The following is a 55433-nucleotide window of genomic DNA, read 5'->3' as shown; positions in this document are numbered from 1 at the left end:
GCGTCCCGTCGTCCTGTCGGTTGGTGCGTGGGTCGCTGTCGGCGTTGTGTGCGCGGGGGCGGGGCGTTCGTCCGGTGGCGGTCGCGGACCCGCCGGGCTTCGTCCCCTCTCGGTCGCCGGTGCGTGGCCGACGGACCGGCGGGCATCCGCCGGTGCCCGTACGGCGGTTGGGGGACCCGGGCGGACGGGCAGCAGGAGTCGGCGGGGGATCGCCGTCCCCTGAGTGCGGGCGCGTGGTCCGCGAGGGCCCGTGGGGCCTGGCGGCCGGCCGTCTGCCGGGCATGGATCCACCGGGGCGTCCGGCTGGAGCGAGCCGTCCGGTCGGATCGTGGCGTCCGGTTGGATCGTGGCGTCCGGTCCGCCCGGGGGAGCGGGCGCGTCCGGGTGCCCGGGCACCCAGCCCGATCCCCACTGTCCCGTGCCGCCTCGCCCGTCCCGCGGGATCCTCACACCGTCACCACCTTCACCAACGGCAACGCCGCCTCGTACGCCTCCGCGTCGAACTCGCCCGCCACCGGCGCCCGGACCGTCGCCGCCGAGACGGCGACCGCGCGCTTCAGCCGTTCCGGCCAGGGGAGGTCCTCCAGCCAGGCGGAGAGCAGGCCGGCGACGGCGGAGTCCCCCGCGCCCGTCGGGTTGCCCTTGAGGCGGGCGGGTGGGGTGGCGCGCCAGGTGCCGTCGGGGGTGACGGCGAGCATGCCGTCGGTGCCCAGGGAGGCGGCGACGGCGTGGGCACCGCGTCGGCGGGCGTCGAGGGCGGCGCGGACGGGGTCGGTGGAGCCGGTGAGGGCGGCGAGTTCGGCGGCGTTCGGCTTGACGACGTCGGGGCGGGCGGCGACACCGCGGCGCAGGGGTTCCCCGGAGGTGTCGAGGAGGACGGGGAGGTTCCGGGCCCGGGCCTGGCGGATGAGCTGGGCGTAGGCGCCGACCGGGACGCCAGGCGGCAGGCTGCCGCACAGGGCCACCGCCCGGGCTTCGTCGAGGAGTTGCGCGTAACGGCTGGTGAAGGACGCCCACTCGGCGGCGGTGATCGACGGGCCCGCCTCGTTGAGCTGGGTGGTGTCGCCGGTGCTCGCGTCGACGACGCCGACCGTGCGGCGGGTGGAGCCGGCGCAGGGGACGAGCGCGTCGGTCAGGCGGCCCGGGGTGTCCGCGGCGGCTGCCGCGAGCAGCGTGCGCAGGGTTTCGCCCGTCGGGCCGCCCGCGAAGCCGGTGACGGTGGTGGCGTGGCCGAGCCGGGCCAGCACCCGGGAGACGTTCAGGCCCTTGCCGCCCGGCCGTTCGACCGCCTCGGCGACGCGGTGCGCGGTGTGGGGGCGGAGCCGGGGGACCCGATAGGTGAGGTCGAGCGCGGCGTTGAGCGTGACCGTGAGGATCATCGGCGCCTCTCTCGGACCGGTCCGCGGGGACCCGGGGGGACACGATTGCGGGAGCGATCATGCCAAAACAGCGGCGGCAGGCCCAGTCCCCGGACCCGCCGCCGTTCCCCAAGGTGAGGAGGAATCACCGCACTTCGGGGCGGACCAGCCACTCACCCTTGCGCATCACGCCGACGAGCCCGAACGCGTCGTCGAGGACGACCAGGTCGGCGTCCTTGCCCGGTTCCAGCGAACCGACGCGGTCGGCGACGCCGAGCAGCCGGGCCGGGTTGGCGGAGAGGGCGGCGACCGCGTCCTCGACCGGCAGCCGGTCGACGGTCACCGCGCGGCGGAACGCCGTGTCCAGGGTGAGGGTCGAGCCGGCGATCGAGCCGGCCGTGGGGCCGTCCGCGATGCGCGCGACCGCGTCCTTCACCTCCACCCGCATCGGGCCCAGCGCGTACATGCCGTCGCTCATGCCCGCCGCGCCCATCGCGTCGGTGATGAACGCGACCCGGCCGGCACCCGCGCGGGCGAACGCCAGCTCCAGGACGGACGGGTGGAGGTGCGTCCCGTCGTTGATCAGCTCGACGGTGATCCGCTCGTCCTCCAGCAGCGCCGCGATCGGACCGGGCGCCCGGTGCTGGAGTGCGGGCATGGCGTTGAAGAGGTGGGTGGCGACGGTGGCGCCCGCGTCGATGGCGTCGCGCGTCGCCTCGTAGGTGGAGTCGGTGTGGCCGACGGCCGCGATGACACCGAGGTCGGCGAGCATCCGGACGGAGTCCAGACCGCCGGGCAGCTCGGGGGCGAGCGTCATCATCCGGGCGGTGCCGTGCGCCGCGTCGACGAGTTTGCGGACGTCGGCCGGGTCCGGGTCGCGCAGCAGTTCCGGCTGGTGGGCGCCGCAGCGGTGCGGGGAGATGAACGGGCCCTCGAAGTGGACGCCGGCCAGGTCGCCCTGCTGGGTGAGCTCCGCGAGGACGGCCGCCTGCCGGGCCAGGTCGTCGAGGTCGCCGGTGACGGTGGAGGCGACCATCGTCGTCGTGCCGTGCGCGCGGTGCGCGCGGACCGCCGTCAGGGCCTCCTCCGGGTCGCCGGAGGAGAAGGAGGCGCCGCCACCGCCGTGGACGTGCAGGTCCACGAAGCCGGGGACGATCCAGTGGCCGGTGAGGTCCCAGGTCGGGGGCTCCTCCGGGGCGTCCGCGACAAGGCGGGTGCCCTCCACGGTGACGCGGCCGTGTTCCACCACCCCGGTCGGCAGCACGACACGGGCGCCGTCGAGAACCGTTCGTTCGACCATCAGGCGGATACCTCCGTGGATTCCGTGGGTGCTGTGGCTGGCGTGGATGCCCGGGCGGCCGGCAGGTCCCGGGCGAGCAGGCCCGCGCCCAGACAGCCGGCGGTGGCCCCGAGGGCCGCCGGGACGATGAGGGGGAGTTTCTGGAACGTGAGGCGCTCCGCGACGGCGGCGCGCAGCGGGCCGAACAGCGTTTCGCCCGATTCGGCCAGCCCCCCGCCGACGATCAGCGTACGGGGATCGAGCAGCGTCAGCCCGACGACGAGGCCGTCCGCGAGCGCGTCCACCGCCTCCCGCCACACCCGGCGGGCGCGCGGGTCGCCGGCCTCGACGGCCCGGGCGCAGTCCGCGGCGTCCGCGGCCGGGTCACCGCTCGCCGCGGCCCACGCGCGGCCCACGGCCGCCGCCGACGCGAGCGTCTCCAGGCAGCCGCGGCCGCCACAGCCGCAGGCCGGGGCGTCCGGGCCGCGGCGTACGGCGATGTGGCCGATCTCGCCGGCCGAACCGTTCGCGCCCTCCTCGACGCGGCCCTCGATGCCGATCGCACCCGCGATGCCGGTGCCCAGGGCCACGAACAGGAAACGGTCCGCTCCGCGGCCGGCACCCAGGCGGCCCTCGGCCAGGCCGCCCGTACGGACATCGTGGCCGAGAGCCACGGGGATGCCGCCGAGGCGGTGACTCAGCAGGTCGCGGAGAGGCAGGTCGCGCCAGCCCAGGTTCGCGGCGTAGACGGCGGTGCCCGTCTTCGTGTCGACGACCCCCGGTACGGCTATGCCGGCCGCCGCCGGGGGCTCGCCGAACTCCTTCTCACCCTGCTCGCGGAGTTCCGCGGCGAGGCCGAGGATGGTGTCGACCACGGCTTCCGGGCCCCGGTCGCGGCCGGTGGGGCGCAGCTTCTCGTGTACGAGCTTGTTGTCCGCGCCCATGAGGGCGGCTTTTATCCCGGTGCCGCCCACGTCGAGGGCGATGACATGTTTCACCGGGACAGTTTCGCGCGTGGGGGTGGAAAGGTCTAGTCCACTGGCCTGGGCGGTGCTTTGGGTTGCGCCTGCGGCGGGCTGTGCCCCGGTCCCGCCCTTTCACCGTTTCCTGCGGGGGCAAGCCCCCGCTCCCCCGAAACCGCGCTCCGCGCGGTTGTCCTCAAACGCCGGACGGGCTGGAGTGCGCGCCCGGGCGCGAAATCAAGCCCGTCCGGCGTTTGAGGACGAGCGGCGGAGCCGCGAAAGGGGGTCTGGGGCGCAGCCCCAGGAAACGGCGAAGGGGAGGGACCGGGGCAGCACCCCCACCCGCCCGCCGCCTAGGCGCCGAGCACCACGCTCCGCGTCAGCCCCCGCGGCCGGTCCGGGTTCAGGTCCCGCCTCTCCGCCACGGCCACCGCCACCCGCTGTGCCCGCACGAGCGCGGCCAGCGGGTCGTGGTCGGTGTGGACGAACGTTCCGCCGGCCGTGGTCACCGCCTGCTCCAGGCCGTCGTCGGGGACCGGGCCGAAGGCCCAGGTCGTCCGCCCGGGGCCGGCGATGGCGACCGGTCCGTGCCGGTACTCCATGGACGGGTACGCCTCCGTCCAGGCGCCGGCCGCCTCGCGCATCTTCAGGGCCGCTTCCTGGGCCAGGCCGTACGCCCAGCCGCGGCCGAGGAACGTCCACTGGGAGGCGGAGGTCAGTGCGGCGGGCAGGGGGTCGGTGATGGCGGCGGTCGCCTCGTCGGCGGCTCGCAGGACGGCGTCCGTTCCGCCGGGGAGGGCGGCCCGGAGGAGGGCGAGGGCGGTCGTGGCGAACCGTGTCTGGACGACGGACTCCTCGTCCGCCCAGTCCAGTACGGTCAGCGCGTCGGCCGCGTCCCGCACGGGCGTGGCGGGGTCGGCGGTGAGCGCCAGCAGGGGGGCGGTGCCCCGGAGGGTGCGGAGGAGGTCCAGGACCTCCGTCGTGGTGCCGGAGCGGGTGATCGCCACGATCCGGTCGTAGCGGCGGCCCGTCGGGAATTCGGACGCGGCGAACGCGTCCGTCTCGCCCTGTCCGGCCGCCTCGCGGAGGGCCGCGTAGGACTGGGCCATGAACCAGGAGGTGCCGCAGCCGGTGACGGCGACCCGCTCGCCGGCCCGGGGGAGTCCGTCGGCCCGCGCGGCGGCGTCCGCCGCCCGGCGCCAGCAGGCGGGCTGGGTGGCGAGTTCGGTGGCGGTGCGGGATCCGGGGGCGGCGGGCGGCGGGGTGGGTGACGGGCTGGGCGATACGGCCATGACCTGGGCTCCTTGCGGTGTGCGTGAGCGTTCCGTCCGTGCCCCACCGTGGATAGCAGGCCCTCGCGGGGAGGGGGAAGGGCGAGGCCGGAGCGAGCCCGTGTTCGAAGAGCCTTTAAGGTGGCGCGGAAGAACGTGCGGAGTCTGCGGCTCCCGCGGTCCCCACCGGGCGGGTCCCCCGCACCACGGCCGGGGGCGCGCGCACGGGCATGGGCACGGTCACACGGATCACAACCACAAGGGCGGAAAGCAAGTGGAGCGGCGGCGGTTCTTGGGTCTCTCGGCGGCGGGTGCCGCGACGGCGGCGATGGCGCCCGCACTCTCGGCGTGCGGAACCGACGGGCCCGGGGGCGGCAAGACGCTGCGGCTGGTCGCCGCCGAGTACGGCGACGGCAAGCCGGAGAACAGCTCGAAGAAGTACTGGGACTCGGTCGCCCGTACCTTCATGGGTGACCACAAGGGCGTCAAGGTCGAGGTCGAGGTCTATAGCTGGACCGAGGTCGACAAGAAGGTCGCCGACATGGTCGCCCAGGGCAACGCCCCGGACATCGCGCAGATCGGCGCGTACGCCGACTTCGCCGCGGCCGGCAAGCTCTACAGCGCCGACCAGTTGCTCTCCATATCCACCCAGGCCGACTTCATCGCCTCGATCGCCCGCGCGGGCGAGGTGCACCGGATGCAGTACGGCCTGCCGTTCGTCTCCTCCACGCGACTGCTCTTCTACAACGAGACGCTGTTCCGCAAGGCCGGCATCCTCAAGCCCCCGCAGAACTGGGCCGAGCTCCAGACCGCCGCGACAAAGCTCAAGACCGCCGGCGTGAAGATCCCGTTCGGTCTGCCGCTGGGCCCCGAGGAGGCGCCCGCCGAGACCATGCTGTGGATGCTGGGCGGCGGCGGTGGCTACACCGACAAGAACGGCAGCTACACCATCCGTTCGCAGCAGAACATCAGGACGTTCGAGTGGCTGCGGGACGAGCTCGTCGGCAAGGACCTCACCGGTCCCGGCAACCCCGCCCGCACCAACCGGCAGGACCTGTTCGACGCCTTCTGCAAGGGCGAGGTCGGCATGCTCCACGGCCACCCCAGCCTGATGCAGCAGGCGGAGGCCGGCCAGATCAAGTACGGCAGGGCCCCGCTGCCCGGCATCGACGGCAAGGCGAAGTCGACGATGGGTGTCGCCGACTGGGTCATGGCCTTCAAGTCCGGCCCCCGCAAGGAGATCGGCCTCTTCCTCGACTTCCTCTACGGAACCCAGAACGTGCTCGACTTCACCGGCAAGTACGACCTGCTGCCGGTCACCACGTCCGCCTCCGAGCGGATGCGCAAGGAGGAGTCGGCCAAGAAGAAGAAGCTGCTGCCCTTCCTGGACCCGCTGCCGCAGGCCGAGTTCTACCCCGCCGACAAGACCTCCTGGGCCAAGGTCAGCAAGACGATCAAGGAGAAGATCGGCGGGACCGTGCAGAAGGGCGCCGACGTGGCCGGCGTCCTCGACGAGATCCAGCGCGAGGCGGACTCCACGGACGTCGGGACGCGCTAGGTCCGTACGGGCGGGTGGCCGAGCGGCGGGTGCGAGGTGCCGGGTGCGAGGTGCCGTCCGCCGTCCGCCGCCCGGTGTCCGTCGCCCCGCGCGGCTCACGCGTCCCCGGCGGCTCCCGCGTCGCCTACGCTGGACCGCATGGAAGACAGCGACCGGCCGCTCTCCGAGCGGGACCTGGCCGTGCTCGCCCTCGAACGGCGGTCCTGGCCGGGCCCCGGCGCCAAGGAGCGGGTCGTGCGCGAGCGGCTCGGCATCACGCCCACCCGCTACTACCAGTTGCTCAACGCCCTGCTGGACGATCCGCGCGCCCTCGCCCACGACCCCGTCACGGTCAACCGGCTGCGCCGCCTCCGCGACGCCCGGCGGGCCCGCCGCTGACCGGCGGCCGTACGGGCGCGGCCCGGTTCCGGCCGTACGGGCGGAACCACGGCCACCGGCCGGGAACCGTCGCCCCGAAACCCCGCCCGCGAAATCGGGAAGCCCCGACTTGACGGCGCGTGCCTGGGTAGGGTCGTCGACATGGCCAGCCACCCCCTTCCGGAACCCGTGACGTCCGCCGGGCGCGAGGGCCTCGCCGCGCTCCTCGCCCGGCCCGGACGCGCGATCGTCGCGTTGGACTTCGACGGGACGCTCGCCGAGATCGTCCCCGACCCCGAGCGTGCCCGGGCGCACCCCGCGGCCGTCCCCGCCCTCGCCCGGCTCGCACCGCACCTGGAATCCGTGGCGGTGATCACCGGCCGGCCCGCCGGGGTCGCCGTCCGCTACGGCGGCTTCGCCGGGGTGCCGGGGCTCGAACGCCTGGCCGTGCTCGGCCACTACGGCGCCGAGCGCTGGGACGCGGCCACCGGCACCGTCCGCTCACCGGCCCCGCACCCGGGCATCGCCGCCGTCCAGGCCGAGCTGCCCGGCGTGCTGGACGCGTCGGGCGCCTGGCACGGCACCTGGGTCGAGACCGCGCCCATCGAGAACAAGGGCGGCCGGGCCGTCGCCGTCCACACCCGCCGCGCCCCCGACCCGCAGGCAGCCTTCCGCGCGCTGGAGAAGCCGCTGGCCGAACTGGCCGCGCGGCACGGGCTGATCGTCGAACCCGGCCGGCTGGTGCTGGAGCTGCGCCCGCCGGGCATGGACAAGGGCGTCGCCCTCGCCGACCACGTCCGCGCCACCGGCGCCGACTGCGTCCTGTACGCCGGGGACGACCTCGGCGACCTGGCCGCGTTCGACGCGGTGGAGCGGCTGCGCGCCGACGGGCTGACCGGCGTCCTGGTGTGCAGCGGCAGTACCGAGGTCTCCGAGCTCGCCGACCGGGCGGACCTGGTGGTGGACGGTCCGAAGGGTGTGGTGGGGCTCCTGGAGGCGCTGGCGGACGGAGTGACGGCCGAGGGCTCGGGGGAGTCCGGGGCGCCTGGCGCCTGAGGGGCCCGGGAGCCTGAGGGGCCCCGGCACCTGAGGGGCCCTCGGTGCTTGAGGGCCCCCGCCACCCGCTTCCGTCCTCCCGCCTCCGCCCCTCCGCTTCCTTCGGCCCCGCTTCCGTCAGTTCCGCTTCCGTCGGCCCCGCTCGGCCTCAGCCGTCGTCCGGGTCGGTCGCCTCGCGGCGTCCCTTCCCGTCGTCGTTGACGCCGACCGCCGCCAGCGCGGTGGTCCAGTCCCGGGCTATGGCCTGCTGTGCCTTGCGCAGGTCCGCCTTGCCCGAGCAGATCGCGCTCTTCAGCTTGGTCTCGACGACGTCCTTGGGGTTGTTGGGGCCCGCGCCCTCCTTGTGGCCGGGGGAGGGCGGCTCGACCCACAGGTTGCGGGGGTCGTTGGGGTCGCCGCCGAGCTGGAGGCTGATGAGGTGGTCGTACTCGGCTTCGCGGAGCGACTTCTTGTAGCCGTAGGAGGCGGCGTTGGCGGTCTTCTCGCGGCCGGTGATGTTCGTGGGCGGCCTGATGTCCTTGGTGTAGCCGCCACGGCAGATGGTCGTCTTGAGGGTGTCCGGGGTGACCTTCGGATTGGTGGCCCCGGGGGTGCACTTGGGATCGGGCAGCGGCTCCTTGGCGGCGGTCCAGCGGTAGGTGCACGTACCGGGGGCGGGCTGTTTCTGCACGGTGTACGAGGACTGCGGACCCGGCCCGGCCGGCACCGTCCCGTCGCCCGGGGCGGCGGGACCGGCGGAACCCGAGGAGCCTGAGGAACCCGAAGGGGACGGCCGTCCGGAGGTGGCGGCCCCCTTGTCCCCCTTGGATTCCGTCTTCCCGTCGTCGGATCCGGACGAACAGCCGGACGTCGTCACGGCGAGGGCGGCGGCCGTTGCCGCCGCCAGGGCGACCCAGCGCGGTGCGATCGACATGCTCCGATGCCTACCCCGCCGCACCACCCGTCAGCCGTGCGGACGAAGCACGACGGCGCGAACGGGAGTCCGCCCCGCGCCCGGGCGCCCCTTCCGCCCCCGTCACCGCGTCAGGGCCGCAACGCCCGCAGCGCGTCGAGCTGTTCGAGGAACCAGCGCGCGGGGGGCAGGGCCGTCGCCGCCGCGGCCAGCCGCTTGCACCGGTCCGCGCGCTGCCCCGGGTCCATCAGCAGCGCCTCGTGCAGGGCGCGGGCGGTGGCCTCGACGTCGTACGGGTTGACGACGAGCGCGTCCGCGCCCAGCTCCGCCGCGGCACCCGCCTCCCGCGACAGGACCAGCGCGCAGCCGTCGTCGGAGACGACCGGCACTTCCTTGGCCACCAGGTTCATGCCGTCGCGGATCGGGTTGACCAGGGCCACGTCCGCCATCCGGTAGGCCGCGAGGGACCGTGCGAAGTCGTCCTTGACGTGCAGGGCGACCGGCTGCCAGCCGGGTGTCCCGAACTCCTCGTTGATCAGGCCGGCGACGCGTTCGACCTCCGCCGTGTAGTCGCGGTAGACGCCGAGGTCCTGCCGGGAGGGGTAGGCGAACGCGATGTGCACCACGCGCTCGTGCCACTGCGGGTGGTCCTCCAGGAGCCGCCGGAAGGCGTGGAGGCCGCGGACGATGTTCTTCGACAGCTCGGTGCGGTCCACGCGGACGATCGTCCGGCGGCCGGCGCCGACCTGCTCGCGCAGGGCGGCCATCCGCTCCTCGACGTCCGGGCGGTGCGCGCGCTCGCGCAGGAAGGCGGCGTCCGCGCCGAGGCCGTGGACGCCGAGCAGGGTCGTCCGCCCGTCGAGGCGCACGGCCGTCGCCGACCCGTCGTCCGCGCGCTCGACCTCCGCGCCGAGGACGTCGGCGCAGCAGGCGGCGAACGCGTCGGCCCAGCGGCGGGTGAGGAACGCGGCGCGGTCCCCGCCGAGGATGCCGCGCAGCACCTGCGCGGCGACGTCGTCGGGGAGCATCCGGTAGTAGTCCGGCGGCGCCCACGGGGTGTGCGAGAAGTGGCCGATGCGCAGGTCGGGGCGGCGTTCGCGGAGCAGGCCCGGCACCAGCGTCAGGTGGTAGTCCTGGACGAGCACCACGGCGCCCTCGGCGGCCTCCTCGGCGAGCGCGTCGGCGAAGGCGGCGTTGTACGTCTCGTAGGCGGCCCACTGCTCGCGGAACGCGGCGTCGAAGACGGGCTCCAGCGGCGTCTGGTAGAGCAGGTGGTGGACGAACCACAGCACCGAGTTGGCGATGCCGTTGTACGCGGCGGCGAACGTTCCGGCCGGGATGTCGAGCATCCGTACGCCGTAGCCGCCGGTGTCGGCGGGGTCGAGGCGGCGGCCCGCGCGGCGGGCGGCGAGCCGGTCGCCCTCGCCGAGCGCGGCGCAGACCCACACCGCGCCGGAGTCCGTCCCGATGGCGCTGAGGCCGGAGACCAGGCCACCGCCGCCCCGGCCGGAGGTCAGGGAGCCGTCCTCGGCGACCCGGTAGGAGACCGGGCCGCGGTTGGAGGCCACGACGATGGGGGCGTTCTGCACGTGCTCAGCGACCATGACGCGAGCCTTGCCAGCCCGCCAACCGCTCAAACGTACGCCTCCCCCTCTTGCGCGCCGCCCGCCTACGCCGCGCGGTGCCGCGCGTACTCGGGGACCTGGGCCATCGGCGGGCGCTCCTCGGTGTCCACCGGGTACGTCCGCGGAACGAATCCGTCCGCCGTGCGCTCGAACTGGGTCAGCTCCGGGCGGACCAGCGGTTCGCGGCCCAGCCGCACCTGGGCGGTGCGGTAGATGGCGGCGGCCATCCGGCCCAGCGCCCGCCCGTCCTGGTGGCGGTGCTTGCGCACCCCGACGTCGACCTGGGCCAGCGAGTCCAGGCCCACCGCGTGCAGCGCGTCGACGAGCAGCCCGAGCTCGACGCCGTAGCCGACGGGGAACGGCAGCCGTTCCAGCAGCGAGCGCCGCGCCGCGTACTCGCCGCCCAGCGGCTGCACGAAACCGGCCAGCCGCGGCCAGTGCAGGTTGAGCAGCGGACGGGCGACCAGCTCGGTGACCCGGCCGCCCTGGCCGGCCGCCTCGCCCAGCGGACGGTCGTACATCGCCTTGACGAAGGCCACGTCCGGGTCGGTCAGCAGCGGGCCGACGATGCCGGAGACGAAGGCGGACGAGAAGTCGCGCAGGTCGGCGTCGACGAAGCAGACGACGTCGCCTGAGGTGACCAGCAGGGACCGCCACAGCACCTCGCCCTTGCCGGGAACCGCGGGCAGCCCGGGGAGCACGGCGTCCCGGTGCTCGACCCGGGCCCCGGCCGCCCGGGCGGCCGCCGCCGTGCCGTCCGTCGAACCGGAGTCGAGGACCACCAGCTCGTCGACGAGCGGCACGTCCTCGGTCATCAGGTCGCGGCGGATCGCGGCGACGATGTCCCCGACCGTGGCCTCCTCGTTCAGCGCGGGCAGGACGACGCTGACCGTGGTGCCCGTCTCGCGCTTCGCGGCGAGCAGCCGGTCGAGCGGGCGGTCCGCCGCGGTCCAGGACCGCCGGGACAGCCAGCGCTCCACCTCTTCCAGCACGTGAACGACTCCTCGCTTCTGGTCCGTCTCGCGGTGCGGACTGGCCCTCTCGCCACGCCGCACCTTCCGTTACAGTCTTGAACAACGCGGAGCACGCCCGTATGTCGGGGGTGCCGCGCGCACAAACGCCTGGGCCGCGCCCAGTGCCATACCGCTCATCCAGAGGGGCAGAGGGACACGGCCCGTTGAAGCCCCGGCAACCCTCCAGCCGGTCTCCTCGTGAGGCTCCCGGCGGGGAAGGTGCCAATTCCGTCTCGTGGCGAGGTTCGCCACGGGGAAGATGAGGAGAAAGGGCCTCGCCTCCATGGCTGTGCAAGCCGTCGAACGCGCCACTTCCGCCGCCGCTTCTTTCGGTCCCGCCGTCGCGCTGTCCTGCCGCGAGTGCGGCGAGCGCGTCCCGCTCGGACCGGTCTTCGCCTGCGCCTCCTGCTTCGGTCCGCTGGAGGTCGCCTACGAGCTGCCGCTCGGCGACCCCGAGGGGCTGCGGCGCCGTATCGAATCCGGACCCGCGAACATCTGGCGGTACGCGCCGCTGCTGCCCGTCCCCGCCGACGTCGCCTCCCGGCCCAACCTGGAGCCCGGCCTCACCCGGCTCGTCCGCGCCGACAACCTCGCCCGCGAGCTCGGCGTCACCGGCGAACTCCACGTTAAGGACGACTCCGGCAACCCCACGCACTCCTTCAAGGACCGCGTCGTCGCCGTCGCGGTGGAGGCCGCCCGCGCCTTCGGCTTCACCACGCTCTCCTGCTCCTCGACCGGCAACCTGGCGGGCGCGGTGGGCGCGGCGGCGGCCCGCGCCGGCTTCCGGTCCTGCGTCTTCATCCCGCACGACCTGGAGGCCGGCAAGGTCGTCATGGCCGCCGTCTACGGCGGCGACCTCGTCGGCATCGAGGGGACGTACGACGACGTCAACCGCTTCTGCTCCGAGCTCATCGGCGATCCGCTGGGCGAGGGCTGGGGCTTCGTCAACGTCAACCTCCGCCCCTACTACGGCGAAGGATCCAAGACCCTCGCCTACGAGATCTGCGAACAGCTCGGCTGGCGGCTGCCCGACCAGCTCGTCGTCCCCGTCGCCTCCGGCTCCCAGCTCACGAAGATCGACAAGGGGCTGAAGGAGCTCATCTCCCTCGGACTGGTCGAGGACCGCCCCTACCGGATCTTCGGCGCCCAGGCGGAGGGGTGTTCGCCGGTCTCCCGCGCCTTCAAGGACGGCCAGGACGTGGTGCGTCCCGTCAAGCCCGACACCATCGCGAAGTCCCTGGCCATCGGGAACCCGGCCGACGGGCCGTACGTGCTCGACATCGCGCGGCGTACGGGCGGAGCGGTCGAGGACGTCACCGACCCGGAGATCGTGGACGCGATCCGGCTGCTCGCCCGGACGGAGGGCGTCTTCGCCGAGACGGCGGGCGGCGTGACGGTGGGCGTCACCCGGAAGCTGCTGGAGGCCGGGGCGCTGGATCCGTCGTTGACGACGGTGGTGCTGAACACGGGGGACGGACTGAAGACGCTCGACGCGGTGGCGGCGGGGCCTTCGGCGGTCATCCGGCCGAGCCTTGGGGCCTTCCGGGAGGCGGGGCTGGGGTAGGGGGCGGGGGTTCGCCCCAATCCCACCCTTTCACCGTTTCTCGCGGGGGCTGTGCCCCCGCACCCCCCGCGGGGAGGCCCTGGGCGTTCGGGGCTGCGCCCCCGGCCCCCGAGGCCCGGGTTGTGCCCCTGGGTTCGAGGGCGGGGCTGCGGGTCCGTTCCTGCCCGGCGACCGGGTCGCGCCCCCGGCCCCGGCCCCGGCGTTCGCTGTGCGCCCACGGTGAGCGTGCGGGACCGCGACCCTACGCGCCGAGGTGCGGGGCCGGGCGTTCCGGGACCCGGCCATCGGGCCGGGCCCGTGCCGAAGGGCGCGGGAGTCGGGCCCCCGGCCTTCGGGGGATTCGGGGCTGTGCCCTGGGTTTCGGCGTGGGGGCGGGGCTCGCGTGGAGCGTGCGGGCCTGGGCCCCGGCGCCCCGGGGCCGGGTTCGCCCCGCCGCCGAGGCGCGGGCCGGCCGTCCGGGCCGGGGTCCGCTCAAGCACGGGGAACGGCGTCCGCGCTCAGGGCGTAAGGCCGCGCCCTGGGCGCGCTCGGCCGAACGGCCCCCTCGCGTGGAATGGGCGCCGCCCGTGAGGGCGCGCCGGTGGGGGGTGCGGGGGCGGAGCCCCTGCGGGAAACGGTGAAAGGGCGGGGGTGGGGCGTCTCCCTCCCGGCCGGGCGCGACGCGTGCCGCATGGAAACAGCACTCCTGAACGAATCAACGAACGAACGACCGATCATCAGTCAGCCGATTGGAAAGGCAGCCCCATGAGCGTCACCGTCCGCATCCCCACCATCCTCCGCACCTACACCGGCGGCCGAGCCGAAGTCCCCGCCCAGGGCTCCACTCTCTCCGAGGTGATCGGCGACCTGGAGAAGAACCACCCGGGGATCGCCCGGCGCCTCCTCGACGACGCCGGCAAGCTGCGCCGCTTCGTCAACGTGTACGTCAACGACGACGACGTCCGCTTCGAGGGCGGTCTGGCCGCGGCGACGCCGGACGGCGCGGGCGTGTCGATCATCCCGGCGGTGGCGGGCGGCTGAACGCCCGCGCCCGCGACGGCGGAAGCCGCGCGCCGCGCCCGAATCGGGAATCGCCCCGGCCGTTAAGCGGACGGGGCGATTCCGTCTGTTGAACCGCGATACAGTTGGGACGTTCCCTCTTCGGTGTCAGAGCCGAACGCATATGAGAACCCGTCAAGTTGCGCAGCAATTACGTGCGCGAATTGTCGGGTTGGCCGGCGTATGTCCGGCCCGACTTGCCCTGGAACCTCCCCAGTTGGCCGGTTATCGCCCCTCGGCGGTGCCGGTATTTCTCGTCCGTCTGACCTGTTGCAGACGGCATCCGTGCAGATACATTCAGCCGCGGTCGACGCGTTCCGGCGCACACCCCTAGGTGTCACAAGGGGTGAGGTCTGACCCGGGTCCGCGAAGTGCGGTCCTGCGCAAGGGCCAGTAATAGGGGAGTTAGGCATGGCTCAGGGCACCGTCAAGTGGTTCAACGCGGAGAAGGGGTACGGCTTCATCGCGGTCGACGGTGGTGCGGATGTTTTCGTCCACTACAGCGCGATTCAGATGGACGGCTACCGCACCCTGGAAGAGGGGCAGCGAGTCGAGTTCGAGATCTCGCAGGGCCAGAAGGGACCTCAGGCCGACATGGTGAGGGTGACCGCCTGACCGCGGCGCATCGACCACCGATCGCTCAGTCTGTCGAAGGGGCCCGCGCCGGGAGGCGCGGGCCCCTTCATGCTGTTGTACGGGCGGAGGCGGTAGCGGTGGCGGTGGCGGCGGTGCGGCGGCCGGGCCGCGGCGGGCGGGCGCGGGCAAGGCGGGCGAGTCCGGCAGGGCCGGCTGGGTCGGTAGGACCCGGCAGGACCTGGCAGGACCCGGCAAGACCCGGTAAGAGTCGTCGGCCGGGGGAGTGCGCCGGGGTCCGGATGGGCAGGGTCTCCGGGGCGTCCCGGACGGGTCTCCGGGAGGACCCTGAGAAGGCCCGGGGATGACCTCGGTCTTCGGAGGGACGCTTGCACTCGGAGGTGCCGAGTGCTAATCATTGGCTTAGCACTCTCCGAGTGAGAGTGACAGACTTGGACCGTCGGTGAGGTCCGTGAGTCCGGCGGGGCAAGGAACCGCCGAGCACGCGGGCCGTCCGTCGCGGGCGCCTGCGCGGTCCGGAGCAATCCACCCCCAGTCCGGGAGGACCACTTCACATGGCCAAGATCATCGCGTTCGACGAGGAGGCGCGGCGCGGCCTTGAGCGCGGTATGAACCAGCTCGCCGACGCCGTCAAGGTCACCCTCGGCCCCAAGGGCCGCAACGTCGTCCTTGAGAAGAAGTGGGGCGCCCCCACGATCACCAACGATGGTGTCTCCATCGCCAAGGAGATCGAGCTGGAGGACCCGTACGAGAAGATCGGCGCCGAGCTGGTCAAGGAGGTCGCGAAGAAGACGGACGACGTCGCCGGTGACGGCACGACGACCGCGACCGTCCTCGCCCAGGCGCTGGTCCGTGAGGGTCTGCGCAACGTGGCCGCCGGCGCCAACCCCATGGCCCTGAAGCGCGGTATCGAGAAGGCCGTCGAGGCCGTCTCCGCCGCCCTCCTGGAGCAGGCGAAGGACGTGGAGACCAAGGAGCAGATCGCCTCCACGGCCTCCATCTCCGCCGCCGACACGCAGATCGGCGAGCTCATCGCCGAGGCGATGGACAAGGTCGGCAAGGAAGGCGTCATCACCGTCGAGGAGTCCCAGACCTTCGGTCTGGAGCTGGAGCTCACCGAGGGTATGCGCTTCGACAAGGGCTACATCTCGGCGTACTTCGCCACCGACATGGAGCGTATGGAGGCGTCGCTCGACGACCCGTACATCCTGATCGTCAACTCGAAGATCAGCTCGGTCAAGGACCTGCTGCCGCTCCTCGAGAAGGTCATGCAGTCCGGCAAGCCGCTGCTGATCATCGCCGAGGACGTCGAGGGCGAGGCCCTGTCGACCCTGGTGGTCAACAAGATCCGCGGCACCTTCAAGTCCGTCGCCGTCAAGGCCCCGGGCTTCGGCGACCGCCGCAAGGCCATGCTCGGCGACATCGCCATCCTCACCGGTGGCACGGTCATCTCCGAGGAGGTCGGCCTCAAGCTGGAGAACGCCGGTCTCGACCTGCTCGGCCGCGCCCGCAAGGTCGTCATCACCAAGGACGAGACGACCATCGTCGACGGTGCCGGTGACAGCGACCAGGTCCAGGGCCGCGTCAACCAGATCCGCGCCGAGATCGAGAACAGCGACTCGGACTACGACCGCGAGAAGCTCCAGGAGCGCCTCGCGAAGCTGGCCGGCGGCGTGGCCGTCATCAAGGCCGGTGCCGCGACCGAGGTCGAGCTCAAGGAGCGCAAGCACCGCATCGAGGACGCCGTTCGCAACGCGAAGGCGGCTGTCGAGGAGGGCATCGTCGCCGGTGGTGGCGTGGCCCTGCTCCAGGCCTCCCAGGTGTTCGAGAAGCTGGAGCTCGAGGGCGACGAGGCCACCGGTGCCAACGCCGTCAAGCTGGCCCTGGAGGCCCCGCTCAAGCAGATCGCCGTCAACGGTGGTCTCGAGGGCGGCGTCGTCGTGGAGAAGGTCCGCAACCTGACCGTCGGCCACGGCCTCAACGCCGCGACCGGCGAGTACGTCGACATGATCGCCGAGGGCATCATCGACCCGGCGAAGGTCACCCGCTCCGCCCTGCAGAACGCCGCCTCCATCGCGGCGCTCTTCCTCACCACCGAGGCCGTCATCGCCGACAAGCCGGAGAAGGCCGCCGCGGCCGCTCCGGGCGGCATGCCCGGTGGCGAGATGGACTTCTGAGCCGACCCGGCTCGTCAGTCCTGAGGCAGACGGACCGAGGGCGGCATCCCCATCACGGGGATGCCGCCCTCGGGCGTTTCCGGGGGAAGCCGAAGAAGTACGTGGCGAGGAAGCCGGCCGCGTACCCGACCAGCAGCCCCGCCGCGTACACCACCACCGCCTCGACCGACCCCTGATCCCCCCTGAGCAGCGGGAACAGGGCCCAGCCGGACGGCCCGATCGCCGTCGCGCCCACCGTGCCGCCCCCGCCCTGCGCCATGAACCCCACGAACCCGCCGCCGAAGGCGCCCCCGACACACGCCGTCACGAAGGGCCGCCCCAGCGGCAGCGAGACCCCGTAGACCAGTGGCTCGCCGACGCCCAGCAGCCCGGCAGGGAGGGCCGAACGCACCGTCCGCCGCACCGAGACGTCACCCGGCAGCCGCAGGTAGACGGCGACCGCCGCCCCCACCTGGCCCGCGCCCGCCATGGCGAGGATCGGCAGCAGGACCGTACTGCCCCGCTCGGCGATCAGTGTGGCGTGCACCGGGATCAGCGCCTGATGCAGCCCCAGCATCACCAGCGGCAGGAACAGCCCGCCGAGCACGAACCCGGCCACGGCGCCGCCGTGCGACAGCAGCCAGTCCGCGAACTGCCCCACGGCGCTTGACGCTTGACCCGCCGCCCACATCAGTCCGTACAGCGTGGCCAGCCCCGGCAGCAGCACGGTGACCGTGGGAGTGACCAGGACAGCCAGGGCCTCGGGCACGACACGCCGGCATCCCCGCTCCACGGCCACCGCCAGCAACGCCGCCCCCAGCGCCCCCAGCACCCCGCCCTGCCCGGGCGTCAGCCCCTGCCCGAACACGTCCACCTGCGCCACCCCGGGCCAGACGGCGACGGCCGCGACGGCTCCCCCGAGGACCGGCGTCCCGCCGAACTCCTTCGCCGTCCGGTACCCGACGAAGACGCCGATCAGCGCCATGAACCCGGACGCGACGGCGTTCAGCGCCGGCACGAGGGCGGGCATCCAGTGGAGGTTGGCGAGCAGCCCGGCCAGGCCCGCGATGACGCCGCAGCCGATGAGGGCGGGGATGAGGGGGACGAAGATCTGGGCGACGCGGCGGAGGACCCGTCCGGTGGGGGCCGCGTTGCGGGCCCGCAGGCCCGCGTCCAGGCCGGTGGCGGCGCCGGCCGCCACCTCCGCCTCCAGGGCGGCGGCCACCCGGGTGACGGCCCCCGGCCCCAGGACGACCTGGACGGACGTGCCGTCCGTGACGACGCCCAGGACGCCGGGGGTGGTGCGGAGGTCCGCCGCGCGGACGAGGTCCGGGTCCGCCACGTCCGCGCGGAGGCGGGTCATGCAGTGGGTGAGGGAGCGGAGGTTGGCCGGGCCTCCGAGGAGAGGGAGGAGGGTGGTGGCGAGGTGCTGCTCGGTGGGCATGGGGGATGTGTCCCTCCGGGGGCCGTTTCCGTAACGGCGGGGTGCCCCGGTCCCTCCCTTTCACCGTTTCCTGCGGGGGCGAGCCCCCATGCCCCGGGAACCGCGCTCCGCGCGGTTGTCCTCAAACGCCGGACGGGCTGGTCCCCCGCGCCGCCTCCAGCGCCACCCGCAGATGCCCCCCGGCATCGGCCAGCAACCGGCCCGCGTCAGCGGCGTCCACCCCGCCCAGCAGCACCAGGATCGCGTTCTTGACCTCCCCGTCCGTGGCCGTCAGCGCAGCCTCGATCTCCGCGTCCGGCGCGCCCGTCGCGAGCGCGACGATATGCCGGGACCGCGCCCGCAGCTTGTCGTTGGAAGCCCGCAGGTCGACCATCAGGTTTCCGTAGGTCTTGCCGAGGCGGATCATGGTGATCGTCGAGAACATGTTGAGCACCAGCTTCTGGGCGGTGCCCGCCTTGAGGCGGGTGGAGCCGGTGATGAGTTCCGGGCCGACGACGATCTCGATGGCGTGTTCGGCTGCGGCGCCGAGCGGGGAGTCCTCATTGCAGGAGAGGCCGACGGTGAGGGCGCCGGCCCGGCGGGCGTGGGTGACGGCGCCGACGGCGTACGGGGTGCGGCCGGAGGCGGAGACGCCGACGACCGTGTCGTCGGGGGAGAGGTCCAGCGCGGCGAGGTCGGCCGCGGCCGCGGCCGCGTCGTCCTCCGCGCCCTCGACGGCCGTGACCAGTGCTTCCGGGCCGCCCGCGAGCAGGCCGACCACCCGGCCGGGCTCGGTGGCGAACGTGGGCGGGCACTCGCTGGCGTCCAGCACGCCGAGCCGTCCGGCCGTGCCCGCCCCCGCGTAGACCAGCCGCCCGCCGCCCGCCATCCGTTCGGCGGTCGCGTCGATGGCGGCGGCGATGGCGGGCAGCCGGCCGGCGACGGCGGTGGCGACCGTCGCGTCGTCGGCGTTCATGACGGTCGCGATGTCCAGGGTCGGCAGCCGGTCGATGTCCGCCAGCTCGGGGCGGAACGCCTCCGTCGTGAGGTGCGCCAGTTGGGCGCGGAGGGCGGCCAGGGCGGCGGTCGACGACATATGGCCTCGCTCGGGTCAGCGCGGGTCGGCCCGCGGGTCGTGGCGGTGGGCGAGTGCCTCGTAGGAGGCGGAGAGGGCGGGCGCGGCCCGTTCGTACGTGCGCTGCGCGACGCCTATGAACAGGCAGTCCACGACGAGCAGTTGACTGGTCCGGCTGGACATCGCCGCCGGGCGCAGCTCGCTCTCCCGGGCTGTGGAGGTGGCGAGGACGTGGTCGGCGTACTGGCCGATGCCGCCGGCCGGGTTGCCGGTGACCGCGATGGTGGTCGCGCCGTGTTCGAAGGCGACCCGCAGGGGTTCGATGACGTCGGTGGTCCGGCCGGAGTGGGTGATGGCGATGGCGACGTCACCGGAGCGCAGTTGCACGGCATTGGTGACGGCGAGGTGGGGATCGGCGGGGGCGTGCGCGATCACGCCGATGCGCAGCAGTTTCTGGACGAGGTCCTGGCCGACGAGGTTGGAGGCGCCGATGCCGTAGACGTCGACGCGCCGGGCGGCGGCGAGCGCGGCCACCGCCGCCTCCAGCGCGGTGGCGTCGAGCCCGGCCGCCGTGTCGGCCAGGCACTCGGCCTCGTCGTGCGCGAGTTTGGCGACCACGCTCGGCAGCGGGTCGTCGACGGTGATGTCGGCCGTCACGGACGGCGCCCGGCCGGCCGCCCGGTCGGCGGCCAGCGCGGCGAGGGCGAGGCGCAACTGGCGGTAGCCGGGATAACCGAGGGCGCGGGCCGTGCGGACGACGGTGGCCTCGCTGGTCCCGGTGCGCTGGGCGAGTCCGGTGACGGTCAGGGCGGCGGAGCCCGCCGGGTCGCCCACGAGGGCGTCGGCGACGCGCCGCATGGAACGGGTCATGGTGGGCGCGAGCGTGCGGACCTTGGCGGCGAGCGCGGCCGGCGCGGGCGGTGCGAGGGGCCGGCGCAGCGGGCGGAGACGGCCTTCGGCGCTTTCCTTCGGATCGCTGCTCACTCGCTGAAAGGTATTTTCAGTCCGATGTGCCGTCAACCACCGGGGTCGCGGACAATGGTGCGCATGGAGCTCGAACAAGCACTGCACGCGGCCCGGGCGCTCGTCCTCGACGACCTGACCGCCGGGGGCGTGGCCGAGCCGGACGTGGTCTCGCTGGTCGAGGACGCGGTGGCCGGCCGGCGGTGGTGGGTCGAGCAGTGGCCGGAGGGCGTGGGTTTCGTCGCCGGACTGATCGCCCAGGACGTCCAGGACGCCCTGCTGGAGCGGCACGGCCGCTGGCCGCTGTGCCCGGTCTGCACGGACTCGGGCGACCCGCACGCCCTGGAGGTCGAGCCGGAGCTGGGGCCCGACCCGCACTGGGCCTGCACCAAACAAGCGGTGATCGTGGCCTCCGTCGGCCGCCTGTCGTCGGCGTTGCGCGGCTGACGGGGCGGGCGCTGCGCCCGGACGGACACGGAATCGAAGGCGATCGGGTGACCCTCTACATCGACCCGCCGCAGTGGCCCGGGCACGGCCGCATGTGGTCGCACCTGGTGAGCGACGTGAGCTTCGACGAGCTGCACGCCTTCGCCGGCCGGCTGGGACTGCCCGGGCGCGCCTTCGACGGCGACCACTACGACGTGGCGGAGTCCGGGTACGCGGAGGCGGTGCGCCTCGGCGCGGTGGAGGTGCGCAGCCGGGACGTGGTGCGGCTGCTGCGGGCGGCGGGGCTGCGGAGGCGGAAGCGGCCGGGGGCGCGTCTCCCGGACTGATCGCGGGTCCCCGCCGACCGCGGGGGCCGCGCTACGTGGTGAGCAGCGCGAGCTCCGTCGTGAGGTTGTGCCGGGCGGCGCGCTCCCACCGCTCGTACCCCCGCGGGGTGCGGAACAGCCTGGGCAGGGCGAGGAGGTGGTGCAGGACGGCCGCGCGACCGGCCCGGAACGCCTCGTCGGGGACGAAGCCGTACTCCTGGCGCACCTCCGCCGCGTACGCCGCGTACGCCTCGGGGGAACCGCCGAGGACGGCGAGGTCGGCGTCGCACAGCAGCTCGCCGTTCCGGTCGCCGGGATCCGGGTCGTGGCCGACGGTCAGCAGGACGAGCCGGACGACCTCGGCGGTGACGTCCTCGGGGATCCCCAGTTCGGCCAGGGCGCGGCCGGCGAGGCGGGCGCTGCGCTCCTCGTTGGTCGAGCGCTCGGGCAGGTAGACCGCGTCGTGGAACCAGGCGGCGAGCCGGACGGCGGCGAGGTCGCGGGCGGTGGCGGCGTGCCCCGCGAGTTCGTCGACGCGGTCGAGGACGGCGGTCAGGTGGGCGACGGTGTGGTAGCGGCGCTGCGGCTCGGACCAGCGGGCGAGCAGGTCGGCGGCGTAGCGGGCGAGGTCCGGGCCGTCGGACTCCCGGTCGTCCGGCCCACTGCCCTCGGGCCCACTGCCCTCGGGGTCCGGACCGTCGTCGGTCCGCGGACCGTCGGCCTGCGGTTCGTCGGGCCGTGCGTCGCGGGCCGCCTGGACGGCGTCGGCCCAGCGCTCCTCCAAGGAGCGGCCGGAAATGTGCTCGGCGGGGATGACCGTGGGCGCCATGGGCTCATTGTGGGGCAACCGAGGGGCCTGCTTCCTCGCCGGGCCCCGGTGTGGCACCCTTGTTACATGTCTAGACCAATTCTCGAAGTGATCGCGCTGGACGCGGCGGACGCGGTGGCGGCGCGGGCCGGCGGGGCGGACCGGCTGGAACTGGTCAGCGACATCGCCGCCGACGGCCTGACCCCGTCGCTCGAGACGTTCGCGCGGGTCCGGGCGGCCGTCGACATCCCCGTCCGCGTGATGCTGCGGTCCTCCGACGGCTTCGGCGCGGGCGGCGCGGCGGAGCTCGACGCGCTGTGCGCGGCGGCCGGCGCGCTGCGGGCGGAGGGCGCCGACGAGTTCGTCCTGGGGTTCCTCGCCGAGGACGGGCGTGCGGACCTGGCCGCGGTCGACGCGCTGTGCGAGGTGATCGGGCCGGACGCCCGCTGGACGTTCCACCGGGCCATCGACCGCGCGGCCGACCGGGACGCCCTGCGCAAGCAGCTCGCCGACCGGCCCGGCCTGGACACCTACCTCACCGCCGGCTCCCCCTCCGGCGTCGACGACGGTCTTCCCGTGCTGCTCGCCGAGACGGCGCGGGGGGACGAACCCGGGTACGAGCCGCGGATCCTCGTCGGCGGCGGGCTCAAGCTGAAGCATGTGCCGGTGCTGCGGGAGGCCGGTGTCGACGGGTTCCACATCGGTGGGGCGTCACGGCCGGGGGGCTGGGACACGCCGGTGGACACGGCTGCGGTGCGAGTGTGGCGTGAGGTGCTTGGGGGGTAGGCCCGGGGGCGGAGCGTCCCGGTCCCTCCCCAGGGGCCCCCGGTCCTCAAACGCCGGACGGGCTGGTCGGCCGGCTCGTCCGGGGAGTGGCGGCAAGCGGTGCGGCCGCCGGCCGCGCCCGCCGGTCCGTCGCCAGGGTGACGGCCACCGCCCCGAGCATCACCACCACCGACACCACCGGGAACCACCGCCCGCCGAAGACGTCGATCGACGTGCTGCCGACGATCCCCGCCGCGGCGATCCCGAGGTAGAGCGCACTGCTGTTGAGCGACATCAGCAGCGGCGCGCTCGGCGGGTCGACGGAGACCAGCCGGTGCGGCAGGGCGACGGCCATCGACCAGCCGAGGACCGGGCTGACGGCGGCGTAGCAGAGCGCCCCGGGCATCGACCCGGAGATCAGCGGCAGGATCGCGTAGAGGAGCGCCGCGAGGACACCGCCGGTCAGCAGGACCGTGCGGACGCCCAGCCGGTCGACGAGCCGGCCGCCCAGCCAGTTGCCCACCACCGACGCGAGGCCGGTGACCAGCAGGATCAGGGTCAGCCGGTCCTGGTCCCCACCCGTGGCCGGCCGGACCGCCGTCGCCAGGTAGATGTAGACGGAGTTGACGGCGAGGAAGGTGAGGAACGTCGTGAACGCGCCCGCGAGGACCCGGCGGTCGCGCAGCGGCGCCAGGCGTTCCCGCAGCCCGGGCGCGCCCGTCATCGCGGGCAGGTCGCGCAACAGCGCGGTGAGGCCCGCGAACGCGGCGGCGCCCAGCGCCGTGACCAGCCACATCGTCCAACGCCAGTCGGCGCGGCCGAGGTAGGAGCCGAGGGGTACACCGAGGACGGCGGCCACGGTCATGCCGCCGTACACGGTCGCGATGGCGCGGCCGCGCCGCTCCGGCGGGACGAGCGAGGTGGCGACGGCGCCTGCCGTCGGGGTGTAGAGCGCGGCGCCGGCGGCGGCGAGGACGCGGGTGGCCAGCAGCGTTCCGTAGTCCGGGGCGAGCGCGCTGAGCGCGTTCGCGAGCGTGAAGACCGCGAGGGCGCCGAACAGCACCCGCCGCCGGTCCCAGCGGGCGGTGAGCGTGGCGAGGACGGGCGCGAGCAGCGCGTACGCCAGGCCGAAGACGGTGACGAGCTGTCCGGCGGCGGCGAGGGAGGTGCCCAGGTCGTCGGCGATGCGGTCGAGGATGCCGGCCATGACCATGGAGTCGGTGCCGACGGCGAACGTGCCGAGGGCGAGCAGGAGCAGGCGGAGACGCACGGGAGTCCTTCCGGGAAGGTCCGGTTTCCGGGCAGGTAAGGTTGGACGTGCGTCAAACAATAGAGATTGTTGGATGACTGTCAAACGATAAGTTCCGGGTCCGGCCGTGCCCACTCCTGCCACGGCCGCCCGGCGACGGAGAAGGTCGGTGCCCATGGAGGGTGAGCTGCTGCCGCAGCCGGACGTGGCGGACATCAGGCTGGAGAAGGTCCTCAACGCGCTCGGCGACCCCGTCCGCCTGCACCTCTTCCGCGCCTTCGGCGCGGACGAGCAGTGCGACTGCGACGCCGCCCGCCTCGGCCTCGGACACCTGCACAAGTCGACGCTCTCGCACCACATGCGCGTCCTGCGCGAGTCCGGCGTCACCTCCACCCGGGCGGTCGGCCGCAACCGCCACGTCTCCCTGCGCCGCGCGGACCTCGACGCGCGCTTCCCGGGGCTGGTGGACGCATTGCTGGCTGCGGGCGAGGCGGGCGAGGCGGGCGAGGCGGGCGAGGCGGCCGCGGTGAGCGAGGCGGTCGGTGGGGGTGCGGCGGGCGCGGAGGCGGAGGCGTAGGCGTTCCGCACCGGCCTCCCACCGGCGGGCCTCCCGCCGCGCAGGCCTCCCACCGGCCGGCCTCCTATCGCCCCGGCCGGGCCTGTTCGTCGGTGCCCGGTCGTCAGCCGAGAGCCGCCGGCAGCGGCTCCGCGTGCAGCACCGTCAGGCCCGACACCGCTCGGGTCAGCGCCACGTACAGCCGCCGCAGGCCCGTCCGTTCGTCCGGTTCGCCGGCGACGACGGCGGCGGGCTCGTCGAGGACGACGTGGTCGTACTCCAGGCCCTTGGCGAGGGAGGCCGGGACGAGGGTGAGGCGGGCGTCGGGGGTGGTCTCCTCGCCCGGGGCGAGGTGGGGGAGGCCGGCGGCGGTGAGGGCCGCGGCGAGGGCGGGGACGCGGGCGTCCGCGGCGATCAGGCCGATGGAGCCCTCCCGTTCGAGGGCGGAACGGCAGGCGGCGACCACCGCGTCGTCCAGGGCGGACGGGTCCGCGACGGCGCGGACCGTGAAGTCGCCGGCGGCCTCACGGACCGAGGTCGCCTCGGTCAGCCCGGGGGCGATGGACGGCAGCAGCCGCGACGCGTAGGCGATCACCTCGCGGGGGACGCGGAAGCCCAGGGTCAGTTCCTCGACGGTCGCGTCCGGCTTGCCGAGGTGGACGAGCGCCTCCCGCCAACTCGCCGTCGCCCAGGGGGTGGTGCCCTGCGCGATGTCGCCCAGGACGGTCGCCGAACCGGTGGTGCAGCGGCGGCCCACCGCCCGGTACTGCATGGGGGACAGGTCCTGCGCCTCGTCCAGCACCACGTGTCCCAGCGACGGCGTCCGCCGGACGAGGTCCGCCGCCTCGTCGATCAGCACCGCGTCCGCCGCGGACCACTTGGCCGTCCGTACGCTCCGCGCGGGCTTCGCCCACAGCACGGCCCGCTGCTCGTCCTCCGTCAGCACGCCCGCCGCGTGCTCGGCCAGGAACTCCGGGTCCGAGAGCAGTCGCAGCACCAGCTTCGCCGGGTCGACGGCCGGCCAGACGGTCTTGACCGCCGCCTTCACGGCGGGGTTGCGGGCCACCGAGTCCTGCACCCGGTCGTCCGGCGCCTCGCCGGCCTGCTCCATCCGGACGAGCACCGCGTGCGCGATGCGCTGCGGCAGGGCCTCGCGGGCGGCGCCGTAGCGGATGTCGCGGGCGAGGAGCTCGCGGACGATCTCCTCCACCTCGTACGCCGGGACGCGCCAGCGCCGTGAGCCGCGCACGACGACCACCGGTTCCACCGGCATCGCGACCCCCGACCGCACCGCGCGGCGCAGCACCTCCGCCATCCGCGCGTCCCCCTTGACCGCGGCCGCCTCGGCGGAGTCCGCCCCGCGCACCTCCACGTGCGCGACGAGGTCGTCCACCGTGGCCTGCGCGACGTTCAACTCGCCGAGCGCGGGCAGCACTTGCTCGATGTAGCGGAGGAAGGAGCGGTTCGGTCCGATGACCAGCGTGCCGGTGCGGGCGAGCCGCTCGCGGTGGGCGTACAGCAGGTACGCGACGCGGTGCAGGCCGACCGCCGTCTTCCCGGTGCCGGGCGCTCCCTGGACGCACACCGTGCCGCCGATCCCGGCGCGGACGATCTCGTCCTGCTCCGGCTGGATGGTGGCGACGATGTCCCGCATCGGACCGACGCGCGGCCGTTCGATCTCGGCCTGGAGCAGCGCGCTCGCCTGCTCGGCGCCGGACGCGTCGGTCAGGTCCTCGTCCTCGTACGCCGTCAACTCGCCGCCGGTGTAACCGAACCGGCGGCGCCGGCCGACGCCCAGCGGGTCCTTCTTCGACGCCCGGTAGAACGGCTGCGAGACGGGCGCGCGCCAGTCGACGACCATGGGGTCGCCGTGCGCGTCGTGCACGTGCCGCCGCCCGATGTAGAAACGCTCCTCGCCCCCGCCGTCCCCCGCCGCGTCCGCCGGGGCCTGGAGGTAGTCGAGCCGCCCGAAGAAGAGGGGAGCGTGCGCGAGATCGGCGAGCGCCGTGATGCGCTCCTCGATCTGCCGGGTCAGGATCTGTGCGTTGACCCAGTTGGCCGTGACGTCCTTGATGTCGAGCGCCTCGACGTCCTCCCGCATCGTGCGCAACGCGGCGCGGGAGGCGGCGAGATGCTTCCGCTCGCGGGCGAGTGGGGCGTCGGCGGGCGCTTCGGTGTGGCTGACGTGCTGGTCGGGGGCGTGCGCGGGCACGGCGTGGCCTCCAGGAGCGGCGAGCTGCGGGCGTACGGTACGAGCGGGGGCCGGCCGGTTTCCGTCCGGGCGGCGGCGCTCCCGGGACACGGGGTGGGAGGCGGAAGTCCGCGATTCTACGGACCGGTCCGGAGCGGCGCCAATGATTTTCCGCGCGCCCCCGAGGGACTCTCGGGGTCGGCGTCCGTCTCCCGTAGGGGTGGGCATGATCCCTGAGTCGTACGGCGGGGCGCCCGCGGTTACACCGCCAGGGCGATGTACGGGGGCCCCGCGGATCCCATCATGGACACATGACCACCGCAGGGATCACCTCAGCCGCCCAGGGCGCCGAGCACGGCGCCTCCACCGCCCTCTCCCACGCCTTCCGCGCCGTCAAGGTGTTCGCCGGCACGGCCCTCAGCGTCGTCCTCCTCGGCCGCTTCGAGGGGGAGGAAACGCTCGTCAAGCGCTGACGCGGAGCGCACGGGCACCGGCCGTCCCGGTCCACCGCCTGAGTACCCCTACCCCCGCGAACTGAGTACCCGCCCCGATCCGCCCGCCACCGTCCGCCGCTGGAATGGCGGCATGGCCTCTCACACCACGAGAACGTCCGCCCCCGCCCCCGCCGCGGGCCGGTTCCGCCGGCTGCTCCGCCGGATCGACCGGCGTCTCGGACCGGTCGACGAGCGCTGGGCGAAGGCTCCCGCCGTCGCCTCGCTCCTCTGCGTACCGGCGCTGCTGTTCTACGCGTGCAACATCCATGAACTGGGCCTCGACACCCGGCGCTCCGGTGTGACGGCCACGGTGTTCGCGGGCCTGGTCGCGCTGGCCGTGGCGTGGCTGCTGCCGCACCGGGAGAGCGTGCGGTTCACCCGCGTCACGTTCGCGATCACCGGAGCCGCCCTGCTGCTCGTGCACGCCCTGTACTTCGTGTACTTCGTGGTGGCCTGGATCTGCTTCGTGTGACCGGGGGCCGGTCGCCGGGCCCGGCCGCCGGGCGAGGGGGGCGGGCGAGGGAGCCGGACGAGGTGCCCCCGCCCGGCCGTCGCCTCAGGCGTCGTCCCCCGCCAGCAGCTCGTCCGCGTCCACGATCCGGTACGCGTACCCCTGCTCCGCCAGGAACCGCTGCCGGTGGGCCGCGAAGTCCTGGTCGATGGTGTCGCGGGCGACGACCGAGTAGAAGCGCGCCTCGTGCCCGTCCGCCTTCGGGCGGAGGACGCGGCCAAGCCGCTGGGCCTCCTCCTGGCGGGAGCCGAACGTGCCGGACACCTGGATGGCGACCGTCGCCTCCGGGAGGTCGATGGAGAAGTTCGCGACCTTGGAGACGACGAGCACCGAGATCTCGCCCTGCCGAAACGCCTCGAACAGCTTCTCGCGCTGCGCGTTGCTGGTCTCGCCCTTGATCACGGGCGCGTCCAGGTGCTCGCCGAGCTCGTCGAGCTGGTCGATGTACTGGCCGATGACCAGCGTCTGCTCCCCCCGGTGCCGGCGTACCAGCGCCTCGGTGACCTTCCGCTTCGTGGCCGTCGTCGCGCAGAAGCGGTACTTCTCCTCCGCCTCGGCCGTCGCGTACGCCAGCCGCTCCCCGTCCGTGAGGTTGACGCGGACCTCGACGCAGTCGGCGGGCGCGATGTAGCCCTGCGCCTCGATCTCCTTCCACGGCGCGTCGAACCGCTTCGGGCCGATCAGCGAGAACACGTCCGACTCCCGGCCGTCCTCCCGGACGAGCGTCGCCGTCAGCCCGAGCCGCCGCCGGGCCTGGAGGTCGGCGGTGAACTTGAAGACCGGCGCGGGCAGCAGGTGCACCTCGTCGTAGACCACCAGACCCCAGTCGCGGGAGTCGAACAGCTCCAGGTGGGGGTAGATGCCCTTCCGCTTGGTGGTCAGCACCTGGTACGTGGCGATGGTGACCGGACGGATCTCCTTCTTCGTCCCGCTGTACTCGCCGATCTCGTCCTCGGTCAGCGAGGTGCGCTTCACCAGCTCGTGCTTCCACTGCCGGGCGGAGACCGTGTTCGTGACGAGGATCAGCGTCGTCGCCTTCGCCTCGGCCATCGCACCCGCGCCGACCAGCGTCTTCCCCGCGCCACAGGGCAGCACGACGACGCCGGAGCCGCCGTGCCAGAAACCGTCGACGGCCTGCCGCTGGTACGGGCGCAGCGCCCAGCCGTCCTCACGCAGCTCGATCGGGTGCGCCTCGCCGTCCACGTACCCGGCCAGGTCCTCGGCGGGCCAGCCGAGCTTCAGCAGCGCCTGCTTGATCTGGCCGCGCTCGGACGGGTGCACGGCGACGGTGTCGGGGTCGATCCGCTCGCCCACCAGCGGCTTGATCTTCTTCGACCGCAGGATCTCCTCCAGCACCGGCCGGTCCGTGCTCTCCAGCACCAGCCCGTGCACCGGGTGCTTCGACAGCCGCAGCCGCCCGTACCGCGCCATCGTCTCGGCGATGTCCACGAGCAGCGCGTGCGGCACCGGGTAGCGGGAGTGCGTGACGAGCGCGTCCACGACCTGCTCGGCGTCGTGCCCGGCCGCCCGCGCGTTCCACAGACCGAGCGGCGTCACCCGGTAGGTGTGGATGTGCTCGGGGGCGCGCTCCAGCTCGGCGAAGGGCGCGATCGCCCGGCGGCAGACCTCGGCCTGCTCGTGGTCGACCTCCAGGAGGAGCGTCTTGTCCGACTGGACGATCAGCGGTCCGTTCACGTACGTCCGTCCTTCCGTGTGCCGCCCGCCCTGCCGTGCGGCCAAACGTCCAGTGTGCCTCATGCGGCGAGAACGGGGACGGGCTCGCGGGGGCCCGTGTGCGGCGGCCGGATCAGCGGTGCGTCCACCAGGCGGCGCCCGTGCCCGCGGCCGTGGTCACCAGGGCGAGAAGCCAGGCGGGAAAGCGCTGGATGGTCACGTGGAGACCGCCCCAGCGGAGCTCGAACTGCGGGCGGCGCCGGGGGCCGGCGGTCCTTGGGGTCATGCACATCAGTGAAGCAGCCCGTGGGCGGTAATCGTCATGAGCTCCATCTGTACAACGCGGAGGCCGGACAGTGGACGTCATGTACAACGACCGTTCGGCGGCGGCCCGTTCGCGGATCCGCGAACGGTGATGCCGCCGGTGACGCCGCCGGTGACGCCGCCGGTGACGCGCTTGCCGTGGCGTGCTCGGGCCGCGCCCCCGGGCTGTTTGGTGATCCGGTCGTTCGGCGATCCGGCCGTTCGGTGATCCGGAGGGGGTGCCGGGCCGCGTGGGCGGGGGATCAACGTGTACGGGCGGTGTGACCTGCGTGACCTGTGCGGGCTTCGCCCCGGCGGGTGTGCCGTTCCAGTCCCGGACGATGTGGCCGGCCCCGAACGGCCTGACCGTTCCCGAGGCGCGACCGGACCCGGACGATCCGCCGTTCTCGGACGGCGCGGCCGACCGGGACGGCACGGCCGGCAGGAATGAGCGCGGCCGACCGGGACGGAGTGGCCGGCCAAGACGAGCGTGGCCGACCCGGCCGCCGGTGCCGGCCGGGCCCGAGCGGCGTGGCCGGGAACGGCGGTATGTCGTCGGTGACCACCTCGGCGACCGCCCGGGCCGGACGGCGTGAGCGAGGCGCCCCGCTCCGCCCGTCGCCGGCCGACCCGGCGGTACGTCATCACGTCATCCTCGGTGCGGCCCGGCATGTTCGCCCGGCCGCGCGCCGCGCTACGACACGTGCTCCTCGGCGAGCTCCGCCACCCCCGTCACCCGGTGCAGCGCGAACGTCCGCACCTCGTCCGCCGTGTGGTCGTAAGCCGTCACGTAGCCGCCCTCCACCCGTACGGGCGCGATCACCCGCTGGCTCGCCGCGCCCTCCGCGTTGACGTAACCCATCCACACGGCGGCGCCGGTGAGGACGGCGGCCTGCATGGTGGCCAGGGTCTCGGCGGACGTGGTGCGGGGCGGGGCGGCGGCGCCCGCCGGGGACGGGGCCTGGGCGGCGGGGGACGGCTTGCGTTCGGCGGTGGCGGCGCGGTCGCCGGCGCGGACGGCGCGGACGGCGGCGGCGAGCAGGGTGTCGTCCGGTGCGGGCGGACCGTCGGGGACGGGCGTGGGGGGCGTGCGCGGCGGGGTGCGGTGCGCGTCCGCGCGGGCGATCAGGACGTCGCCCTCCGTCGACTCCGCCGCCGGCGCGTACCCCATCGCCCGCAGCCCCTCCAGCAGCGCGTCCGGCGCGGCCGGGGCCGCGAGCACGGTGGGGGCGAGGCGGCGCAGCCGCAGGGCGGCCGAGCGGCGGTCGGCGAGGATTTCGGCGAGCGTCGCCTCGTCGTCGCAGCGCAGGTAGGACGAGGCCGCGCCGACGCGCAGCCGGCCGTGGCGGCGGGCCACGTCCTCGATGAGGTAGACGAGCGGCTGGGGGAGCGGGGTGCGGGAGTGCTCGGTGAGGAAGGTGAGGACGTCGGACGCCGTCTGCCCGGCGTCCAGCGCCCGGCGGACGGAATCCGGGGTGAAGCGGTAGACGGTCGCGCCACCCTTGGACTCGATGTCCGCGAGCACGGCGAGCCGCTGGGCCAGCGGGCGGTGCAGCGGGCCCGGCGCGACGGCCGTGAGGTCGGCCTGGACGAGGACGTGGTCGAGCGGTTCCGGCAGCAGCGGCGCCAGGACGGCGGCGGCCGCCGCCTCGGCCCGCGGGATGCGGCCGGGGGTGGTGCCGGAGGGGCGGGTACGGTCGCGCGGGCCGTCCGCCGGCCCGCCGGCGTCGGGCGCGGTGCCCGTGAGCAGGGTGCGGCCCGGTGCCGCGAGGGCGCCGCGGCCCGTGACGCCCAGGAGCTCCGCTTCGGTGAGCGCCCACCGGGCGAGCCGGGACCGCAGGTCCTCGCCGGCCGGGGAGGACCCGGCCGAGCGCGGCGGGCGCTCCCACGCCAGGCGCGCCAGCAGCGCGTCGGCGGGGACGGCCGCCCCCGCCGGGAGCCCGGCGAGCAGGGTGAGGACACGGCGCCGGACCTCCGGCGCGGGCGACCGGTCGAGGTCCGGTCCGAGCGCGGACAGCGTCCGGCCCTTGGCGTCCCTGGTGCCCGCGAGGCCGGGGGTACGGGTGGTGGCGAGCCAGGCGGCGGCCAGCCACGCCCAGCGCTCGGCGGTGGGCAGGTCCAGCCACTCGTCGTACGCCGGGGTCGGGACGTACCGCTCGTCCACGTCCCCGTCGGAGGCCAACAGCCCGGCGGCGTATGCGAGTTCGACCCAGAAGGCGGCGACGGACTCGGGCACGTCGAGGGCGGTCGCGGTGCGCTTGAGGTCCCGTACGCTCAGCCCGCCCGCCCGCAGCACCAGCGGACCGGACGTCTCCCAGCCCGTCAGCAGCTCCTCGACGGCGTCCGACGCGGCGAACGCCTGCCCGGCCGCCGTCGCGTCCACCGTCTCCGGCGCGTACGCGGTGACGGGCTCCGGCGCGGGCGCCTCCGGCTCGGGCGCGCGGTGCGCCCGCCCGCCGCGCAGGTGCAGGGCGACCTCCCGGGGCAGGACGACGCTGCCGGGCCCGGTCGGCAGCAGCAGCCCCCGGTCGAGCAGCCAGCGCAGGTGCGGGGCCGGTTCGGCGGTCACCGTGCCGTACGGCGGCCCCCAGACGAGACGTTCGAGCACGGCCCGCGCGCCCTCGGGCGCCCGCGCCAGCAGCGCCGCCATCCGGGCGCGGTCCTCGAACAGCTCCGTCAGCGCGGCGACCGCCGTCACCGGATCGTGGGTGGCGGGCAGCCCGGCCGCCTCGATGATCTGTTGCAACCGGCCGGGTGACATGCCGGCCGTGGCCTCGGCGACGGTCGGGCCCAGCCCGGTGGCCGACGGCCGGGAGGCGGTGGGCGCCAGCAGCTCGCGGGCCGTACGGACCAGACGCAGCCGGTCGTCCCCGCCCCACACCAGCGCCTGCCGCCGCAGCTCGGCGACGGCGCGCGGCAGCTCGGCCGCGACGCGCGGATCCGCCGGCTCGTCGCCCGTCATCAGCGCGGCCAGCCGGTCGTACGGGCACGGGTCCGGCGCCACGGCCAGCGCCTCCGCCACCTGGAGCGCGAACCGGTCCAGCCGGTCCAGCGCCCGCACCACGGACGCGCGGGTCGCCGCCCGGGTGGCGAGCTGGGTGAGGTCGCCGGGGACCGGGTTCAGCAGGTCGGGACGGGCCCGCAGCAGCTCCGCCAGGAACGCGTCGGGGCGCTCCCGCAGCTCCTCGGCGAGGGTGCGCGGGCCTCCGCCGGCCTTGGCGCCGCCGCTGCCGGGCTCCCGAGAAGTGGTCATTCTGCTAACGGTACCGGGTGGAGGGGGTGGGGGAGGGGGTCCGCGGGGCCGGCCGGTACGTCCTCCGCCGGGACCTCGCGCGTCCTCGCGTCCTGGCCCGCTCCGTACCGCCGCGGCCGGCGAGCTCCTCCCTCGCCCCGCGTCGCAGCACCCCGCGTCGCAGCACCCCGCGTCGCATCACCCCCGCGTCGAACGTCCCGTTCGTCCTCCCGGGCGCCCCGGGCCGTTCTCGCGGACAGCCGGGGGAGGAGCGGGTACCGTCGGATCCGGGAGGCGGCGGCGAGGCGTCGGAGGTCACCGGGCAGCTTGGGGGACGTGGTGGGGATCGAGAGCGACCAGCTCGTCTACGACTACCTGAGCAAGGTGGGCGACATAGCCCAGCGGCGCTCCCTCACGTCCGGCGACCGGATGCGGCTGGTCACCCGGCTGCGCACGGAGATCGAACGGCGCCGTGCGGTCGAGGGCGCCGACACGCCGGCCGCCGTGCGCCGCATCCTCGACGGGCTGGGCACGCCGGACGAGGCGGTGTCCGGGGCGGGGGGCGCGGACGCTTCCGATGCGGCGGACCTCGGCTCCGGTGGCACGGGCTCCGGCTTCGCGGGGACGGGCTTCGGCACGACGACGGGTGCGGGCAGGACCGGCTCCGGTAGGACGGGCTCCGGTAGGACGGGCTCCGGTAGAACGGGCTCCGGTAGGACGGGCTTCGGCAGGGCAGGCACCGGCAAGGCGGGTTTCGGCAGGGCGGGCTCCGCGGGCCGCGTTCCCGCGCAGCGGCGCGAGCCGGGTGGGAACGCCGGAGCGGGCCCGGAGGTCGACGCGGGCGGGGGGACGGGCGCGGTCGCCGGGACGGGCGCGGTGCGTTTCCCCGACACGGGTGCGCCCCCGCACCTGGCCACGGAGGAGGAGCTCCGCGGCCCGTCCGCCCCCGCCGGGGCGGCGGACGAGTGGTGGCGGGCGGAGCGCACGCCCTTCGACGCGGGCGGCGGGGCGACGACGCACGGATTCACGGGCGGGATAGAGATCCCGGACATGCTCAAGCCCCCGCCCGGGCCGGAGGAGCTCGCCCGGCAGCAGGCGGAGGCGGCCGGGCGGCCGGCCGGCGACGCGCTCCGGCCGTCCGCCGTCGTGGGCGAGCAGCCGGCCGCCGAGGCGGGCGCCGCGGGTCTCCGCCGCCGGTTCCCCTTCCGTCGGCCGGGGAGCGGCCGGACGGGTGGTGCGCAGGCGGGCGGGGACGGTGCCGGTGCGGGCGGTACGGGCTATGCCGGTGGGGCCGGCGGTGCGGGAGCGGCCGGCGGTGCGGCGGGGACCATCCCCGTGAGTCCGGTGCTCGCGCTGGTGGCGATCCTGCTGGTCGTCGGGGCGGTGCTCGGCCAGTGGGTCGTCATGGCCGCCGGCTGGGCGCTCGCCTACATCACGCGCAGGCTCACGCAGGCCGAGTCCAAGTGGGCCGTGATGGGCGTTCCCGGCCTGGCGGCGGGCGCCGCCCTCGTGTGGCTCTGGGGCCGCCTCGAACACCGCTGGGGCGCGCCGATAGCCGAGGGTGAGCTGGGCGCGGCCCTGGCCGACACCCTTCCGGTCGTCGTCCGGACGGCCGCCGTCGGCTCGGCGCTGTTCGTCCTGTGGCGGGCGCGACGGCCGGGGTGACGCCGGGGTGGCGGGCGGGTGACGGCTGGGGTGGCTGCCCGGGTGCCCAACGGGTGGGTGACGGGCGCGGTCTGGGCCCTCACGACGTACCGGGCCTCATGACGTACCGGGCCATGACGTGCCGGGCGTCATGACGTACCGGCCCTCATACGTACCGGGCCCTCATGCCCACCCGCTCCGGGAACAGGCCCTGGAAGTGCCGGATCCGCCGGATCCGCTCCTTGTGGTCATCGGCCGCGACGACGTGCCGGGTGACGGAGGTAGTGGACGAACGCACGGGTGAGGGTTCGGACGGACGAGGAGACGTCCCGCGAAGTGGCGGGGCGCACGGGGTGGGTGAGGTCCGTGTGATGCTCCATGCCGGATCAACGGCCGGGATGTGACGGCCCGTTCCTTCGAAGTGAGGGTGTCCGGCGCCCGGCACTCCGCTTCGCGCCCGGCCGGCGGGTTGCCTGTCCGCCGTAATCCGGACCGCCCGCCCACCCCGTACGGCGCCGCGACATGTCCGACGCCGGGAGCGCGGCTTCGGCGGTTGTCCGACGGCCGTCGGGCCGGTGTCCGGCGGGCCCCGGTCCGATCCCGGCCAACTCCCCTGTGGCGCTGTCGAGTCGGCGTGCCGCTGAGTAGCGTCGATGCCCGCGCAACGACCCACACGACACCCCAGCCAAGGGAGGACCCATGAGTATCCGCCCCCGTGTCGCGACCGTCACCGCGTCCTTGGCCCTCGCGGCCGGAACGGCGGTGGGCCTGGTGGCCCCCGCCCCGGCTTCCGCCGCGGAGACCGCCACCACGCCCGCCACCACCGCCACCACGCCCGCCACCGCCACCAGGCCCGACACGACCGCCTTCACCTGTGACACCTGGCGGTACCGCCGCGACGACAAGGGCCACGGCGCGTCGATCACGTGCTACGGCCGGCCGTTCACCGCCTACGCCGTCTGTCATCGCGCCGACGGCATCGACTACCTCCGCTTCGGCGACCGCGTCCGCTCCGGTCGTACGTCGACCGCCTGGTGCGACCTCAACGGCGAGGTCACGGACGCGGGGGCCCTGCCGGGCTGACACCCGCCACGGGCGTGGCGGTGCGGCGCCCCGCGCCGGACGGCCGACGGCCGGCTCCGCCGCGCCGACGCCGGCTCGGCGGGCGAAGAGGCGGTATTCCCGCTCCCGCGCTCTTGGCCGGCGGGCGCCCCTCATGGCGCGCACGCGGACCGTGGGCGCGCACCCTGCCTATGCGCACGGGAGCCCCAGGCGGCCTCGGCCTCGCGCGCTCACGCGGCCCGGCCCGCTCCGGGGTGGGGGGAGGAGGAGGGCCGGGGCGACGGCGGACCGAGGGCCGGGGCCTGGGGCGCGGGTCGCGGTGGACGAGGTTACGAACCCGCTGTGAACACGGCCGCGTGGTCGACGACCCACTGGCGAAACGTTCGCGGCGGCCTGCCGAGGATGTCGGCCACCGCGGTGCTGATGTACGCGGGCTGTCCGACCGCCGCGCTCCACGCGTCGAGCAGCATGTCGACGGCCGAGCCGGGCGCCGTGCCCTCCCACCGGCTCCGGAACTCGTCCGGCGTCATCTCCTCGAACGCGATCCGGCGCCCCAGGGCGTCGGCGATGATCTCGACCTGCGCGGCGTGGGTCAGCGATTCGGGGCCCGTGAGGACGTAGTCGCCTCCGGCGTATCCGTCCTGCCGGAGCGTGCGCGCCGCGACGGCCGCGATGTCGCGGTCGTCGACCGGCGCCGACTCGGCGGCGCCGTAAGGCCACCGGACGACGTCGCCGGCCCGGATCGCGGGCGCCCACCAGGCCGGCGAGTTCGAGGCGAACATCCCCGGCCGGAGGATCGTCGACTCGAGTCCGGTGGCCGCGATGAGTCGTTCGACACCTGCGTGCAACGCCGCCATGGGATTGGGCTGCTGGAAGAAGGGGTGCGGTGTCCGATGCGGGGAGGAAAGGAAGACGATTCGCCGCACATGGGCCGCCAGCCGCTCGACGACGGCCTCGGCGGTCCGGGCCGGGGCGGTCCAGACGAGGAAGACCGCGCCGGCGCCGTGCAACGCGGGGTCGAGTGACTCGGGCACGGTGAGGTCGCCGACGAAGACCTCCGCCTCCGCCGGCAGCGTCGCCGCCGCGTCCGGGCGACGGGTCAGGGCGCGGACCGGCACGCCCGCGTCGAGGAGCCGGTCGATGACGAGGCGGCCGACCCGGCCGGTCGCCCCGGTGACGAGCACGGGGGGAATGTCTGTCTGATGCATACCCTCCATGAAAACGTTACTCGATTAAAAGTGCAACCCGGTTAAAAGATTCCCTTGCTGGCGGGCGTCGTTGTCGGTCGCGGGTGGGGGTGACCGTGCCGGACCCCGTCGTCGGCCGTGCCGTGGAGTGGCGCGGCGTCACCCGAAGGCGGAGCGGGGCATGCCGCACACAAGCGGCGGCCGCCTGCTGTGGCCGGATGGAAGGGACGGCCCGTTCAGGCCCCGGGCGCGTGTACGACCGGCGGCGAGCGCAGGGGGCACGTTCGCGCCTCCCGACGGCCGCCGCCCCCGTGTCAGGCCGTTCGGGCGCCCGGCGCCGGCGGCCCCGGCACGATCAGCGGGCCGCCCGTGACCGGGTCCGGGACGACCACCGACTCCAGGCCGAAGACGTCGCGGACGAGGTCCGCCGTCACCACGTCGCCCGGGCGCCCCTGGGCGACGACGCGGCCGTCCTTCATGGCGACCAGGTGGTCGGCGTAGCGGGCGGCCTGGTTGAGGTCGTGGAGGACGGCCACGACCGTGCGGCCGCGGTCGGTGTTGAGGCGGCGGACCAGGTCGAGGACCTCGACCTGGTGGGCGATGTCGAGGTACGTGGTCGGTTCGTCGAGGAGGAGCAGGTCGGTCTCCTGGGCCAGGGCCATGGCGATCCAGACGCGCTGCCGCTGGCCGCCGGAGAGTTCGTCGACCGGGCGGTCGGCCAGTGCCGCGACGTCCGTTCGCGCCATGGCGTCGGCGACCGCGCGCTCGTCCGCCTCCGACCACTGCTGCCACCAGCGCTGGTGCGGCTGCCGGCCGCGCGCGACGAGGTCGGCGACCGTGATCGCCTCGGGTGCCACCGGGGTCTGCGGCAGCAGGCCGAGGCGGGTGGCCAGTCGGCGGGTGGGGACGCGGCCGAGCTCCTCGCCGTCGAGGAGGACGGCACCGGACACCGGCTTCAGCAGCCGTCCCAGAGCGCGCAGCAGCGTCGACTTGCCGCACGCGTTAGGGCCGATGACCACGGTCACCTCGCCGTCCGGGATGTCCAGGTCGAGGCCGTCCACGACCGTCCGGTGCTCATAGGCGAGGGTCAGGGAGCGGGCGCGCAGCCGCGCGGTCGTCTCACGGGCCTCGGCCGGCTCGCGAACCGTTTCCTGGGTCATGCCGACTTTCCTCCCGTACGGCCGCGGATGATGAGCCGGATCAGATACGGCGCGCCGACCGCGGCCGTGAGGACGCCCACCGGCAACTGGGTGGGTTCGAAGAGCTTGCGGGCCAGGAGGTCCGCGAGGACGACGATCAGCGCGCCCGTGAGCGCCGAGCAGACGAGGGGGATCTGGGCGGTCCGTGTCGTGCGGCGGGCGATCTGCGGGGCGAGGAGCGCCACGAAGTCGACCGGTCCCGCCGCGCCCGTCGCCACGGAGGCGAGGACGACGCCCAGCAGCACGAGCCCGGCCCGCACCCGGTTCAGCCGGACGCCGAGGGCGGTGGCCGTGGCGTCGTCCAGCGCGACCGTGCGCTGGGCCCGGGCGGCCCAGCACAGGGGGACGGCGAGCACCAGCAGCGTCCACGCCACCGGCGCCGCCGCGTCCCAGCCGGCGCCGTTGAGGGAACCGGTCATCCACACCTTCGCCTGCTGGGCGACCAGGTAGTCGCCCTTGGTCAGGAACAGTTGCGTGATCGCCCGGAGCGCGATGGCGAAGCCGATGCCGATGAGCACGAAGCGGCCCGCGTGCAGTCCGCCGCGCCACGCGAAGACGTAGACGAGGGCGGCGGCGAGCAGGCCGCCGGCCGCGGAGACGTAGGGGAGCGTCGCGTACGAGGTGACGCCGAAGGTCATCGCGCCGACCGTCAGCGCCCCCGCCCCCTGCGACACGCCGATGATGTCCGGGCTGGCGAGCGGGTTGCGGGCCACGGTCTGGATGAGCGCCCCCGAGACGCCGAACGCGGCCCCGACCAGCAGCCCGACGGTCATGCGCGGCAGCCGGAAGGTGCCGACGACCAGTTCGTCGGGGGACGGCCGGCCGAGGAGGACGTCCAAAACCGCGCCCGGCACGACGAGGGTGTCGCCCACGCACAGGTACGCCAGGCAGGCCGCGGCCAGCGCCACTGCCAGGCAGAGGGCGACGGCCGCGCTGCGGCGGTGGAGGAGGAACGAGCCGCGGCCGGCCGGGGCGCGGAGGACCGTGTAACCGGCGGGACGGGAGGGGGGCTCGGTGGTTCCCGTAGGGGCGGGAGACGGCGCCGTCATACCGCCACCTTCCTGCGGCGGGCGAGCGCGACGAGGAACGGGAGGCCGATGAGGGCCGTCATCACACCCGCCGGCACCTCGCTGTCCGCGTAGACGACCCGCCCGACGACGTCGGAGAGGAGCAGCACGACCGGACCGAGCAGCGCCGCCATCGGCAGCAGCCGGCGGTGGTCGCCGCCCACGAGCGCCCGCGCGATGTGCGGTACGGCCAGGCCGACGAACGCGATCGGACCGGCGGCGGCGACGCCCACGCCGGTGAGCACGGTGGCACCGGTGCCGGCCGCGATCCGGACGGCCGCGACGTTGCGGCCGAGGCCGCGCGCCACGTCCTCGCCGAGCGCGAGCGCGTCGAGACCACGCGCCACGGACAGCACCAGCACCGTGCCGACCAGCAGGAACGGCCACATCTGACCCACGATCGCGTGGTCCCGGCCGGCCAGCGAGCCGATCTGCCAGAACCTGAACTCCTCCAGCGCCGACGCCCGGGTGGTCAGCACCCCGGAGATCACCGAGACCAGCAGCGCGTTGACCGCCGCCCCGGCCAGCGCCAGCTTGACCGGGGACGCGCCCCCGCGCCCGCGCGAGGCGATCGCGTACACCGCGACGGACGCCACCGCCGCGCCCGCGAACGCGAACCACACCTGCCCCGCCAGGGTGTGCACTCCGGCGGCGGCGATGGCGAGGACGACGCCCAGCGAAGCGCCCTGGCTGACACCGAGGATGCCCGGGTCGGCGATGGGGTTGCGGGTGACGCCCTGCATCACCACCCCGGCCATGGCCAGGGCGGCCCCCGTCATCAGGCCGATGAGCGTCCGCGGCAGCCGCAGTGAGCGGACGACGCCGGCCGTGGCGTCGTCACCGCCGTGCAGCAGGGCGTCGAGGACGCGGTCCGGCGGGATCGTCCGGCTGCCCACGGCCAGGCTGAGCACCACGGCCGCCAGCAGCGCCACGACGGCGACGGCCGTCCAGCCGGCGCGGCGCCGGGTGGTGACGGGCGGAGGCGGGGCGGGGGAGCCGACCGGGTCGGGCGGGGCGGATATGGCTTCCACGGCGCGGTTCTGACGGCTCTCTCGGTAGGGGGACGGGGGCGGGGACTGGGGCGAGTGGCGGGACGGCGGGTGCGTGGCGGATCGTCAGGCCGGGCGGGCGGGCGGAGCGCAGGCACGGTCGCGGTCCGCCCCGAACGCGGCCGGCCCGTACGCGGCGGCCGTGCGAGCGAGGCGGCGGTACGTACGTGAGGACGCGCACGTGACCGTCCTGACCGAAAGGCCCGAGTTAGGTCAGGCTAAGTCTACGGCGGGGCCCGGGGCGCCGAGGAGGGGTGTGCGACCGGGACCCGCACGCGGGCGCGCGGAAGCGGCGGGCCCGACCGGGTGAGAGCGGCCCGGCCCGGCCGGGACAGGGCGGGGTGCGGGCGCCGGCCGGCCCCCGCCACCACACCCCGTGCCCCTCATTGAGCACAATGAGCCGCATGACCACCCAGCCCCGCGCCGCCGTGCCGGCAGCCCCCTTCACCGTCGGGTTCGACCTGGACATGACTCTGATCGACTCCCGGCCGGGGATCCGGACCACCTACGAGGCCCTGGCCGCCGAGACCGGTGTGTACATCGACGCGGAGCTGGCGGTCGGGCGGCTGGGGCCGCCGCTGGTCCAGGAGCTGCGGGAGTGGTTTCCGGAGGCGGACGTGCCGCGGGTGACCGACCGCTACCGGGCCCTGTACCGGGAGCTCGCCATCACCGGCTCGCTCGCGATGCCCGGCGCCCGGGAGGCGCTCGCCGCCGTGCGCGCGCTGGGCGGCCGGTCGGTCGTCGTCACCGCCAAGCACGGCGGGAACGCCCGGCTGCACCTCGACCACCTGGCCCTGGAACCCGACGCCCTGATCGGCGACCTGTGGGCCGAGCAGAAGGCGGTCGCTCTGCGCGAGCACGGCGCCGGGATCTACGTCGGCGACCACACCGGCGACGTCCGGGGCGCGCACGCGGCCGGTGCCCTGTCGGTCGCCGTCGCCACCGGCCCCTGCCCGGCCGGCGAACTGCGCGCGGCGGGCGCGGACGTGGTGCTGGACGGGCTCGCGGACTTCCCCCGCTGGCTCCGCGCCCACCGGGCCGCGGCGGAGGCGGAGGGAACGGCGGCCTCGGCCTAGCCCGCGGTCAGCGCGCCGCCGACGCCTCGCGTGCGCGCCGCCGTTGGTCGGCGGCGGTGCGCAGCACTCCGGCCGCGGCGACCAGGAAGCCGACGCCCATGAGCATGCACACGAAGTAGGCGGCGGACGGCAGCGGGTCCGCGCCCAGGAAGAGCGGGGCGACGGTGGCCATCGTGGCCACGGCGCCCACCAGGAAGACGATCGCGCCAGCGCGCACCAGCAGATCCCCGGCCCGGGGCGTTTCGTTGCTCACCCGAGCAGGGTAGTTGCCTTGTGGCGGGCGTGCGCCCGCGGCTGCCCGTCAGGGCTGTGACCAGGAGCGGCGCGGAGGGCCCGCCCGGCGGCGGGGCGGGGGCGGAAACCACCGGACGCGCGCCGAACGCGCAGAGGTACGACCTGAGGACGTCTTGTCACCGGGCCCGGGACCATTAGCCTTGGTTCCAGCGGGTCCTGCGGCCCGCTGCCGTGTTATCCAGCGTGATTTTTCCTTGCTTTCAGATGTTTCGATAATTTTCCACACGTACCGACCGTTTCCGATACATTCCGACCGTTTCCGATTTCCGACGAGTACGAGGACGAGGACAGACGTGCCTACCGGCAAGGTCAAGTGGTTCAACAGCGAGAAGGGCTTCGGCTTTCTCTCCCGTGACGACGGCGGAGACGTCTTCGTGCACTCCTCGGTGCTCCCGGACGGGGTCGACGCCCTCAAGCCAGGCCAGCGCGTGGAGTTCGGCGTCGTCGCCGGGCAGCGCGGCGACCAGGCCCTCACCGTGACGCTCCTGGAACCCACCCCCTCCGTGGCCGCGGCGATGCGCCGCAAGCCCGACGAGCTGGCCTCGATCGTCCAGGACCTGACCACCCTCCTGGAGAACGTCACCCAGCAGCTCGAGCGCGGCCGTTACCCCGACAAGGCGCAGGGATCCAAGATCGCCAGCATGCTGCGGGTGGTGGCGGACCAGCTCGACGTCTGACGCGACGTCCGGGCGGACCGCTCCGGTGTCCGGCGCGACGACCGTCCGGTGTCCGGACGGTCTGAGGCCGGTGCGCGCCGGACGGGTCGGGGAGGCCCCGACCCGTCCGGCGCACGTCAGACGAACGTGAGCGCGTCCGGCCCGAGGGCCGGTACCAGTCCCTCCGCCGCCGCGCGGGTCAGCAGGCCGCGGACCGCCGCGTAGCCGTTCTCCCCGAGGTCGGCGGTGAACTCGTTGACGTACAGCCCGATGTGCTGGTCGGCGACGGCCGGGTCCATCTCCTGGGCGTGCTCCAGGACGTACGGCCGGGAGGCCTCCGGGTCGTCCCAGGCCATCCGCACGGATGTCCGGGCCGCGTCCGCCAGCCGCCGCAGCGTCTCCTCTCCCAGCGAGCGCTTCGCGATGATCGCGCCCAGCGGGATGGGCAGACCGGTGGTGGCCTCCCAGTGCTCGCCCATGTCCGCGAGGCGGGTGAGCCCGTAGGCGCCGTAGGTGAACCGGGCCTCGTGGATGACCAGACCGGCGTCCACCTTCCCGTCCCGCACCGCCGGCATGATCTCGTGGAACGGCATGACGACGATCTCGCCCACGCCGCCCGGCACCTCGGTCGCCGCCCACAGGCGGAACAGCAGGTAGGCGGTCGAGCGCTCGCTCGGCACCGCGACCGTCCGGCCGGCCAGCCCCGCCGGGTCGGTGATCCCGCCGGCGGTGAGCACCAGCGGACCGCAACCGCGCCCCAGCGCCCCGCCGCAGGGCAGCAGGGCGTACTCCTCCAGCACCCAGGGCAGCACCGCGTACGACACCTTGAGCACGTCGAGCTCGCCGCGCTCGGCCATGCCGTTGGTGATGTCGATGTCCGCGAACGTCACGTCCAGCGGCGGCGCGCCGGGGACCCGGCCGTGCGCCCAGGCGTCGAAGACGAACGTGTCGTTGGGGCAGGGGGAGTAGGCGATGCGGATCGGCTGGTCCATCGGTCTCAGCGGCCTTCCTCGGTGATGTCCTCGGGGGCTTCCGCGGTGCTGCCCGCGGTGGTCTTCGCGACGGTGCCGGCGCTCGCGGCGGCCGCGGTTCCCACCGCGGCGGTGGTCTCCGGCCGCCCGGCCGTCGGCTCCGGATTCCCGGCCGCCGGCCCCGGCTTCCCGGGCACCGTCGTCAACGTCGGGCCCAGCGCCCGGAACGCCTCCGTCAGCGCGGCGAGCGCGTCCCCGATGCGCCAGGCCGACCGGTCGCGCGGGCCGACCGCGTTGGAGACGGCCCGCAGTTCCAGCACCGGCACCCCGTGCGCCGCCGCCGCCTCGGCCACGCCGAAGCCCTCCATGGCCTCGGCCAGGGCGTCCGGGTGCCGGTCCGCCAGCTCGGCGGCACGGGCCGCCGTGCCGGTCACCGTGGACACGGTCAGCACGGCCCCGGGCCGGGCGCCCGTCGCCGCACCGACCGCGCGGACGAGAGCGTCGTCCACCGGGTGCGCGTCGACGCCGAAACCGAGCTCGGTGACGGGGAGGAAGCCCTCGGACGTGGCCGCGCCCAGGTCGGCGGCGACGATCCGGCTGCCGACGACGAGCCCGCCGAGCGGCGCCCCGGGCGCGAAGCCGCCGCCGATGCCCGCCGAGACCGCCAGGTCGTACGGGGCGCCGGCGAGCGCCGCCGCCGTCAGGGCCGTGGCCGTGCCGGCCGCCGCCGCGGCGGGACCCACCCCGGCCGCCAGCACGTCGTACGTCACGCCGGACACCGCCGTCCGGTGCAGGACCGCGCCGCCGGGCAGCGCGACTTCCGCCGGCTCCTCGGGGCCCGCCGGACCGGCGGCGGCCGTCACGGACGACCGCTCGGCGGCGACGGCGGTGACGACGAGGACGCGCATCGTCAGTTGTCGTTCTTCAGCGTGTAGTTCCAGACGCCGTACGTCTTCTTGTCGCCCACCATGACGATGCTGATCTTGGCCTCGTCCATGCCCTGGAGGAACGACGATGCGGAGAGGGTGCGGTACGTCCGCGTGGAGACGTCGGTCTGCTGGGTTCGGGTGGCGATGAACCAGCCCTTCTTGGCGACCTTGGGATCGACACCGAAGCGCAGCAGGCCGTCGGCGGGCACCTTGATGGTCTTGTCACCCTTGCCCAGGCAGTTGCCGAGGTCCGACTTCTCGATGCCCCCCTTGCCGTCGTAACAGGCGGCTTCGGAGTGGACCTCGGACTTGTCGGCGACCAGCGTCGTCAGCGGAGTCGGCTTGTCACAGGCGGAGAGGGCGACGACCCCGAAGGTCACGGCCCCGAGGGCGGCAGCGGCACGGCGGCGTCTGCCCCGGAAAAACGCAGCGGTCATGCGGGCAGGCTATCTGGCCACGTCAATCCCGTGACGCGCGGGTGCGGTGAGACGCGCCGGGCGGGCGCTGTTCCCGTGGTGTGCGGGGGCGGGCCCGGATCTCGGACGCGGCCCGTGAGGTTCGGGTACGCGCTGGCGCCCGGCGTCGCACACCGCGCCGGGCACCGGCGGCCGCCCTGCGGGGGACAGGCGTCCACACCGCACGCGGGCCGGCAGGCCTCACGCCACCCGCGCGTGCGGTGTGCCGTGCCGGGCCGCCGTCAGCAGGCCCCGGAGGGCCGTCGCCGCGCCCAGGGCCAGGAACCCGGCGGCCACCGCCATGCCGAGGGTTCCGTTGAGCGGCAGCAGGATGCCGATGCCGCCGCCGAGCACCCATGACATCTGCAGGAGCGTCTCGGACCGGGCGAACGCGGACGTCCGGACCTCCTCCGGGACGTCGCGCTGGATCAGCGAGTCCAGCGACTGCTTGCCCAGCGCCTGCGAGATGCCCGCGACCGCCGCGACGAGCACGATGAAGAACGCGTTGTACAGCGCCGCCGTGACGACCGTCGAGGCGAGGGCGGCGGTGAGGACGACGGCGATGGTCTTCTCCGGGCCGCGGGAGCGCAGCAGCGCGCCGATGGCGGTGCCCAGGGCGTTCCCGCCGCCCGCCGCCACCGCGACCATGCCGAGCGAGAACGCCGGGCCCAGGCCGCTCAGCGGGTGGACGCGGAGCAGGAACGCCAGGAAGAAGGTGAGGAAACCGGACAGCATGCGGAGCGCGCTGTTCGCCTGGAGGGCGTGCAGCACCGAGCGGCCGACGGTCCGCAGCCCGGGCTTGGGGCTGCGGTCCCGGCGGTCGCGGAGCGCCCGCCGTTCCCGCCAGGTACGCCACGCCTCGGGGCCGCGCCGGCGGGAGGCGGGCCGTCGGGGGAGGGCGGCGGGCCGGTTGCGGTGCGCCAGGTGGGGACGGTGGGAGCGGTGGGGCCGGTGTTCCGCCGACGCGAGGCGGGCGCGGACCTCGCCCTTCGACGAGTCGACCACGTGCGGCAGCGAGAGCGACAGATAGGCGCCGAGCAGGAAGACGACGCACGCGCCGTACAGCGGCCAGGCCGGCCCCAGGTGGTGCAGCCCCGCTCCCAGCGGGGCCGCCACTCCCGTGGCGACCAGGCCTCCCAGCGTCACCCGGGAGTTCGCCTTCACCAGCGAGATCCGTGGTGGCAGCAGCCGTGGCACGACGGCCGACCGCACCACCCCGTACGCCTTGGACGCCACCAGCACGCCGAGGGCCGCCGGATAGAGCTCCAGGCCGCCGGTGGCGACCGCGCCCGTCATGGTCAGCGCCAGGATCACCCGGGTGATCATCGCCGCGGCCATCGCCGCCCGGCGCCCGTGCGGGAGCCGGTCCAGCAGCGGCCCGATCACCGGGGCCAGGAGGGTGAACGGCGCCATGGTGATCGCCAGGTACAGCGCCACCCGGCCGCGGGCCTGGTCGGTGGGGACGGAGAAGAAGACGGTGGAGGCCAGGGCGATGGTGATGAGCATGTCGCCCGCGGAGTGCACCGCGTGCAGCTCGATCAGCTTGGCCAGGCCCGACTCGCCCGCCCCGTGCGCGTTCGTCGCCTTGCGGATGCCGCGGGCGGCGAGCGTCACGGGCGCGCGCAGGACACGGCCGACGCGCCGGCCGCCCCGGCGGAGCGGACCGCCCTGTGCTGACCGGATGACACCCACCACGTCATCTTGCCCCACCGCGAGCGGAGTACGGCACTCTTGGCGCGGTCGCTTTGGCCGGACACCGCGGCGGGCCCTTCCGGCGTCCCTCGCGGCCGCCCTTGTCAGGGCCCTCGCCGCGGCCATTCCGGCGGTCTTCGCCGCGGTCTCGCGGCGGCCGTGACGGCTCCCGGGCGGCGTGCTCCGGGAAGCCACGGAGGGGCGGGTGACGGGCTCTCCGGCGGGCTTCCCCTCGGAACGCGCGCACCGGGGGCCTGCCGGACGCCCGGGGGCGTACCGGAGCGACGCGGGGAGCTCACCGAAACCCGGGTATCCCCCGGGTGGTCACCCGAGGTAGCGTGCCCCACGCGCCACCAGCGGTCGTTCTTGGCCGCGCGCCGAGTCTCGATCCCGCAGAATGGACATGACCAGGTGCGCCCGAGGCCGTTCGGGCGCGGACGTCGACGCGGTCCTCCGGTCCGCTCCGTCCGCCGGCCCGGCCGCTCGGCTGGCGCACTCGTGAGACGGCGTGGAAGAGAGAATCGATTCTTGTGAGTGCTGCGATGCGAAGCCGTACCCCGGACCGCCTGTGCGCCGAGGCGGTCGAACTGGCCCGTACGGCGGCCGAGGAGGCCGCGCTCCCCGGGCAGGTCGGTGAGCACGTCGAGGTCGTCGCCGACGGGGACCGCGTCGTCACGCACTACTTCCGCTGCCTCGACCCCGGCTACCGCGGCTGGCGCTGGGCCGTCACCGTCGCCCGCGCCTCCCGCGCCAAGAACGTCACGCTCGACGAGACGGTTCTGCTGCCCGGTCCCGACGCCCTCCTGGCCCCCGAATGGGTGCCCTGGAGCGAGCGGCTGCGCCCCGGCGACCTCGGCCCCGGCGACCTCCTCCCCACCGAGGCCGACGATCTGCGCCTGGAGCCCGGCTGGACGGGCGCCGAGGAGCCGCCGCCGAACTCCGTCGTCTCCCCCGAGTCCCTCTCCCACGAGCTGACCGACCTCGCCGACGCCGAGGACGCCGAGGTGGCGGCCGGCTCGCCCGCCGCCCAGCCGACCGCCCCCGCGCGCGGCTCCCTCACCGCCCTCGCCGAAGAGCTCGGCATGCGGCGCGCCCGCGTCCTGTCGCGCTACGGCCTGCACATCGCCGCCGACCGCTGGGACGAGTCCCACGGCGCCAAGACCCCCATGGCCCAGGCGGCGCCCGCCCCTTGCGTCAGTTGCGGCTTCCTCGTCCCCATCGGCGGCTCCCTCGGCCAGGCCTTCGGCATCTGCGCCAACGAGTTCGGCGCCGCCGACGGCCACGTCGTCTCCCTCTCCTACGGCTGCGGCGGCCACTCCGAGGCCGCCGTCATGCCGAAGCCGCCGCGCCCGGCGCCGCCCGTCATCGACGAGACGGTCGTCGACCTGCTGCCCATGGCGGACGCGACGGACGGGGCGGACGCGACGGCGGGCGACGAGGACCTGGGGCACGCTTAGCCGCCGGCGCGGGGCCGTTCCGCCGGGGGACGGCCTTCGCGCGAGGGGGCGCGTCCCCGCTCCCGTGGGCGCGGGGCGGCCGGAACCGTTGCCGTCCGGGCCGTGAACGGTCCTGGCCGGGCCGGGCGCGGGCCCCGAGGCGGGAGTTCACGCGGGAGGGCATTCGGGCGTGCCGCGCCTCGGCGCGGCCGAGGACGCCGTGCCGCCGGCCGTGGCCCCGCGTTCGCACGGTCCTCCGCCGGCGAACGCACGCCGCCTCGGCGCCGTCACCGACGGGCGGGTGACGCGCCATGACCCGGAGCCCGCACCCGAGGACCTGCCCGGGCCCGGAGGCGGCCCGGACGGGAGCCGGTCCCGAGTGGCACCGACGGGTGCCGCCCCCCGGCCCGGTCACCGTGGCGGCGGCCGGCCGAACGGTCGGCGGGAGCCGGTACGGGCGTCGCGCGAGCCGGCGTAGGCGGCACGGCGGAGGGCGGCGAAGCGGGACGGGGGTCGCAGGCCCGGCAGATGGTGGGCGTGGACGTCGTAGCCGAGGGCGGCGCCGGGCGTGGGGTCCCGCGGGTGCTCCCGTGGGCCCGGGCGGCCCGGGTCCGGGTGATCGGGGCCGGCCTGACGCTCCAGGGTGAGGACGGCGAAGGTGCGCCACACCTCCGCCGTCCCGGCGGCGCGCAGGGTGAAGATCAGGGGGCCTTCCGACAGGGCGTGGGAGACCGCGTCCGGGGTGCCCGGCAGGGGACGGCCGCCGGGAGCCGCCGAGGGAACCGCGATCAGCAGCCGGGGGCGGCCCGCCACCCGGTGGGAGACGAGACTGGAGTACGGGCCCGCCGTCGCGGTGCGCCGGAGCACCGGGAGATGACGGGTCATCCGGCCCCGGCCACTGGTGGTGAACAGCAGGTCGAGAGGGCGGCCGGGGCCGCCCGCGTCGTGGACCCGCACCGCCAGGCCGTAGGCGTCGGGCAGTGCGCGCGGCAGGCCGGCCGCCCGGGACCAGCGCGCGGTCACGGCGTACGGGCGGGCGTGTCCAGCCACTCGACGCCCCAGGGCTCGCGTTCACCGCCGCCCGCTTCCCCGGTGACGACCTCGAGGTGGCCGCCGACCGGTACGCCGTCCGGGTGGAAGGCCGGGGCGCCCCGCAGCCCGGCGACGGCGCGGAAGGCGGTACGGACCGCCCGGCGGGCCGTCGCGCGGCCACGGGCGGACCCCGGTTCCTCCGGCTTGCCGGCCGCCGTCGTCGCCTCGGCTCGCGGCCGCGCGTGCTCGCTCATGCCGTGCCGGGTACCCCTCCGGTGGACGCGCATCCGCGACCGGGGCGCGGGATGCCGCCGTGACGGACCGCCGGGCCGCGCGGGAGACGCGCTCCGCGGGGACATCGGGCACGGTGTCGGGAGGAGGCGCCGGGGCGTGCCGGGACGAGGGCGGGGCACGCTCGCCTCGCCCACACCCCGTCCCCCCTGCCCCTGGCCCCGGCGTCTCCACCACCCCGCCACCCCCGCGAACACCCGCACGGTACGTTCACCCTTGCAAGGCCCACCCCGTGGGCAAAGCTCCACGCAAAGGAGACGAGACGACGTGAGCGGCACAGCGACGGACCCGTTCGGTACCGGCCGCCTCCGCCGGGGGGTGCTGGATGCCTGGACGGCGTCGGCGGCCCGGTTCCGGGAGGATGCCAATGCCGAGGAGGACCTGGCGCTCGGCGGCTACCGGGACCGTCTCGTGGTCGAGCTGGCGCAGAACGCCGCCGACGCCGCAGGCCGCGCGGGCGTGCCGGGCAAGCTGCGGCTGACGCTGCACCCGGCGGAGGGTGACGGTCCGGCGGTGCTCGCGGCGGCGAACACCGGGGCACCCCTGGACGCGGCGGGCGTGGAGTCGCTCGCGACGCTGCGGGCGTCGGCCAAGCGGGAGGAGACGGGAGCGGCGGGCCGGTTCGGGGTCGGCTTCGCGGCGGTCCTGGCCGTCAGCGACGAGCCCGTCGTACTCAGCCGTTCGGGTGGTGTCCGCTGGTCGCTGGCGGAGGCGCGCGGGCTGGCGGAGCGGGCGGCGGCCGACGCGCCCGCGCTCGCCGACGAGCTGCGCCGCCGGGAGGGCCATGTCCCGCTGCTGCGGCTGCCGTTGCCCGCGGAGGGCGCGGCGCCCGAGGGCTATGACACCGTCGTCGTGCTGCCGCTGCGCGACGGCGCCGCGCAGGACCTCGCCGAGCGGCTGCTCGCGGACGTGGACGACGCCCTGCTGCTGGCCCTCCCCGGGCTGCGCGAAGTGGTCGTCGAGCTGCCCGGCACCGCACCGCGTACGTTGACGACCCGGCAGGAGGCCGGGCATGTCGTCGTCGCGGACAGCGCGGGGGAGACCACCCGCTGGCGCGTCGAGCGGGCCGGCGGCCGGCTGGACCCGGCGCTGCTCGCCGACCGTCCGGTGGAGGAGCGGCTGCGCCCCAACTGGGCGCTGACCTGGGCGGTTCCGGTCGGGGCCGACGGTGCGCCGGTCCGTCCCCGGACCGCGCCGGTGCTGCACGCCCCGACCCCCACGGACGAGCCGCTGGGCCTGCCCGCCCTGCTGATCGCCACCTTCCCGATGGACCCGACGCGCCGGCACGTGGCCGCCGGACCGCTCACCGACTTCCTCGTGGGCCGCGCCGCCGAGGCGTACACGGCGCTGCTGCGCGAGTGGCGTCCCGTGTCGGCGGGCACCCTCGACCTCGTCCCGTCGCCGCTGGCGCAGAGCCCGCTCGACGCGGAGCTGCGCAGCCTGGTGCTGGAGCGGCTGCCGAGGGTGGCGTTCCTGCCGAGCGCGTCCCCCGCGCCGGACGGAGAAGAGCCGTACGCGCTGCGGCCCGCCGAGGCGGAGATCGTGGAGGGCGCGGGCGCGGACACCGTCGCCGTGCTCGGCGAACTGTTCCGCAGCCTCCTCCCGGCGGGGCTGGAGCGCCGCCAGGAGCTGCGCGCGCTCGGGGTGAGCCGGGTGTCGCTGGGGGAGACCATCGACCGGCTCGCGGGCGTCGAGCGGACGGCGGAGTGGTGGTGGCGGCTGTACGACAGTCTCGCCGGGGTGGACCCGGACCGGCTGAGCGGCCTGCCCGTCCCGCTCGCCGACGGCAACCGCACCGCGATCGGCCCCCGCCAGGTGCTGCTGCCGCCCGCCGACGCCGAGGCGGCGGCCGGCGCGGAGCGGCTCTCCCGGCTCGGCCTGAAGATCGCCCACCCGGCGGCGGCCCACCCGCTGCTGGAGAAGCTGGGCGCCACCCCGTCCTCGCCCCGCGCGGTGCTCACCACCCCCCAGGTGCGGGCGGCGGTCGCGCACTCGCTCGACGCGGCGGAGGCCTGGGACGAGGACGCCCTCGACCCCGACGAACTGGCCGACACCGTGCTCGCGCTCGTCCGCGACGCCCATCTCGCCCCCGGCGACGAGCCGTGGCTCGCCGCGCTCGCCCTCCCCGACGAGGACGGCGAGCTCGCCCCGGCCGGTGAACTCGTGCTCCCGGGCAGCCCGTTCGAGCGCGTCATCCGCCCCGGCGAGCTGGCGGCCTGTGACGCCGCGCTGGCCGAGCGCTGGGGCGAGCAGCCGCTCACCGCCGTCGGCGTGCTGGCGGACTTCGCGCTGGTGCGGGCCACGGACGTGGTCCTCGACCCGGACGAACTGGAGCCGCGCGACGGCGACTTCCCCGAACCCGACGACGCCGGGCTGCTGGACGCCGTCGACGTGTGGTGCGAGGACGTGCTGGACGGGCTCCCCGAGACGCCCGTGCCGCCCGTGGCGACGGAACTCGTCGCCGTCCGCGACCTGGAGCTGGTCGACGACGACGCCTGGCCGCAGGCGCTCGCCATGCTGGCCCGCCCGCCGCTGCGGGACGCGCTCACCGCGCCCGTCCGCGTGCTGCTGCCGGACGGCACCACGCGCAGCGTCCGCCCGTACACCGCCTGGTGGCTGCGCGGCCACCCGGTCCTGGACGGCCGCCGCCCCGCCGGCCTGCGCGCCGCCGGGGGCGACCCGCTGCTGGACGGCCTGTACGAGGAGGCGGACGCGAGCGGCTTCGCGGACGAGCAGGTGCTGCGCGCCCTCGGCGTCCGCACCACCGCCGCGGCCCTGCTGGACGAACCGGGCGGCGCCGCGGAGCTGCTGGCCCGCCTCGCCGACCCGGAGCGCCCGGTGCGCGCCGACCGGCTGCACGCCCTGTACGGTCTGCTGGCCGCGCTCGACCCGGACGAGGTGACGCTCCCCGAGGAGCTGCGGGCCGTCGTGGACGGCGAGGTCCGCGTCGTGGACGCGGCGGACGCGCTGGTCGCCGACGCGCCCGACCTCCTCCCGCTCGCCGCCGGCCTGCCCCTGCTGCCCGTCCGCCCCGACCGTGCCGCGGACTTGGCGGACCTGTTGCAGGTGCGACGGCTGAGCGAGGCGGTGCCGGCGGTGGTGGAGGCGAGCGCCGGGGAACCGCGCGAGGTCCCCGACGGCGTCCGCGTCCTGCTGCCCGACGCGCCGACCACCTACGTCGAGCACGAGGAACTGACGGTCGACGGCGTGGAGTTGGACTGGCGCCTCGGTCCCGACGGTGTCCTGCACGCCACCACGCTGGAGGGCGTGGCCGCCGGCCTCGCCTGGGCGGCCGGCCACTGGGCCCGCCGCTTCGAGGCCGCCGCGTTGCTGGAGGACCCGTCCCGGACGGCGGAGCTGGCGCGGGACCGGTGGTTCGACTGACGCCCGCCCTCAACGGGCGGCTTTCGAACGGTACTTGCGGCGTGTGACGTCGTACGCGGCGGTGGGATGAGGTGCCCGCCTCCTCCTCCGCCGCCGCGTACGGCGTCGTGCCGGGCCCGCCCGCCCGGGTGGTGCGAAACCGGAGCGGGACGGGACGAGCGCGCCCCTCCGGCGCTACGCTGCCCGGTATCCGATCGGACGCACGGGGGTGCCGCATGCCGGAAGTTCTGCTTGCCAGGGAAGGCGATTGGCGCGTCTTCACGCCGGAGGCGCGAGAGGCCGCCGAGCGAAGGAACCTCGGGGAACTGCTCGAGGTGTACGCGCTGCTGAACGGGCTGTCACACAAAAGACCCAACAGGGTCTACGAGTTCGCGCGGGGCGTCGTCCGCCACAACCACGGGAAGCCGGCGCAGGCGTTCCACCTCGACGACATGAGCGCGGTGACCGCGAAGGTCATCCATCGCACGTACAACGGTCAGTTCGACGCGGTGTACTTCACCTTCACGGTCGCCTGCGCGAAAGTCGGTTCGCTGAAGCTCGACGCCTACTACAAGCGCGAGGGTGATCACGGACACCGGTACTACGGGCTGGGTGAGGCGCTCCGCAAACACGTCGCCGCCCGGCGGCTGCCGGCCGACCGGGAACGGCTCCGGCAGGGGCAGGAGGTCTTCTTCGGGGACTTCGGCCTCAGCCACGACGGCCTGATCTGGAAGGGCAAGAAGCGGGTGCCGTGGGAGCGCGTCGGGCCGGCGTGGGTGAAGGAGGGCTGGCTGACGGTGGAACTGGCCGGCGGGTGGACGAAGAAGTGCGCCCGGGAGCTGGGGGACGTGCCGGACTACGAGGTGTTCCTGGCGCTCTTCGCCGAGCTGCGGAGTCCGCTGCCGCCGGGCCCGCTGCCGCGGGTGGGGTGACGCGGGTGGGATGACGCGGGTGAGGTGACGCGGGGGGCGTGGCGGGCCCCGCCGGAGGCCCGGCCGAGGAACCGCGCGGTGCCCGAGCTCGTCTCCTCGTCTGACACAGCCACCCCTCGCGTCCCGTCAGGAGACCCTGTTCCCATGCGCGCTCCCCGTCCCGCCCGCCGCGGACTCGCCGCCGCCGCTCTGGCCGTCACCGCGGCGCTCGGCGCCGCTCCCGCCTCCGCCGCGGCCGCCTCCTCCGGTGCCACCGGCCGGAGCGCCGCCGCGCCGGCCGTCGCCGAGGTGGCGTACACGGCGAAGGAGCGCGCGGAGGCGCTCGCCTACTGGACGCCGGAGCGGATGCGGAAGACCGGCCAAGCCGTGGACCTGGGGAAGACCGGTCCGCTGGCGAAGCCCTGGAAGGGCACGCCGATGAAGACCGTCGGGCGGCTGTTCTTCGTCAACGCCAACGGCGACGACACCTGGTGCACGGCCACCGCCGTGCGCAGCGACAACCGTTCCGTGGTGATGGCGGCCGGGCACTGCGTCCGCCGTCCGGCCTCGCCCGTCAACACGTACACGGACCTCGTGTTCGTGCCGGGTTACGACAAGGGGAAGCGCCCGTACGGCGTCTTCCCCGTCGCCAGGACCGTGACGCCCGCCTCCTGGGCCAAGGACGCCGTCGGCGACGTCGCCGCGCTGACCGTCGACCCGGTCAAGGGGAAGAAGCTGACGGACGCGGTCGGCGGCCAGTCGATCGCGTTCGACCGGAAGCCGGGCGCGAAGGTGACGGCCTTCGGCTACCCGGCGTCCCGCCCGCAGCGCGGCGAGGAGCTGCTGACCTGCACGGGGACGACCAAGGCGGGACCCGACGACGAGGTGGTCATCCCCTGCGACATGGCGGGCGGGTCGAGCGGCGGCCCCTGGCTGGCCGGCTTCGACGCCACGTCCGGGCTGGGGACGCTGGTGTCCGTCAACAGCCACGGCGACTCGCCGGACGGCAGCCGGACGATGTCCGGCCCCCGCTTCGGCACGGTCGCGAAGGCCGTCTACGAGCGAGCGCAGCGCCGCTGAGCCCCGGACCTCGCCGGACGCCGAGCCGGGAAGCTCAGCGAACGCGCCCGCCGCGCACGTGCGACGGGTGCTCGGTGAGCGAGGCCCTGGGGCGCGTGCCTTTCCCGGCCTACGCTGGAAGTACCGATCCGGTCCGGGATCCGGGAGGCCGAGATGACCAGGAAAGTGGCGGACTGCCGCAAGTACCCCAGCGAGTCGAACTGCACGCTCACGATCTCCGGCGAGGAGGACGAGGTCCTGCGGGCCGCGGCCGAGCACGCCGTCTCCGTGCACCGGCACGAGGACACGCCGGAGCTGCGCGAGAAGCTGCGGGACTTCCTGGAGGACGAGCGGCCGTCCGTGTGAGATCACTGCCGGCCGCCCGCCGCGTCACGGCGTGACGGCCGGCGACACCCTCGCCAGGCCGGGAACGGTCCAGGCCGGGAACGGTTCAGGGCGACAACGGTTCAGGACGGCAACGGTTCAGGACGGCAATGGTCCAAGGCGCCGGGTACGGCTCACGCCGGGAACCGCCGTCCCACCCACCGCCAGGCGACCTCCAGCACCACCGCAGCCACCGCCGCGATGCCCACCGCCGCCCACGGCAGCGTCGTCCCCACCAGCTTCAGGGCGAAGAACCGCTGGAGCCACGGCACGCCCAGCACCACCAGGAACGCCACTCCCATCGCGGCGACCAGCAGGACGCGCCACCAGGTGTACGGCCGGGCGATGATCGCCAGCACCCACATGGAGATCAGGAACAGGGTGAGCGTCGCCGCGCTGGTCTCCGCGTCGAGGGAGCCCGCGCCCGTGTAGTGGTGCCGGGCCAGCAGGTACGTGGCGAAGGTGGCGAGGCCCGCGATCAGCCCGGCCGGGACGGAGTAGCGCATCACGCGCCGGACGAAGTGCGGCTTGGCGCGTTCCTTGTTGGGAGCCAGGGCCAGGAAGAAGGCGGGGACGCCGATCGTCAGGGTGGACAGCAGGGTCAGGTGCCGGGGCAGGAAGGGGTACGGCACGCGGGTGCAGACGACGAGGATGGCCAGCAGCACCGAGTAGACGGTTTTGGTCAGGAACAGCGTGGCCACCCGCGTGATGTTGCCGATGACCCTGCGCCCCTCGGCGACCACCGAGGGCAGCGAGGCGAAGCTGTTGTTCAACAGCACGATCTGGGCGACGGCCCGCGTCGCCTCCGAGCCGGCGCCCATGGCGACGCCGATGTCGGCGTCCTTCAAGGCCAGCACGTCGTTGACGCCGTCGCCGGTCATCGCGACCGTGTGCCCGCGCGCCTGGAGTGCCCCGACCATGTCCCGCTTCTGTTGCGGGGTGACGCGGCCGAAAACC

The 55433-nt window shown here is 74.9% G+C and carries 50 protein-coding genes, 1 pseudogene and 1 riboswitch (1 of these 52 cut by a window edge); of the genes and pseudogenes, 22 read left to right on the top strand and 29 right to left on the bottom strand.

Translation table 11 applies throughout. The annotated features are described in order from the left end of the window. Positions 1 to 446: 446 nt before the first annotated feature. From ACZ6X9_RS05085 to ACZ6X9_RS05070, 4 genes are all read right to left on the bottom strand, one after another. Complete coding sequence (locus ACZ6X9_RS05085; protein ID WP_469776492.1) at positions 447 to 1379, bottom strand: 1-phosphofructokinase family hexose kinase; 933 nt, start codon at positions 1377 to 1379, stop codon at positions 447 to 449. 124 nt (positions 1380 to 1503) lie between these two features. Next, positions 1504 to 2658 carry an N-acetylglucosamine-6-phosphate deacetylase gene (nagA, locus tag ACZ6X9_RS05080; RefSeq protein ID WP_469776491.1) on the bottom strand — a complete coding sequence of 385 codons (1155 nt, stop codon included), beginning with the start codon at positions 2656 to 2658 and terminating at the stop codon, positions 1504 to 1506. Next, positions 2658 to 3635, bottom strand: a complete 978-nt coding sequence (locus tag ACZ6X9_RS05075; RefSeq protein ID WP_469776490.1) for an ROK family protein — start codon at positions 3633 to 3635, stop codon at positions 2658 to 2660. Before ACZ6X9_RS05075 ends, nagA begins: the two co-directional genes overlap by 1 nt. Positions 3636 to 3952: 317 nt before the next feature. Beyond that, the gene (locus ACZ6X9_RS05070; RefSeq protein ID WP_469776489.1) at positions 3953 to 4891 is read right to left on the bottom strand and encodes an SIS domain-containing protein; all 939 of its coding nucleotides are present in this window, start codon (positions 4889 to 4891) and stop codon (positions 3953 to 3955) included. 253 nt (positions 4892 to 5144) lie between these two features. Between ACZ6X9_RS05070 and ACZ6X9_RS05065 the strand changes: the two genes are divergently transcribed. The 3 genes from ACZ6X9_RS05065 (at position 5145) to otsB (ending at position 7841) form a co-directional block, all read left to right on the top strand. Then, complete coding sequence (locus tag ACZ6X9_RS05065) at positions 5145 to 6428, top strand: extracellular solute-binding protein (RefSeq protein WP_469776488.1); 1284 nt, start codon at positions 5145 to 5147, stop codon at positions 6426 to 6428. Positions 6429 to 6566: 138 nt separating this feature from the next. After that, positions 6567 to 6806, top strand: coding sequence for a DUF3263 domain-containing protein (locus tag ACZ6X9_RS05060; RefSeq protein ID WP_469776487.1), 240 nt, complete (start codon positions 6567 to 6569; stop codon positions 6804 to 6806). A gap of 141 nt (positions 6807 to 6947) precedes the next feature. Further along, on the top strand, positions 6948 to 7841 hold the full coding sequence (otsB, locus tag ACZ6X9_RS05055) for a trehalose-phosphatase (RefSeq protein WP_469776486.1): 894 nt from the start codon (positions 6948 to 6950) through the stop codon (positions 7839 to 7841). 148 nt (positions 7842 to 7989) lie between these two features. Here otsB and ACZ6X9_RS05050 read toward each other — a convergent pair whose 3' ends face one another. The 3 genes from ACZ6X9_RS05050 to ACZ6X9_RS05040 all read right to left on the bottom strand — a co-directional run bounded on the left by ACZ6X9_RS05050 (position 7990) and on the right by ACZ6X9_RS05040 (position 11350). Next, on the bottom strand, positions 7990 to 8754 hold the full coding sequence (locus tag ACZ6X9_RS05050; RefSeq protein ID WP_469776485.1) for a hypothetical protein: 765 nt from the start codon (positions 8752 to 8754) through the stop codon (positions 7990 to 7992). Positions 8755 to 8864: 110 nt separating this feature from the next. Further along, complete coding sequence (locus ACZ6X9_RS05045) at positions 8865 to 10337, bottom strand: alpha,alpha-trehalose-phosphate synthase (UDP-forming) (protein ID WP_469776484.1); 1473 nt, start codon at positions 10335 to 10337, stop codon at positions 8865 to 8867. A gap of 65 nt (positions 10338 to 10402) precedes the next feature. Continuing rightward, the gene (locus ACZ6X9_RS05040; protein ID WP_469776483.1) at positions 10403 to 11350 is read right to left on the bottom strand and encodes a glucosyl-3-phosphoglycerate synthase; all 948 of its coding nucleotides are present in this window, start codon (positions 11348 to 11350) and stop codon (positions 10403 to 10405) included. 152 nt (positions 11351 to 11502) lie between these two features. Next, positions 11503 to 11637: riboswitch (SAM riboswitch) on the top strand. A gap of 17 nt (positions 11638 to 11654) precedes the next feature. Between ACZ6X9_RS05040 and thrC the strand changes: the two genes are divergently transcribed. The 4 genes from thrC (at position 11655) to groL (ending at position 16744) form a co-directional block, all read left to right on the top strand. After that, positions 11655 to 12935 (top strand): threonine synthase, encoded by a 1281-nt coding sequence (gene thrC, locus ACZ6X9_RS05035; protein ID WP_469776482.1) that lies wholly within the window; start codon positions 11655 to 11657, stop codon positions 12933 to 12935. A gap of 744 nt (positions 12936 to 13679) precedes the next feature. After that, positions 13680 to 13955, top strand: coding sequence for a MoaD/ThiS family protein (locus ACZ6X9_RS05030; protein ID WP_469776481.1), 276 nt, complete (start codon positions 13680 to 13682; stop codon positions 13953 to 13955). Between the two features lie 429 nt (positions 13956 to 14384). Further along, positions 14385 to 14588, top strand: coding sequence for a cold-shock protein (locus ACZ6X9_RS05025; RefSeq protein ID WP_004986573.1), 204 nt, complete (start codon positions 14385 to 14387; stop codon positions 14586 to 14588). Between the two features lie 533 nt (positions 14589 to 15121). Then, on the top strand, positions 15122 to 16744 hold the full coding sequence (gene groL / locus ACZ6X9_RS05020) for a chaperonin GroEL (protein WP_004954155.1): 1623 nt from the start codon (positions 15122 to 15124) through the stop codon (positions 16742 to 16744). A gap of 52 nt (positions 16745 to 16796) precedes the next feature. Here the strand turns inward: groL and ACZ6X9_RS05015 are convergent, their stop codons facing one another. The 3 genes from ACZ6X9_RS05015 to ACZ6X9_RS05005 form a co-directional block, all read right to left on the bottom strand. After that, complete coding sequence (locus ACZ6X9_RS05015; protein WP_469776480.1) at positions 16797 to 18167, bottom strand: PTS transporter subunit EIIC; 1371 nt, start codon at positions 18165 to 18167, stop codon at positions 16797 to 16799. A gap of 121 nt (positions 18168 to 18288) precedes the next feature. Then, entirely contained in the window at positions 18289 to 19242 is a 954-nt protein-coding gene (murQ, locus tag ACZ6X9_RS05010) for an N-acetylmuramic acid 6-phosphate etherase (protein ID WP_469776479.1), read from the bottom strand. A 15-nt stretch (positions 19243 to 19257) separates the two neighbouring features. Beyond that, positions 19258 to 20205 carry a MurR/RpiR family transcriptional regulator gene (locus ACZ6X9_RS05005; RefSeq protein ID WP_469776478.1) on the bottom strand — a complete coding sequence of 316 codons (948 nt, stop codon included), beginning with the start codon at positions 20203 to 20205 and terminating at the stop codon, positions 19258 to 19260. 63 nt (positions 20206 to 20268) lie between these two features. On the opposite strand from ACZ6X9_RS05005, the gene ACZ6X9_RS05000 reads away from it, so the two are divergent. Then, positions 20269 to 20631 carry a hypothetical protein gene (locus tag ACZ6X9_RS05000; RefSeq protein ID WP_469776477.1) on the top strand — a complete coding sequence of 121 codons (363 nt, stop codon included), beginning with the start codon at positions 20269 to 20271 and terminating at the stop codon, positions 20629 to 20631. Positions 20632 to 20678: 47 nt separating this feature from the next. Then, positions 20679 to 20957 carry a DUF4031 domain-containing protein gene (locus ACZ6X9_RS04995; protein ID WP_469776476.1) on the top strand — a complete coding sequence of 93 codons (279 nt, stop codon included), beginning with the start codon at positions 20679 to 20681 and terminating at the stop codon, positions 20955 to 20957. Positions 20958 to 20988: 31 nt separating this feature from the next. Here ACZ6X9_RS04995 and ACZ6X9_RS04990 read toward each other — a convergent pair whose 3' ends face one another. After that, positions 20989 to 21765, bottom strand: a complete 777-nt coding sequence (locus ACZ6X9_RS04990) for an HD domain-containing protein (RefSeq protein ID WP_469776475.1) — start codon at positions 21763 to 21765, stop codon at positions 20989 to 20991. A 66-nt stretch (positions 21766 to 21831) separates the two neighbouring features. Here ACZ6X9_RS04990 and ACZ6X9_RS04985 point away from each other — a divergent pair, with 66 nt between their 5' ends. After that, positions 21832 to 22530, top strand: coding sequence for a copper homeostasis protein CutC (locus ACZ6X9_RS04985; protein WP_469776474.1), 699 nt, complete (start codon positions 21832 to 21834; stop codon positions 22528 to 22530). A gap of 46 nt (positions 22531 to 22576) precedes the next feature. Here the strand turns inward: ACZ6X9_RS04985 and ACZ6X9_RS04980 are convergent, their stop codons facing one another. Continuing rightward, positions 22577 to 23779, bottom strand: a complete 1203-nt coding sequence (locus ACZ6X9_RS04980) for an MFS transporter (RefSeq protein ID WP_469776473.1) — start codon at positions 23777 to 23779, stop codon at positions 22577 to 22579. A gap of 154 nt (positions 23780 to 23933) precedes the next feature. Between ACZ6X9_RS04980 and ACZ6X9_RS04975 the strand changes: the two genes are divergently transcribed. Further along, positions 23934 to 24335 carry an ArsR/SmtB family transcription factor gene (locus ACZ6X9_RS04975; RefSeq protein WP_469776661.1) on the top strand — a complete coding sequence of 134 codons (402 nt, stop codon included), beginning with the start codon at positions 23934 to 23936 and terminating at the stop codon, positions 24333 to 24335. A gap of 103 nt (positions 24336 to 24438) precedes the next feature. Here ACZ6X9_RS04975 and ACZ6X9_RS04970 read toward each other — a convergent pair whose 3' ends face one another. Beyond that, complete coding sequence (locus ACZ6X9_RS04970; RefSeq protein WP_469776472.1) at positions 24439 to 26526, bottom strand: HelD family protein; 2088 nt, start codon at positions 26524 to 26526, stop codon at positions 24439 to 24441. Between the two features lie 290 nt (positions 26527 to 26816). Between ACZ6X9_RS04970 and ACZ6X9_RS04965 the strand changes: the two genes are divergently transcribed. Continuing rightward, a complete protein-coding gene (locus ACZ6X9_RS04965) occupies positions 26817 to 26978 on the top strand; it encodes a hypothetical protein (protein ID WP_469776471.1) in 162 nt (53 codons plus the stop codon). A 112-nt stretch (positions 26979 to 27090) separates the two neighbouring features. Continuing rightward, positions 27091 to 27471, top strand: a complete 381-nt coding sequence (locus ACZ6X9_RS04960; RefSeq protein ID WP_469776470.1) for a hypothetical protein — start codon at positions 27091 to 27093, stop codon at positions 27469 to 27471. Between the two features lie 84 nt (positions 27472 to 27555). Here the strand turns inward: ACZ6X9_RS04960 and ACZ6X9_RS04955 are convergent, their stop codons facing one another. The 3 genes from ACZ6X9_RS04955 to ACZ6X9_RS04945 all read right to left on the bottom strand — a co-directional run bounded on the left by ACZ6X9_RS04955 (position 27556) and on the right by ACZ6X9_RS04945 (position 32740). Then, the gene (locus tag ACZ6X9_RS04955) at positions 27556 to 29205 is read right to left on the bottom strand and encodes a DNA repair helicase XPB (RefSeq protein ID WP_469776469.1); all 1650 of its coding nucleotides are present in this window, start codon (positions 29203 to 29205) and stop codon (positions 27556 to 27558) included. Between the two features lie 112 nt (positions 29206 to 29317). After that, positions 29318 to 29470, bottom strand: coding sequence for a hypothetical protein (locus ACZ6X9_RS04950; protein WP_469776468.1), 153 nt, complete (start codon positions 29468 to 29470; stop codon positions 29318 to 29320). A gap of 711 nt (positions 29471 to 30181) precedes the next feature. After that, positions 30182 to 32740 carry a helicase C-terminal domain-containing protein gene (locus tag ACZ6X9_RS04945; RefSeq protein ID WP_469776467.1) on the bottom strand — a complete coding sequence of 853 codons (2559 nt, stop codon included), beginning with the start codon at positions 32738 to 32740 and terminating at the stop codon, positions 30182 to 30184. Between the two features lie 315 nt (positions 32741 to 33055). On the opposite strand from ACZ6X9_RS04945, the gene ACZ6X9_RS04940 reads away from it, so the two are divergent. Next, entirely contained in the window at positions 33056 to 34384 is a 1329-nt protein-coding gene (locus tag ACZ6X9_RS04940) for a hypothetical protein (RefSeq protein ID WP_469776466.1), read from the top strand. Between the two features lie 145 nt (positions 34385 to 34529). On the opposite strand, the gene ACZ6X9_RS04935 is transcribed toward ACZ6X9_RS04940, so the two are convergent. After that, on the bottom strand, positions 34530 to 34661 hold the full coding sequence (locus ACZ6X9_RS04935; protein ID WP_469776465.1) for a hypothetical protein: 132 nt from the start codon (positions 34659 to 34661) through the stop codon (positions 34530 to 34532). A 401-nt stretch (positions 34662 to 35062) separates the two neighbouring features. Between ACZ6X9_RS04935 and ACZ6X9_RS04930 the strand changes: the two genes are divergently transcribed. Beyond that, a complete protein-coding gene (locus tag ACZ6X9_RS04930; RefSeq protein ID WP_469776464.1) occupies positions 35063 to 35446 on the top strand; it encodes a hypothetical protein in 384 nt (127 codons plus the stop codon). 308 nt (positions 35447 to 35754) lie between these two features. On the opposite strand, the gene ACZ6X9_RS04925 is transcribed toward ACZ6X9_RS04930, so the two are convergent. From ACZ6X9_RS04925 to ACZ6X9_RS04910, 4 genes are all read right to left on the bottom strand, one after another. Then, on the bottom strand, positions 35755 to 36633 hold the full coding sequence (locus ACZ6X9_RS04925; protein ID WP_469776463.1) for an NAD(P)H-binding protein: 879 nt from the start codon (positions 36631 to 36633) through the stop codon (positions 35755 to 35757). Between the two features lie 293 nt (positions 36634 to 36926). Next, positions 36927 to 37772 carry an ABC transporter ATP-binding protein gene (locus ACZ6X9_RS04920; protein WP_469776462.1) on the bottom strand — a complete coding sequence of 282 codons (846 nt, stop codon included), beginning with the start codon at positions 37770 to 37772 and terminating at the stop codon, positions 36927 to 36929. After that, entirely contained in the window at positions 37769 to 38860 is a 1092-nt protein-coding gene (locus ACZ6X9_RS04915) for a FecCD family ABC transporter permease (RefSeq protein WP_469776461.1), read from the bottom strand. The genes ACZ6X9_RS04920 and ACZ6X9_RS04915 overlap by 4 nt, the downstream gene beginning before the upstream one ends. After that, positions 38857 to 39900, bottom strand: a complete 1044-nt coding sequence (locus tag ACZ6X9_RS04910; protein WP_469776660.1) for a FecCD family ABC transporter permease — start codon at positions 39898 to 39900, stop codon at positions 38857 to 38859. Before ACZ6X9_RS04910 ends, ACZ6X9_RS04915 begins: the two co-directional genes overlap by 4 nt. 431 nt (positions 39901 to 40331) lie before the next feature. Here ACZ6X9_RS04910 and ACZ6X9_RS04905 point away from each other — a divergent pair, with 431 nt between their 5' ends. Beyond that, positions 40332 to 41003 carry an HAD family hydrolase gene (locus ACZ6X9_RS04905; protein ID WP_469776460.1) on the top strand — a complete coding sequence of 224 codons (672 nt, stop codon included), beginning with the start codon at positions 40332 to 40334 and terminating at the stop codon, positions 41001 to 41003. 7 nt (positions 41004 to 41010) lie between these two features. On the opposite strand, the gene ACZ6X9_RS04900 is transcribed toward ACZ6X9_RS04905, so the two are convergent. Beyond that, positions 41011 to 41256, bottom strand: coding sequence for a hypothetical protein (locus ACZ6X9_RS04900; protein ID WP_436780074.1), 246 nt, complete (start codon positions 41254 to 41256; stop codon positions 41011 to 41013). Between the two features lie 334 nt (positions 41257 to 41590). On the opposite strand from ACZ6X9_RS04900, the gene ACZ6X9_RS04895 reads away from it, so the two are divergent. Then, on the top strand, positions 41591 to 41974 hold the full coding sequence (locus tag ACZ6X9_RS04895; RefSeq protein ID WP_469776459.1) for a cold-shock protein: 384 nt from the start codon (positions 41591 to 41593) through the stop codon (positions 41972 to 41974). 116 nt (positions 41975 to 42090) lie between these two features. Here the strand turns inward: ACZ6X9_RS04895 and ACZ6X9_RS04890 are convergent, their stop codons facing one another. The 4 genes and pseudogenes from ACZ6X9_RS04890 to ACZ6X9_RS04875 all read right to left on the bottom strand — a co-directional run bounded on the left by ACZ6X9_RS04890 (position 42091) and on the right by ACZ6X9_RS04875 (position 46000). Further along, on the bottom strand, positions 42091 to 42945 hold the full coding sequence (locus tag ACZ6X9_RS04890) for a 1,4-dihydroxy-6-naphthoate synthase (RefSeq protein ID WP_469776458.1): 855 nt from the start codon (positions 42943 to 42945) through the stop codon (positions 42091 to 42093). Positions 42946 to 43126: 181 nt separating this feature from the next. After that, positions 43127 to 43832: pseudogene (locus ACZ6X9_RS04885) on the bottom strand (futalosine hydrolase); the annotation flags it as partial. A gap of 2 nt (positions 43833 to 43834) precedes the next feature. After that, positions 43835 to 44290: a DUF2771 domain-containing protein gene (locus tag ACZ6X9_RS04880; protein ID WP_469776457.1), complete on the bottom strand. Its 456-nt coding sequence runs from the start codon at positions 44288 to 44290 to the stop codon at positions 43835 to 43837. Positions 44291 to 44509: 219 nt separating this feature from the next. After that, positions 44510 to 46000 carry an MFS transporter gene (locus ACZ6X9_RS04875; protein ID WP_469776659.1) on the bottom strand — a complete coding sequence of 497 codons (1491 nt, stop codon included), beginning with the start codon at positions 45998 to 46000 and terminating at the stop codon, positions 44510 to 44512. Between the two features lie 542 nt (positions 46001 to 46542). On the opposite strand from ACZ6X9_RS04875, the gene ACZ6X9_RS04870 reads away from it, so the two are divergent. After that, the gene (locus tag ACZ6X9_RS04870; RefSeq protein ID WP_469776456.1) at positions 46543 to 47457 is read left to right on the top strand and encodes a DUF3027 domain-containing protein; all 915 of its coding nucleotides are present in this window, start codon (positions 46543 to 46545) and stop codon (positions 47455 to 47457) included. 390 nt (positions 47458 to 47847) lie between these two features. On the opposite strand, the gene ACZ6X9_RS04865 is transcribed toward ACZ6X9_RS04870, so the two are convergent. Both ACZ6X9_RS04865 and ACZ6X9_RS04860 read right to left on the bottom strand, forming a co-directional pair. After that, positions 47848 to 48486, bottom strand: coding sequence for a phosphodiesterase (locus ACZ6X9_RS04865; RefSeq protein WP_469776455.1), 639 nt, complete (start codon positions 48484 to 48486; stop codon positions 47848 to 47850). After that, complete coding sequence (locus tag ACZ6X9_RS04860; protein WP_469776454.1) at positions 48456 to 48722, bottom strand: hypothetical protein; 267 nt, start codon at positions 48720 to 48722, stop codon at positions 48456 to 48458. Before ACZ6X9_RS04860 ends, ACZ6X9_RS04865 begins: the two co-directional genes overlap by 31 nt. Positions 48723 to 49026: 304 nt before the next feature. On the opposite strand from ACZ6X9_RS04860, the gene ACZ6X9_RS04855 reads away from it, so the two are divergent. The 4 genes from ACZ6X9_RS04855 to ACZ6X9_RS04840 all read left to right on the top strand — a co-directional run bounded on the left by ACZ6X9_RS04855 (position 49027) and on the right by ACZ6X9_RS04840 (position 54458). After that, positions 49027 to 52143, top strand: a complete 3117-nt coding sequence (locus ACZ6X9_RS04855) for a sacsin N-terminal ATP-binding-like domain-containing protein (RefSeq protein ID WP_469776453.1) — start codon at positions 49027 to 49029, stop codon at positions 52141 to 52143. A gap of 215 nt (positions 52144 to 52358) precedes the next feature. After that, positions 52359 to 53054, top strand: coding sequence for a DUF6585 family protein (locus tag ACZ6X9_RS04850; protein ID WP_469776452.1), 696 nt, complete (start codon positions 52359 to 52361; stop codon positions 53052 to 53054). Positions 53055 to 53198: 144 nt separating this feature from the next. Then, positions 53199 to 54113 carry a trypsin-like serine peptidase gene (locus ACZ6X9_RS04845; RefSeq protein ID WP_469776451.1) on the top strand — a complete coding sequence of 305 codons (915 nt, stop codon included), beginning with the start codon at positions 53199 to 53201 and terminating at the stop codon, positions 54111 to 54113. 153 nt (positions 54114 to 54266) lie between these two features. Beyond that, positions 54267 to 54458, top strand: coding sequence for a DUF1059 domain-containing protein (locus ACZ6X9_RS04840; RefSeq protein WP_469776450.1), 192 nt, complete (start codon positions 54267 to 54269; stop codon positions 54456 to 54458). A 152-nt stretch (positions 54459 to 54610) separates the two neighbouring features. On the opposite strand, the gene ACZ6X9_RS04835 is transcribed toward ACZ6X9_RS04840, so the two are convergent. Further along, positions 54611 to 55433: the 3' end of an HAD-IC family P-type ATPase gene (locus ACZ6X9_RS04835; protein ID WP_469776449.1), read on the bottom strand. The gene runs 1712 nt beyond the window's last position; the window shows 823 of its 2535 coding nt (coding positions 1713-2535); the start codon falls outside the window, past its right edge; it ends in the stop codon at positions 54611 to 54613.

The organism is Streptomyces sp. NPDC052910, assembly GCF_055585605.1.
This window is presented reverse-complemented; position numbering and strand designations above follow the sequence as displayed.

Coding starts and splice junctions, on each gene's coding strand:
- ACZ6X9_RS04845 (WP_469776451.1), top strand. CDS start 53,199: ATGCGCGCTCCCCGTCCCGCCCGCCGCGGACTCGCCGCCGCCGCTCTG.
- ACZ6X9_RS05050 (WP_469776485.1), bottom strand. CDS start 8,754: ATGTCGATCGCACCGCGCTGGGTCGCCCTGGCGGCGGCAACGGCCGCC.
- ACZ6X9_RS05025 (WP_004986573.1), top strand. CDS start 14,385: ATGGCTCAGGGCACCGTCAAGTGGTTCAACGCGGAGAAGGGGTACGGC.
- ACZ6X9_RS04975 (WP_469776661.1), top strand. CDS start 23,934: ATGGAGGGTGAGCTGCTGCCGCAGCCGGACGTGGCGGACATCAGGCTG.
- ACZ6X9_RS05085 (WP_469776492.1), bottom strand. CDS start 1,379: ATGATCCTCACGGTCACGCTCAACGCCGCGCTCGACCTCACCTATCGG.
- ACZ6X9_RS04990 (WP_469776475.1), bottom strand. CDS start 21,765: ATGGCGCCCACGGTCATCCCCGCCGAGCACATTTCCGGCCGCTCCTTG.
- ACZ6X9_RS04925 (WP_469776463.1), bottom strand. CDS start 36,633: ATGCATCAGACAGACATTCCCCCCGTGCTCGTCACCGGGGCGACCGGC.
- ACZ6X9_RS05015 (WP_469776480.1), bottom strand. CDS start 18,167: ATGCCCACCGAGCAGCACCTCGCCACCACCCTCCTCCCTCTCCTCGGA.
- ACZ6X9_RS04985 (WP_469776474.1), top strand. CDS start 21,832: ATGTCTAGACCAATTCTCGAAGTGATCGCGCTGGACGCGGCGGACGCG.
- ACZ6X9_RS04950 (WP_469776468.1), bottom strand. CDS start 29,470: ATGACCCCAAGGACCGCCGGCCCCCGGCGCCGCCCGCAGTTCGAGCTC.
- ACZ6X9_RS04960 (WP_469776470.1), top strand. CDS start 27,091: ATGGCCTCTCACACCACGAGAACGTCCGCCCCCGCCCCCGCCGCGGGC.
- ACZ6X9_RS05070 (WP_469776489.1), bottom strand. CDS start 4,891: ATGGCCGTATCGCCCAGCCCGTCACCCACCCCGCCGCCCGCCGCCCCC.
- ACZ6X9_RS04860 (WP_469776454.1), bottom strand. CDS start 48,722: ATGAGCGAGCACGCGCGGCCGCGAGCCGAGGCGACGACGGCGGCCGGC.
- ACZ6X9_RS04870 (WP_469776456.1), top strand. CDS start 46,543: ATGCGAAGCCGTACCCCGGACCGCCTGTGCGCCGAGGCGGTCGAACTG.
- groL (WP_004954155.1), top strand. CDS start 15,122: ATGGCCAAGATCATCGCGTTCGACGAGGAGGCGCGGCGCGGCCTTGAG.
- ACZ6X9_RS04965 (WP_469776471.1), top strand. CDS start 26,817: ATGACCACCGCAGGGATCACCTCAGCCGCCCAGGGCGCCGAGCACGGC.
- ACZ6X9_RS05000 (WP_469776477.1), top strand. CDS start 20,269: ATGGAGCTCGAACAAGCACTGCACGCGGCCCGGGCGCTCGTCCTCGAC.
- ACZ6X9_RS04850 (WP_469776452.1), top strand. CDS start 52,359: ATGCCGGAAGTTCTGCTTGCCAGGGAAGGCGATTGGCGCGTCTTCACG.
- ACZ6X9_RS04840 (WP_469776450.1), top strand. CDS start 54,267: ATGACCAGGAAAGTGGCGGACTGCCGCAAGTACCCCAGCGAGTCGAAC.
- ACZ6X9_RS04905 (WP_469776460.1), top strand. CDS start 40,332: ATGACCACCCAGCCCCGCGCCGCCGTGCCGGCAGCCCCCTTCACCGTC.
- ACZ6X9_RS04915 (WP_469776461.1), bottom strand. CDS start 38,860: ATGACGGCGCCGTCTCCCGCCCCTACGGGAACCACCGAGCCCCCCTCC.
- ACZ6X9_RS05030 (WP_469776481.1), top strand. CDS start 13,680: ATGAGCGTCACCGTCCGCATCCCCACCATCCTCCGCACCTACACCGGC.
- ACZ6X9_RS05060 (WP_469776487.1), top strand. CDS start 6,567: ATGGAAGACAGCGACCGGCCGCTCTCCGAGCGGGACCTGGCCGTGCTC.
- otsB (WP_469776486.1), top strand. CDS start 6,948: ATGGCCAGCCACCCCCTTCCGGAACCCGTGACGTCCGCCGGGCGCGAG.
- thrC (WP_469776482.1), top strand. CDS start 11,655: ATGGCTGTGCAAGCCGTCGAACGCGCCACTTCCGCCGCCGCTTCTTTC.
- ACZ6X9_RS04945 (WP_469776467.1), bottom strand. CDS start 32,740: ATGACCACTTCTCGGGAGCCCGGCAGCGGCGGCGCCAAGGCCGGCGGA.
- nagA (WP_469776491.1), bottom strand. CDS start 2,658: ATGGTCGAACGAACGGTTCTCGACGGCGCCCGTGTCGTGCTGCCGACC.
- ACZ6X9_RS04880 (WP_469776457.1), bottom strand. CDS start 44,290: ATGACCGCTGCGTTTTTCCGGGGCAGACGCCGCCGTGCCGCTGCCGCC.
- ACZ6X9_RS05045 (WP_469776484.1), bottom strand. CDS start 10,337: ATGGTCGCTGAGCACGTGCAGAACGCCCCCATCGTCGTGGCCTCCAAC.
- ACZ6X9_RS04930 (WP_469776464.1), top strand. CDS start 35,063: ATGAGTATCCGCCCCCGTGTCGCGACCGTCACCGCGTCCTTGGCCCTC.
- ACZ6X9_RS04890 (WP_469776458.1), bottom strand. CDS start 42,945: ATGGACCAGCCGATCCGCATCGCCTACTCCCCCTGCCCCAACGACACG.
- murQ (WP_469776479.1), bottom strand. CDS start 19,242: ATGTCGTCGACCGCCGCCCTGGCCGCCCTCCGCGCCCAACTGGCGCAC.
- ACZ6X9_RS04920 (WP_469776462.1), bottom strand. CDS start 37,772: ATGACCCAGGAAACGGTTCGCGAGCCGGCCGAGGCCCGTGAGACGACC.